Genomic DNA, 56,183 nt, shown 5'->3' on the forward strand with positions numbered 1-56,183 from the left:
TAACATCTCGTTCAAGGCGGACGGCTACGCCGCCGCTTAACTCCAGCGTTAGTCGGTAGCTCGTGGTGGTTCTTCGTCGCATGTGTTTCGCCCAGCTTCGCGCTGACTTGTCGTCCGTCGCCGCAGCAGCTTTTCGCGCGGCGGCGTCGCAAGCCCTCAGCTTTCAGAGCTGGTAGTTTTGGAGTAGTTGGTTGTTCAAGCGGTGCGCTCGTCGTGGCAGTCGTTGACACCCGAGCAAGCGGCGTCGCAACCGTCTAACTCCTCGTCCAAGCGGACGCGCGAAAAGCCGCGCGCCGCTTAACTCAGGCGTTAGCGGTAGCTCGTGGTGGTTCTTCGTTGCATGTGTTTCGCCCAGCTTCGCGCTGGCTTGTCGTCCGTCGCCGCAGCAGCTTTTCGCGCGGCGGCGTCGCAAGCCCTCAGTCTCCAGAGCTGGTAGTTTGGGGGTAGTCGATTGCTCAAGCGGTGCGCTCGTCGTGGCAGTCGTTGTCGCCCGAGCAAGCTTCGTCGCAACCGTCTAACTACTCGTTCAAGGCGGACGGCTTCGCCGCCGCTTAACTCAAGCGTTAGCGTGCAAATGAAGAATTTCGCAATCGGGTTGCTGCTTTCTGCAAGTCTGCTCTTTGCTGGCTGCGCAACCCGGTCACCGGCGCAAATCTACAGGGGCAGCTAGGGGAGCAGGTATTGAACAAGTCTGTTGCTAGCTCGTTACTCGCGATGCACGCCCTCGGGAATGTTGCTGCATTCATGTCCAATCCCGACTATTACCTGTGGGCAATTTTCTCTGTGCTTTCCTTGGCGGTCTGTTGCTTTCTAGTCAACAAGCAAGTTGCCAAGCTCGTTGTGCTCTCTTACCTTGCAATCGGCCTGTATAGCTTCATCGTGGGCATCGCCTTCTTCGACCAAGGGCAACTGAGCGGTGTTGGTGTCTTTGCACTCGTTCTCGTCTTTCCGCCAGTGTTCTACGTGGTCTATCGAGTTTACTCATCCAAGCCAAGCGCGGGTAACGTAGCTTCCGGGGTGGCCTAACCACTCGTTCAAGGCGGACGGCTACGCCGCCGCTCAACTCCAGCGTTAGCGCCTATGAACATCTTCGCCCTATTACTCGGAGCCACCATCGGATTGTTGAGCTGGTCGTTCCTCACACGTTTCTCCTACGCTGTTCATGACGCCACAAACAAGACCACTCTTGCCGCCAAGCTGGGCGATCCAAGTGGTGGCTCACTCGCCAAAATGTTGTGGTGGGTTACAGGGGCATCCGTCGTCTGGCTCGCGGTTTTCACAGGAGCATGCTTGCACTTTGCGCACTCGGATTCGTCCCAACAGTTCCTGGCGTGGTTCTTTGGTGGCATCGCAACCACACCTGCGTTTATCGCATTCACTACTACCAGATGGTTGCGTCGCTTCAAGCAGCACAATGCCAAGCGCGCGCAGCTCTAACATCTCCTTGGGAGACTTCCCGTCAACCCCGTGCGCATGATGCTTTTGCCCTGAGCTTTCGGGCGACTGCTGGTAGTCGTGTTGTCCTTGGTGTGGCGTGCTGCTTTGTCAGTTGGATGCGGCGTCGAACGTTGCCTGACTGCATTTCCCTGGATGGTCTTGTCGGGTCGATGTTGCCGGCCCGGACCAGGGTAGGGCACGCCATCGCGGCGTGGCCGCGGTCGCGGCCCGGCGCGATGGCCGCCACACAAGCGCGGCCTGACTTATGCATCGACTTAACCTGCCGACGTGCAGGCTGGAAAGTAGACCCGATGTCCGGCATGTTGGCGAAGCCCCGCCATGCCGCATCGCCTGCCGCCCGCACACGTCGGGCAGCAACACCCGCCAACCCCATGGAGAACACCCCCGCCATGCCGCCTCCCCGCTCGGATGCTCTGGTCTTTTTCGGCGCCACTGGCGACCTGGCCTACAAGAAGATCTTTCCGGCACTGCAGGCGATGATGCTGCGCGACGGGCTGGACCTGCCGATCATCGGCGTGGCGCACTCGGGCTGGAACGTGGAACAACTGCGCCGGCGCGCGCACGACAGCCTGGCGCAGGCGGCGCAGGCGCAGGGCGGCGCCATCGACGAGGCGGCGTTCGCGAAGCTGGCGGCGCGCCTGCAGTATGTCGACGGCGACTACAACGACGCGGCCACGTTCCGCCAGCTGAAGCAGGCGCTGGGCGCGGCGCAGCGGCCACTGCACTACCTGGCGATTCCGCCCGGGCTGTTCGGGGTGGTGGCGAAAAGCCTCAAGCAGGCCGGCTGCGCGGACGATGCGCGGATCGTGGTGGAGAAGCCGTTCGGCCGCGACCTGGCCTCGGCGCAGGCGCTCAACCGCACGCTGCACGAGGTGTTCCCGGAATCGGCGATCTTCCGCATCGACCACTACCTGGGCAAGGAGCCGGTGCAGAACCTGTTGTACTTCCGCTTCGCCAACACCGTACTGGAACCGGTGTGGAACAACCGCTACGTGGACCGCGTGCAGATCACCATGGCCGAGCAGTTCGGCGTGGACGGCCGCGGCGCGTTCTACGAGGGCGTCGGCGCGATTCGCGACGTGCTGCAGAACCACCTGCTGCAGGTGACCTCGCTGCTGGCGATGGACGCGCCGATCGGCAGTGAGCCGGAAGCGCTGCGCACCGAGAAGCTGCGGCTGTTCCGCGCGATGCGCCCGCTCGATCCGGCCGAGGTGGTGCGCGGCCAGTTCAAGGGCTACCGCGAGGTCGACGGCGTGGCCGCCGATTCCAACGTGGAGACCTTCGTGGCGCTGCGCCTGTACATCGACACCTGGCGCTGGGCCGGCGTGCCGTTCCACATCCGCGCCGGCAAGAAGCTGCCCGTCACCACCACCGAGGTGATGGTGGACATGAAGGTGCCGCCGCTGTCGGTGTTCGACGCAATCGGCGCGGCGCAGTCGAACTATTTCCGCTTCCGGCTCAGCCCGGAGGTGATCATCGCCGCGGGCATGCGGGTGAAGCAGCCCGGCGAGGAGATGCGCGGGGAGCCGGTGGAGCTGGTCATGCGGCACGACCTGGCGCCGGAGAAGTCGCCGTACGAGCGCCTGCTCGGCGACGCGATCCGCGGCGACAACGCGCTGTTCACCAGCGACGAATGCGTGGAGGCGGCGTGGGCGGTGGTGGACCGCGTGCTGGCCCACGAGGGCGCGGTGGATGTCTACGAGCCGGGCAGCTGGGGTCCGGCCGGAGCCGACCGCATCGCGGGCGACGAAGGCTGGCACGAGCCGCGGGCGGAGGAGGGCAAGCCATGCTGAGCGGCCCCGCCGCCGAAGCCGCCGCGGTGGTGTTCCTGCTCGACGTGGACAACACCCTGCTCGACAACGACCTCTTCGGCGCCGACCTCGGCGCCACCCTGGAGGCGACCTTCGGCGTTGGCGAACGCGCACGCTACTGGGCGATCTACGAGGAGCTGCGCGAGCAGTGCGGCTTCGCCGACTACCTCGGCACGCTGCAGCGCTTCCGCGCCGGCCTGGACAACGACCCATCGCTGCTGCAGATGTCCGGCTACCTGCTGGACTATCCGTTCGCCGACCGCCTGTACCCGCACGCGCTGGAGACCGTGGCGCACCTGCGCACGCTGGGACCCACCGCGATCCTGTCCGACGGCGACGTGGTGTTCCAGCCGCACAAGATCCGCCGCGCCGGGCTGTGGGCAGCGCTGGGCGGCGAGGTGCTGATCTATATCCACAAGCAGCAGATGCTGGTGGCGATGCAGCAGCGCTACCCGGCTGCGCACTACGTGATGGTGGACGACAAGCCGCAGGTGCTGGCCGCGATGAAGCAGTACCTGGGCCGCAAGCTGACCACGGTGTTCGTGCGCCAGGGCCATTACGCGGCCGCCAGCACCGGCGAAACCGTCGAGCCGGCGCCGGACCTCACCATCGCGTGCATCGGCGATCTGCGCCGGCGTAAGCTTGAAGACTTCCTGCCGGGCGCGCCCGCGATCAGCCTGCCGGCGGAATGACATTCGAATCGGAAACATGGAGACAAGCATGAAAGCGACCCGCCAACTGCACGACCTCGGCCAGAGCCTGTGGCTGGACAACATCACCCGCAGCCTGCTCGACGACGGCACGCTGGCGCGCTACGTCGCCGAGGACTCGATCACCGGACTGACCTCGAACCCGAGCATCTTCGACGCGGCGATCGGCAACGGCGACGCCTACGACGCCGGCATCCACGCCAAGGCGCTGGCCAGACTGAGCGGCGAGGCGCTGTTCACCGAGCTGGCGCTGGAAGACCTGCGCCGCGCGGCCGACCTGTTCCGCCCGGTGTTCGACGCCACCGGCCAGGTCGACGGCTGGGTCTCGATGGAGGTCTCGCCGCTGCTGGCAGCCGACACTGCCGGCTCGATCGCCGCGGCGCGCCACATCCACCATCAGGGCCAGCGCGACAACCTGTTCGTGAAGATTCCCGGCACCCCCGAAGGCGTGCCGGCGATCGAGGAGGCGATCTTCCTCGGCATCCCGATCAACGTGACCCTGCTGTTTTCCTGCGCGCAGTACCAGGCGGTGGCCGAGGCCTACCTGCGCGGCATCGAGCGGCGCCTGGCCGCCGGGCTGGACCCGCACGTGGGTTCGGTCGCCTCGCTGTTCATCAGCCGCTGGGACGTGGCCGCCAACAAGCAGTTGCCGGATGCGCTTCACAACAAGCTGGGCATCGCGGTGGGCCAGCAGACCTACCGCGCCTATCGCGAACTGCTGGCCTCGAAGCGCTGGCAGAAACTCGCCGCCGCCGGCGCACGGCCGCAGCGCCTGCTGTGGGCCAGCACCGGCACCAAGGACCCATCCGCGCCGGACACGCTGTACGTCAGCGCGCTGGCCGCGCCGGACACCATCAACACGATGCCGGAGAAGACCCTGCACGCGTTCGCCGACCACGGCCAGCTGCACGGCGTGCTGTCCGACGACGGCGACGATGCGGACGTGGTGCTGGCGCAGATCGCCAGGGCCGGCGTGGATATCGACGCGCTGGCGCAGAAGCTGCAGCGCGACGGCGCCGCGGCGTTCGTGGTCTCGTGGCAGCAGCTGCTGCAGCGGATCGCCGACAAGGCCAACGCGCTGGACAAGGAATCCGAGCTGCCATGAGCGCACCGCGACTGACCCGCCTGCCCCAGTGGCAGGCGTTGCAACGGCATGCCGACACGATCGACCACAAGCATCTGCGCGAATGGTTCGCCGCCGACCCGCAGCGCGGCGAGCGCCTCGTGCTGGAGGATGTCGGCCTGTACCTGGACTACTCCAAGCAGCGCGTGGACGCTGACGCGCTGCGCCTGCTGCGCGAACTGGCCGAGGCCTGCGGCCTGCCGCAGCGGATCGCGGCGATGTTCCGCGGCGAGCGCATCAACACCACCGAGCACCGCGCCGTGCTGCACGTGGCGCTGCGCGCGCCGGCGGACGAGCGGATCCTGATCGATGGCCATGACGTGGTGGCGGACGTGCACGCGGTGCTCGAGCGCATGGCCGCGTTTGCCGAGCGCGTGCGCAGCGGCGCCTGGCTGGGCCACGGCGGCCGGCGCATCCGCAACGTGGTCAGCATCGGCATCGGCGGCTCGGACCTCGGCCCGGTGATGGCGTACGAGGCGCTGCGCAACTACAGCCGCCGCGACATGACGTTCCGCTTCGTCTCCAACGTGGACGGCACTGACTTCGCCGAGGCGGTGCACGGCCTGGACGCGGCCGAGACGCTGTTCATCGTCTGCTCGAAAACCTTCACCACGCTGGAGACGCTGGCCAACGCGCACGCCGCGCGTGCATGGAGCGTGGCCGCGCTGGGCGACGAGGCCGCGGTGGCGAAGCATTTCGTGGCGGTCTCCACCAATGCCGCCGAGGTGGCGAAGTTCGGCATCGACACCGCCAACATGTTCGGCTTCTGGGACTGGGTGGGCGGGCGCTACTCGATGGACTCGGCGATCGGTCTGTCCACCATGCTGGCGATCGGCCCGGAGCATTTCCGCGCGATGCTGGCCGGCTTCCACGCGATGGACGAGCATTTCCGGCATGCGCCGTTCGAGCGCAACCTGCCGGTGCTGATGGGCCTGCTGGCGGTGTGGAACAACAACTTCCTCGACGCTGCCAGCGTCGCGGTGCTGCCCTACGAGCAATACCTGAAGCGCTTCCCGGCCTACCTGCAGCAGCTGACCATGGAGAGCAACGGCAAGCGCGTCACCCGCGACGGCGCCGCGGTGGACTACGCCACCGGGCCGATCTACTGGGGCGAGCCAGGCACCAACGGCCAGCACTCGTTCTACCAGCTGCTGCACCAGGGCACGCGCATCGTGCCGTGCGACTTCATCGGCTTCGGCCAGAGCCTGAACCCCTTGCCCGTACAAGGCGGCGGCGACCAGCACGACCTGCTGCTGGCCAACCTGATCGCGCAGGGCGAGGCGCTGGCGTTCGGCAAGACCGCCGACGAAGTGCGCGCCGCCGGCACCGATGCGGCGCTGGCCCCGCACCGCACCTTCCCTGGCAACCGCCCCAGCACCACGATCCTGGCGCAACGACTGACGCCGCGCGTGCTCGGCAGCCTGATCGCGCTGTACGAGCACAGCGTGTTCGTGCAGGGCGTGATCTGGGACATCGACTCGTTCGACCAGTGGGGTGTGGAATTGGGCAAGCAGCTGGCCAAGACCACCATCGCCGAACTGACCGCGCCCGGTGAGCCGCCGCTCGCCCACGACAGCTCCACCAACAACCTGATTCGCCGCTATCGCGCGTTGCGCGACAACATCTGACTCCCTCCCCTGCTTGCAGGGGAGGGTTGGGGAGGGGTGCTTTTGATCGGGTCTTCGCCAGCCCGAACCACCCCCTCCCGGCCTCCCCCTGCAAGCAGGGGGAGGAGAATGCCAAGGCAGTCACTTGAGAGACCCATGAGTCAACACATCAGCCCCCTCGCCGGCAAGCCGGCACCCCAGTCGATCCTGGTCGACATCCCGCAACTGCTGGCCGCGTACGCGGACCTGAAACCCGACCCGTCGGTGCCGGCGCAGCGGGTGGCGTTCGGTACCTCCGGCCATCGCGGCAATTCGTTCGAGCGCAGCTTCAACGAGGCGCACATCCTGGCGATCAGCCAGGCGATCTGCGAGTACCGCCAGGGCAAGGGCATTGACGGCCCGCTGTTCATCGGCGCCGATACCCATGCGCTGTCACAGCCCGCGTTCGAGAATGCGCTGGAGGTGCTGGCCGCGAACGGCGTGCAGGCGATGATCTCCAGCGGCGGCGAGTACACGCCCACGCCGGCGGTGTCGCACGCGATCCTCGTCCACAACCGCGGCCGCAGCTCGGGCCTCGCCGACGGCATCGTGATCACGCCGTCGCACAACCCGCCGGACAACGGCGGCTTCAAGTACAACCCCACCAACGGCGGTCCGGCCGACAGCGACATCACCAAGTGGGTGGAGAACCGCGCCAACGCGCTGCTCGAAGGCGGCCTGAAGGACGTGCGCCGGATGCCGTACGCGCAGGCGCGCAAGGCGGCCAGCACGCACGAGCACGACTATCTCAATACCTACATCGCCGACCTGGCGAACATCGTCGACTTCGACGTGATCCGCGGCGCCGGCGTGCACATGGGCGTCGATCCGCTGGGTGGCGCCGGCGTGCACTACTGGGCGCCGATCGCCGAGCGCTACCAGCTCGACCTCACCGTGGTCAGCGCGGTGGTCGACCCGCAGTTCGCCTTCATGAGCGTGGACTGGGACGGCAAGATCCGCATGGACCCGTCGTCGAAGTACGCGATGCAGCGGCTGATCGGGCTGAAGGACCGCTACGACGTGGCGTTCGCCTGCGACACCGACCACGACCGCCACGGCATCGTCACCCGCAGCAGCGGGCTGATGGAGCCGAACCACTACCTGTCGGTGCTGGTCGACTACCTGTTCCGCCATCGGCCGCAGTGGGGCGCGCACGCCGCGGTGGGCAAGACCGTGGTCAGCACCGCGCTGATCGATCGCGTGGCCAAACGATTGGGACGACAGCTGTACGAGACGCCGGTCGGCTTCAAGTGGTTCGCACCCGGCCTGTTCGACGGCTCGCTCGGCTTCGGCTGCGAGGAAAGCGCCGGCGCCTCGCTGCTGCGCCACGACGGCTCAGCGTGGGCCACCGACAAGGACGGCCTGGTGCCGGCGCTGCTGTCGGCCGAGATCACCGCGCGCGAGGGCAAGGACCCGGGCGAGCTGTATGCGCAGCTGACCCGCGAACTCGGCAAGCCGTTCGCCAGCCGCGTCGACGCCGCCGCCACGCCGGCGCAGAAGGCGAAGCTGGCGAAGCTGTCGCCCGACCAGTTGAAGAGCGACCGGCTGGCTGGCGAGAAAATCGAGCAGGTGCTGGACAAGGCGCCCGGCAACGACGCCGCGATCGGCGGGATCAAGGCGGTCGCCGCCAGCGGCTGGTTCGCCGCGCGGCCGTCCGGCACCGAGGCGATCTACAAGATCTACGCCGAAAGCTTCAAGGACGAGCAACACCTGCAGAGCCTGCTCGACGAGGCACAGAAAATCGTCGACGCCGCCATCGCGTAGGACAGGCACCGCCCGCCGACCCGATGGCGGGGAGTGCCCGCCCTACGGTCGCATCGCATCCATTCCATCGGAGAATCATCATGTCCCATGACCTCGACCAGCAATGCATCAATACGCTTCGCTTCCTGTCGGTGGACATGGTGCAGCACGCCAACAGCGGCCATCCCGGCTTGCCGCTGGGCGCCGCGCCGATGGCGTACGCGTTGTGGACGCATCAGCTGAAGCACAACCCCGCCAACCCGCGCTGGCCCGACCGTGACCGCTTCGTGCTGTCCGCCGGGCACGGCTCGGCGCTGCTATACAGCCTGCTGTTCACCACCGGCTACGACCTCACGCTGGACGACTTGAAACAGTTCCGCCAGTGGAGCAGCAAGACGCCGGGGCACCCCGAATACGGCCACACGCCGGGCGTGGAGATCACCACCGGCCCGCTCGGCCAGGGCCTGGCCAACGCGGTGGGCATGGCGATCGGCGAGGCACACCTGGCCGCGCGCTACAACCGCGACGGCCACACGGTGATCGACCATCGCACCTGGGCCATCGTCAGCGACGGCGACCTGATGGAAGGCGTGGCCAGCGAGGCAGCCTCGCTGGCCGGCCACCTGAAACTCGGCAAGCTGGTCTGCCTGTACGACGACAACTACGTCACCCTCGCCGCCGGCACCGACATCACCTTCTCCGAGGATCGCGCCAAGCGCTTCGAGGCGTATGGCTGGCAGGTCATCCACGTGGCCGACGGCAACGACGTGGCGGCGATCGATGCCGCACTGGACGCCGCCCGCGCCGATACGGCACGGCCCTCGCTGATCCTGGTGCGCACGCACATCGGTTTCGGCTCGCCCGAGCAGGACAGCTTCAAGGCACACGGCTCGCCGCTGGGCGTCGAGGACGTCAGGAAGACGAAGCAGAAGCTGGGCTGGCCGGTCGAACCGGACTTCCTGCTGCCGGCGCCGGCGCTCAAGCACCTGCGCGAGGCGCTGGACCGCGGCGTGGAGGCCGAACGCGCCTGGAACAGCCGTATGGATGTCTATACCAGGGCGTTCCCCGAACTGGCCGCCGAGTTGCAAGGCCGCCTGGACGGCGAACTGCCGCCAGGCTGGGACGCGGGCATCCCGCTGTTCCCCGCCGACGCCAAGGGTCTCGCCACCCGCGTCGCCAGCGGCCAGGTGATGAACGCGATCGCGCCCAAGCTACCCCCGCTGTTCGGCGGATCGGCGGATCTGGACTCCTCCACGCATACCAACCTGAAGGGACTTGGCGACTTCAACCCGGCTGCCACGCCGGGACAGGACACGCAGGGTTCGGACAGCGCCGGCTGGAGCCACGCCGGCCGCAACCTGCACTTCGGCGTGCGCGAGCATGCGATGGGCGCGATCACCAACGGGCTGGCTGTGCATGGCGGCTTCGTGCCGTACGGCTCCACCTTCCTGATCTTCTCCGACTACATGCGGCCGGCGATCCGCCTCGCCGCGCTGATGAGCGTGCACGTGGTGCACGTGTTCACCCACGACAGCGTGGCGCTGGGCGAGGACGGTCCCACCCATCAGCCGATCGAACAGCTGGCCAGCCTGCGCGCGACCCCCAACCTCACCGTGATCCGCCCCGCCGACGCGAACGAGACCGCGGTGGCATGGAAAGTGGCGCTGGAAACGAAGAAACAGCCCGTGCTGCTGGCGCTGACCCGGCAGAACGTGCCCACACTGGACCGCAGCCACTACGCCAGCGCCGACGGGCTGCGCCGGGGCGCGTATGTACTCAGCGACGCGCCGGGCGGCAAGCCGTCACTGATCCTGCTCGCCAGCGGTTCCGAGGTGGGCCTGATCGTTGCCGCCTCGGAAAAGCTGCAGGCCGACGGCATCGCCGTGCGCTGCGTGTCGATGCCGAGCTGGGAACTGTTCGACGCGCAGCCGCAGGCCTATCGCGACAGCGTGCTGCCGCCCGACGTGCCGGCGCGGCTGGCGGTGGAACTGGGCACTTCGCAGGGCTGGCACCGTTACGTCGGCCCGCACGGCGACGTGCTCGGCATCGACCACTTCGGCGCCTCCGCCCCGGCGGAGAAGCTGCTGCAGGAGTTCGGCTTCACCGTCGACAACGTGGTGCATCGGGCGAAGGCGCTGCTGAGCAAATAGGCCGGCGGATCGCGACGATTCGCCGGCCTCGTCATTTGCAGCCGATCAGTTGCGCGACTGCAGCTTCGACAGCAGCCGCAGCAGTTCCAGGTACAGCCAGACCAGGGTGACCACCAGCGCGAACGCGCCGTACCACTCCATATACTTCGGCGCGCCTTGCTGGGCACCGGTTTCGATCAGGTCGAAGTCGAGGATCAGGTTCAGCGCGGCGATCACCACCACCACCGCGCTGAACGCGATGCCGATGCCGCTGCTGCCGTTGATGAAACCGATCGAGTGGCCGAAGAAGCCCATCGCGAAGTTGGCCAGGTACAGCAGCATGATGCCGCCGGTGGCGGCGACGATGCCCAGCTTGAACTTCTCGGTGGCGCGGATCAGTCCGCTGCGATAGGCCAGCAGCAGCGCGGCCATGGTGCCGAAAGTCAGCCCCACCGCCTGCATCACGATGCCGGGGTAGCGCATCTCGAAGATCGCCGACAGCGCGCCGATGAACAACCCTTCCGCCACTGCGTAAAGCGGCGCGGTGAACGGCGCCCAGGTCTTCTTGAACACGGTGACCAGGCCCAGCACCAGACCGCCGATGCAGCCGCCCAGCACCAGCGGCATCACCGCCGGCAGGCTGTCCGGACCGGCGAACCGGCTCCAGCTGACCATCGCGCCGACCAGTACCAGGAGCAGCAGCAGGCCGGTCTTGTTGACCGTGCCGTTGATCGTCATCACCTCGTCGTCGCGCGTGACGACGGCGCCACTGGCCGCGTCGAGGAAGGTGTTCTTGTTGAGCGCCGGATTGCCGCTTTGCATGACCGTCTCCCGTGGTTTGCCGCCATCGTAGCGGCTTTGCCGCCGCCCTGCGCCAATCTGCCGTTGCGCCGCCGTGCGCAAACTACGCGACAATGGCGGCCTGTCGAACGCCGCGGAGCCCCGATGAGCCTTTCCACCCTGCGTATCGCCACCCGCAAGAGCGCGCTCGCGCTGTGGCAGGCCGAGCATGTCGCCGCGCTGCTGCGCGCGGTGCACCCGGGGCTGACGGTGGAACTGGTGCCGATGAGCACGCGCGGCGACGAGATCCTCGACCAGCCGCTGGCCACCATCGGCGGCAAGGGGTTGTTTCTGAAAGAGCTTGAGGTGGCGATGCTGGAAGGCCGCGCCGACCTCGCGGTGCATTCGCTGAAGGACGTGCCGGCGCAGCTGGAGCCGGGTTTCGCGCTGCCGGCGATCCTGCCGCGTGCCGATGCCGCCGACGCGTTCGTCAGCAACGATTACGCCGACCTCGCCGCGCTGCCCCATGGCGCGCGCGTGGGCACCTCATCGCTGCGGCGGCAGGCGCAGTTGCGCGCGCTGCGGCCGGATCTGGTGCTGCTGGACCTGCGCGGCAATGTCGGCACCCGGCTGGGCAAGCTCGACGCCGGCGACTACGACGCGATCGTGCTGGCCTGCGCCGGGCTGGAACGCCTCGACCTCGCCGCGCGCATCCGCTCGCGGCTGGCCGCGCCGGACTGGCTGCCGGCGCCGGGCCAGGCGGCGATCGCGATCGAGGCGCGCGAGGGCCAGGCCCGCGTACTGACGCTGCTGGCCGCGCTGGACGATGCCGACACCCGGCTCACCGTGAGCGCCGAGCGGGCGCTGAACCAGGCCCTGGGTGGCAGCTGCACGGTACCGATTGGCGCCTGGTGCATGCTGGGCGAACACGGCCTGCACCTGCGCGGCATGGTCGGCGACGCGGCCAGCGGCCGGCTGCTGCATGCCGAAGCCAGCGCCCCCAGCGACCAGGCGGTTGCGCTGGGCCGGCAGGTGGCGGCGGCGCTGCTGGCGCAGGGCGCCGGCAGCCTGCTCGGACTCTGAGGCGCCGCATCACGCAAACGGCCCTCCCGCTCGCGCGGAAGGGCCGTCATGGCCGCGACTCGGAAGTCCCGGTTTAGAAGCTGTAGACCAGGTTGGTGGTGGTCAGCGTGTCAGTCTTCCTGGTACCCGGCAGCACGTCGCTGTTGTGGCGTACCTGGAAGCCGACCTTCAACGCCAGCTTCTGGGTCATGCTGACCGCCACGCCCGCATCGTTCTGCAGGTAGGTGTTCTTGGAACCGGCTTCCATCAGGAAGGTATCCTCGAACGCGGTGTTCTCGGTGAGCTTGTACTTGTAGTTGGCCAGGCCGCGGGCAACCATTTCGCTCTGCGTCGTCTGGCGCTCCTTCGTCACCACGCCGCCGGTCACCACCTCGAGGTCGGCCGGGCGATAGCGCTTGTAACCGGGGCCGATTTCGAACGACAGCTCGTTGCGCTCGTCCTTCAGGGCGATGTAACCGTAGCCGAGCGAGACGATGCCCTGCCACAGGTTTGCGCCGAAGTCGTCGTGTTCATAGCGGGCGGCGCCGACGATATAGCTGCGCGGGTCGAGCTTGAGGCCGACCGAGGCACCACCGTCGTAGCGGTTCGCGGTGGTGTTGAACTGCTTGAGGGTGTTGCCGTTGCTGTCGACGATGGTCTGCTGGCTCTTGGAGCGCAGCGCGTCGACGAAGAAGTTGTTCTTCCACTGCTCGTTTTCCTGGCTCAGGCCGAGCTTGGCGTTGATGTTCTCCGAACGCGAGTTGCCGGTGGACGAGGCAAAGCCGAATTCGCCCGAACCGCTCCAGCCGCCATTGCTGGCCGGAGTGGTGTCGGCATCCTGGGCCTGGACGGCGAAGCTGGCGAGGGCAGCCAGCAGCAGGCCGGCGATCAAGGTCTTTTTCATCGGGGGGACAGTCCATTTGTTAAACAATAGTAAGCCCGCTACCTTAACGGGGCGGCTTGAATTTGCCATGAACGGCTCTGCCAAGCCATTCGCGCCGCTTCATCCGCGGGCCGGCAAGCCGCCTGCCAGCGCCGTCTCGTAGACGCGCTGCTCCAGCATCTTGCCGAGCAGGCAACTGGGTACCGCCACCGCCGCCGCCAGCAGGCCGCCGCCGTAGCGTTCGGTCAGCAGCAGTGCGGCGCACGGCAGTACATAGACCAGAATCGCCGCCACGAAGCGCACCGGCAAGACGTGCTGCGCATCCATTTCGCCCACGCCATGCGGCAGACCCAGCGACTGCCAGCGCATGCCTTCGAGCAGGCCCAGCAGCAGGGCCAGCGCCAGCAGCAACAGGACCCAGGGATACGCGCGGTGCGGCGGCTCCAGCCCACCCTGCACCATCGTGCACAGCCACAACCACAGCCCGCCACCGTACCAGGCGGTGACCAGCCGGCTCACCGGCAGCGACGACGATATCTGCTGCAGGCCGGGCGACAGGCGGCGGCGATAGCGATAGGCGGTGTAGAACAGGCTGACCAGGCTGCACAACAGCAGCGCCACGCCAGCCAGGCGCATCGCCGGGACATGGCCGTGGCCATCGCCCAGGATGATCAGCAGCAGCACCGGCAGGAAGGTCACCAGCGCCATCAGCATCGCACGCACGGGCCAGCGCTCGCGATCCGGCTGCCAGCCGTACCAGACCGACGTTGCCGGCAACCGCAGGCAGACCAGCAGCAGGCTGGCACCGACCAGTGCGGTGCCGAGGACCAGCGGCATCCGCATGTCGCAGCGGCCGATCCGCTCCATGCCCAACGCCAGCGCCATGCCCAGCCAGGTCCACAGGCCGTAGCCGCTGATCGCCAGTACCCGCAGCAGGATCTCCGCGTAGCCCGACGGGTGGGCGTCGTCGAGGCCGGCGGCGGGCAGGAGGTCCGGGGGCTGTTCGCGCAGGGGCGGCATGAGGCGTCCGGTGGGAGTCGAAGGCGGCGACTTGCGACCGCCACGGGCCGCCGCCATGCTACACAAGGCCTCTTCCCCACGATATGCCGACGACCCCATGGATCGCTACGAACGCATACTGACCCTGCACCGGCTGCTGAAGTCGGCGCACTATCCGATTCCGCTGTCGCGCCTGCTCGGCGAGCTGGAGTGCTCGCGCGCCACGCTGTACCGCGACGTGGCCTTCCTGCGCGATGCGCTGGGCGCGCCGATCGAAAGCGCCGGCACCGACCAGGCCGCGTTCCGCTACGAAGCGGGCGAGGGCGAGAAGTTCGAATTGCCCGGGCTGTGGCTGACTTCCGACGAACTGGCCGCGCTGCTGGCGCTGAACGAGTTGATCGGACGTTCCGGCCCCGGCGTGCTGGCCGGCGCGCTGGCGCCGTTCAAGTCGCGCATCGAAGGCCTGCTGTCGCACCAGGACAGCGGCAAGGCGTTGCCGATCGAGCGCATCCGGGTGATCCCGTGGGGCGAACGCACGCTCGACCAGCAGGTGTTCCGCATCGTTGCCGGCGCGGTGCTGGAACGCCGGCAGCTGCGCTTCCGCTACCGCGCGCGCACCACCAACGCCGACAGCCGCCGCACGGTGTCGCCGCAACGGCTGACCCACTACCGCGACAACTGGTACCTCGACGTGTGGGACCACGACCGCCAGGCGCTGCGCAGCTTCGCAGTCGACCGCATCGCCGACGCGCAGGCGCTGGACACGCCCGCCACCGACGTGGCCGACGCCGACCTCAACGAGCTGCTCGCCTCCAGCTACGGCATCTTCGCCGGCAAGCCGAAGGCGTGGGCGACGATCCGCTTCTCGCAACACGCCGCGCGCTGGGTCGCCGACGAGCACTGGCATTCGCAGCAGAAGGGCGAGTGGCTGCCGGACGGCCGCTACGAGCTGAAGCTGCCGTACTCCAACTCGAAGGAACTGCTGATGGACGTGCTCAAGTACGGCCCGGACGCGGAAGTCGTGGCGCCGCTGTCACTGCGCGAGGAGATGAAGATCCTGCTGCAGCTGGCGCTCGGCGGCTACCAGCAGAAGCAAGTCTGAGCGATGAGCACCACCGGCATCACCGCCGCCCCGACACCCGTGCCGCACAGGCCGACCGTGGCGCTGGCGCTCGGTGCCGGCGGCGCGAAGGGACTGGCGCACATCGGCGTGATCGAGGAGATCGAGGCGCAGGGTTTCCAGATCGTGGCGATCGCCGGTGCCTCGATGGGCGCGCTGATCGGCGGCATCCATGCCACGGGCAAGCTCGACGTGTACCGCGACTGGGTCTGCGCGCTGGCCAAGCTCGACGTGCTCAAGCTGGTCGACTGGACGTTCACCGGCGGCGGCCTGATCAAGGGCGAAAAGATCATCGAGACCATGCGCGGGCTGATCGGCGACGTGCGCATCGAGGAACTGCCGCTGACCTTCACCGCGGTCGCCACCGACCTGGAGCGCGGCCGCGAGGTTTGGCTGAGCCGCGGCGGCCTGTTCGACGCGATCCGCGCGTCGATCGCGATCCCCACGGTGTTCCGCCCGCACCTCATCGACGGTCGCCGGCTGGTCGACGGCGCGCTGCTCAATCCGGTGCCGGTGACCCCGCTGATCCGCGAAACCGCGGATTACCTGATTGCGGTCAGCGTGGATGGTCCGGCGGTGACGGTCACGCCGCCGGAACCGCCGATCCAGCCCTCGGTCGCCGAAAACGGCTATCGCCACCGCATCGGCGAGTTCATCGGCCGGATGATCCCGCGCGGTGAAATCCGCCCGCGCGAGCCGGGCACGTTTGAACTGCTGACCCAGTCGATGGATCTGATGCAGGCGAACCTGTCGCGCCTGCGCCTGGCCGCCTACGCGCCGGACCTGCTGATCCAGCTGCCGCACAACATGGCGCTCGCCTATGAGTTCTACCGCGCGCGCGAACTGATCGAGCTGGGCCGCGTGCAGGCGCGCGCGGCGCTGGCGAACTGGCCGCGCGCCGGTACGCCGCAGCGCGAAACCTGAGTCGGCCCCGGCCTCAGCGCGGGCCGTGCGTGTGCAACCAGTTTTCCAGGTACGCCTTCATCGCCACCGCGTTGTTGTGCTCTTCGTCGCGCGCGCCGTAGAGCAGGGTGACGTGGTGCCGCGCGGCCCGTTCGGCCAGCGGCTGCCAGTACTCGGCCAGCGCATCCAGCTCGCTGGCGTAGCGGTGGCGGAAACCGTCCCACAGCGCCGGGTCGTGCCCGAACCACTGGCGCAGGGCGGTCGACGGCGCCAGCTCCTTCGCCCACAGGTCCAGCGGCACCGCCTCCTTCTTCAATCCGCGCGGCCACAACCGGTCGATCAGCACGCGATAACCGTCAGCTTTCGCGGCCGGTTCGTAAACACGCTTGACGGTGATGCTCATGGGCGGTCTCCCGGAAGGAAGACTTCCAGCATACGACGACCGGATCAAGCCGACATGACCTGGATCAGAGTTCCTCGACCGCCGTCACCTTGCCGCGGCGCATCAGCCACGCCACGCCGCGCAGGTCGGCCAGGCCGACCCACAGCCGGTCCAGCATGCCGTACTTGGACACCCCGGCGGTGCGCGGACGGTGGCCGACCGGCACGCTCTGGCTGGCGAAGCCGGCACGCTTGACCAGCGCCGGCAGGTAGCGGTGCATGTGGTCGAAGTAGGGCAGGCGCAGGAATACCTCGCGCTCGAACAGCTTCAGGCCGCAGCCGGTGTCCGGGGTAGCGTCCTTCAGCATGCGCGAGCGCACCGCGTTGGCGACCTTCGAGGAGATGCGCTTGTTGAAGCTGTCGCGGCGGGTGGTGCGCCAGCCGGCGAACAGCCGCGTTTCGGCCGATGCCGCGGCGCGCGCGGCGAGCAGCTTCGGGATGTCGGCCGGATCGTTCTGGCCGTCGCCGTCCAGCGTGGCGATCCACGGCGAGGTCGCCGCGCGCACGCCGTTCCACACCGCCGTGCTCTGCCCGCTGCGGCTGACGTGGTGCAGCACGCGCAATTCCGGGTGGCTCGCCTTCTGCGCCGCCAGCACCGCGCGGCTGTCGTCGCTGGAGTCGTCGTCGACGTAGATCACTTCGTAATCGACCTTGCCACGCAGCGCGGCGGCGATCTCGGCCAGCAGCGGCGGGATGTTGTCGCGTTCGTTGAAGACGGGGACGACGACGGCAAGTTGCGGCATGGGACAGGCCTTTCAGCGGGAACGGGCGCCGCGGACGGCGGCGAATGCGCAGTTTAATGCCTGCCGGCACGGGCCGTCGAAACCGGGCACGAAACCTGTTGTAAGGAAATCCACGTCCACTGGGTCATCTACCGCAGCCGGAATCGTCCGGCATCCACGGGAGAGACCCATGCAAGCCCAGACCATCCTCAGCTCCGCCCTGCTCAGCCTGCTCGCCGCCGGCGCGCTGGGCGCCGCCGGCAGCGCCCACGCCGCCGACAAGATGGCCGCCAGCGCCATGCAGAAGTGCTACGGCGTCAACGCCGCGATGAAGAACGACTGCCAGTCCCCGGGTCATTCCTGCGCCGGCCAGGACAGCAAGGCGCGCGATCCGCAGGCCTTCGTGGCGGTGCCCGCCGGCCTGTGCGTCAAGCTCGACGGCGGTTCGCTGCAGGCCCAGGCCGCCATGTCGCACGACGCCATGATGAAGAAGAGCTGATAGCCGTGCCCTCGTCACGCCCCGTGCGTGCGCAGCCGATCCCGACTCAGGTCGGGATCGGGCTGCGGCCGGCGCACGTCGCCCACGTGCTGCAACGCCGGCCCGCCGTGCCGTTCTTCGAGCTGCACAGCGAGAATCTGTTCTGTGCCGGCGGCGCGCTGTGGGACGCGTTCGACGCGTTGCGCCGCGACTACCCGGTGAGCCTGCACGGCGTGGGCCTGTCGCTGGGTTCGTCAGATCCGCTCGATCCCGCCCACCTCGCCGCGCTGCGCGCGCTGGTGCAACGCGCCGAGCCCGCGCTGGTATCCGAGCACGTGTGCTGGGGCGCGATCGGCGGGCGCCACTACAACGACCTGCTGCCGCTGCCGTACACCGAGGAAGCGCTGGAGCTGATGGTGGCGCGCGTGGGCCAGTTGCAGGACACGCTGGGCCGCCGCGTGCTGGTGGAGAACGTCTCCAGCTACATCCATTTCAGCCACTCGACGCTGAGCGAGTGGGAGTTCCTCGCCGCGCTCGCCGCGCGCAGCGGCTGCGGCCTGCTGCTGGACGTCAACAACGTCTACGTCAACAGCGTCAACCACGGCTTCGACGCGCACGCCTTCATCGACGGCATCCCCGCCGACGCGGTGGGCGAACTGCACCTGGCCGGCTTCACCCGCAAGCAGGGACTGGGCGGCGAGCTGCTGATCGACTCGCACGACCAGCGCGTCGATGCCGCCGTGTGGGCACTGTACGGCTACACGCTGGCACGCATCGGAGCCAGGCCAACCCTGATCGAATGGGACCAGCACCTGCCCGATTTTGCCGTGCTGGAAGACGAGGCGCGGCTCGCCACGGAGCATCTCGATGTCGTCGCCGCCCTCGCTGCGTGAGCTGCAGCACGCCTTCGCCGGCGCGATCGTGGATGGCGCGGCGCCCGTGCTGGAACCGTGGATCGCCGCGCGCGGCATCGCGCCGGCCGCCCGCCTGCGCATCTACCGCCACGCCAACCTCGCGATCCATGTCGATGCGCTGGCCACCAGCTTTCCCGCGCTGCAACGCCTGCTGGGCGCGGACTGCTTCGACGGTCTCGCCACCCGCCACGCCGCCTTCCGCGGCAACCGCAGCGGCAACCTGCAGGACTACGGCGCCGACTTCGCCGCGTTCGTGGAAGCGCAGCCGGAAACCGCGCCGTGGCCCTGGCTGGGCGAAGTGGCGCGGCTGGAATGGCTGCGCCAGGAAGTCGCGCTGGCCGCCGATGCCGTGCCCGCCGATGCCGCGGCCCTGGTCGCCGCGCTGGCCGACGCGGACCACCCGCCCCACCTGCGACCCTGCGTGCTCGTGCTGTCCTCCGCCTGGGCGGTGCTCGATCTGTGGCGCCATGCGCAGGCGCCGGAACACGACGCCATCGACCCCGCCGCGCCGCAATCCGTGCTGCTGTGGCGCGAAGGCAGCCAGGTCGCGATGCGCGTCATCGCACCCGCGCAGGCCGCGTTCATGCACGCGCTGCGGCGCGGATCATCGCTCGACCAGGCGCTTGCGGCCGCGCAGCGCATCGATGTGCAGATGCCGCCCGAAGCCCTGCTGCGCCCGCTGCTCGAACATGCGCTGCTCGCCGCCTGATCCGTCACACCACCTTCCGAGGAATCGCCCGCATGAACACCACCGTCGCCATCGCCCGCTGGTCGCACCTCACCGCCCAACTCGCCGTGCTCACCCCGCTCGCCCTGCTGCTGTTCCGCGTGTTCGTGGCGCTCGCGTTCTGGCGCGCCGGCGCGGTGAAGTGGGACGACCCCAGCGACACCGCCTACCTGTTCAACAACGAATACCAGGTACCCCTGCTCGCCCCCGCACTGGCCGCCACGCTCGCCACCTGGACCGAACTGGTGCTGCCGTGGTTCCTCGCGCTCGGCCTCGGCACCCGCGTGGTCGCCGCCGTGCTGTTCGTCTACAACATCGTCGCCGTGGTCTCGTATCCGGCGCTATGGCCGAACGGCCTCTGGCATGGACTGATCGGCAGCGACTTCAACGACCACAAGGCCTGGGGGTTGATGTTGCTGGCCTTGTTGGCGCTGGGGGCGGGGCGCTTTTCGCTGGATGCGTTGGTGAAGCGCGTGTTTCGGCTCGGGGCCACGGCCTCCTCGTAAGCTGCCGGGCGGTCAGGTCGAGCGGATTGCGTGTGCCGTAAGGTTCCCCGTCAAGCAGACAGATCAAAGCAGGACTTTCGGCGACTTATCGGCGGTACTCGGCCAGGATCATCCACGGAGGGAGCGTTGGCCCGCTGCGCACCGTGCTCGCCGTGGTACCACGCCAGCACGATCGCCACGAAAAATCCGATGACGAGCGCCAGTGTGATGCCTCGCTGCAATCCGTCCGGCCAGCCGAACTGATGCGCAACGACATCCAGCCCCTGGATCAGCGCGGACGCGAACGCGACATACGCCAGCGCCCACTGCAGCAGCTTGCGTTGTTTGAGGCGGCGAAGAATCCGGTCATGGCGAAGTTCCATTTGCCGCCGCAATCGGGTGCGCGCCGGCATATTTCTTCAGAAGTAGTTGAAAGCGCGGATCACCGCGCAGCGGATCCCAGACCGGATCGAGCTTCAACCGGGCCACGCTCATCACTTCGCCGGCCGGCATCGCCAGCAGTTGCCCGACCAGTTCGAGCGCTTCGCCCTTGGCGCCGGCATGCGCCTCGACCTCGGCGAGCCCCGCAAGGGTGTATGCGCCGAAGTAGGCGTCCCTTGCAACCGACATGACTTCCGACGCGCGACGCGCCGCGGCAATCGCTTCCTCGTTGCGGCCCAGGCACACGTCCACCCAGGCGACCTGTTGCAGGTTGCCGATCACGCCGGGATTTTTCGCGAGTTCCGCTTCCAACGGCGGCTTCAGTTGCGCGCACTCGGATTGTCGAATTCCACGTTGGCCTGGCGTAGTCCATCGATGAGGTCAATTCCGGTTTTGAAGTGGGCCTCGATGTAGAGCTTCCAGCCCTTCTGGTAGGCGATGAAGGCATCCACGTTCTTCACGCCGGCCGCGCGCATGCGCGCACGCTGTTTGTCATCCAGCACCACGTTGAGTACGCCGGCGACCTGCTCGGCAATATCCAGTTGCACGGCCAGGCTGTCCTTGACGGTGCGGTCGTAGGTCTGCGACCACAACTGGGTGCCATCGGAGGCACGGATCAGCTGCGCGGTGACGCGTGCCCGCTCCCCTTCACGCCGCACGCTGCCTTCCAGCAGGTTGGCCACGCCCAGCCGCGCGCCGATGGTGTGCGAATCCACGTCCTTGCCCTTGAACTGGAACGACGAGGTACGCCCGATCACGCGCAGGCCGTCGATGCGCGCCAGCGAGTTGAGGATCTCCTCGGACAGACCATCGGAGAAGAACACGTTGTCCTTGTCGTCGGACAGGTTCTCGAGCGGCAGCACGGCAATGGATTTGGCCGGAATGGCCGTCACGGTGGACGCTGGCACCGAGTTACCAGCGGCGGTCGCAGTGGGTGCCAACTCGGGAGCTCCTTGCGCAGCGGGCGTTGCCGAAAGCGCCGTGACGTCACGGCTTGGCGGCGCGCCGGCAAACTTCCACAAGAACCCGCCGCCCACCGCCAGCACCAGCGCGACCAGCAGCAATTCCGTGCCGCTGGCGCGTTGCCGGCCTTGGTCACCGTGGTACCAGGCCAGCACCAGCACGACAAAAAAACCGACCGCGAGCGCAAGAATCAGCAGCTTCTCGACCTGGTCGGGCCAGCCGAACCTCTGCGCCACGACATCCAGCACCTGGATCAGCGCGAACGCGAACGCGACGTAAGCCAGCGCCCATTGCACCAGCTTGCGTTCTTTCAAGCGGGCGATGAATTCAGTCATGCGCGGCCTCGTTCGAAGCTGCCGAAGCTGGCGTTGCGGGGCCCGCTGCATTCGGCACGATGGCGTCCGCCGACGCAGGTTTGTATCCGGCGTACTGTTGCAGAAACACCTGAAAACGCGGATCGTGACGGATCGGATCCCACACGGGATCGAGCCCCAACGTCGCGGGCGAATAAGTGGTGCCGAGTCCGGGGGGGGTGGGGAACGCCTTGGCAAGCAGCGGCAGCGCGAGATCAGCGCGTCCGGCCTGCGCATATGTCCCGGCATTGAGCCCCGTCACCCCCATCCCGAAAAAACGATCGCCGGACCGGGTGGACAGCGTTTGCGATTTGGCCGCTGCGGCCAGTGCGTCATCCAGTCGGCCCAGGCCCAGCTCGGCCACGGCGACATGGTTCCAGACAAAGCTCAGCTTGTCGTCGTTGCCGGCGAGCGTGGCGACCCGGGAACGCGATTTCGAAAGCGCCTGCGCATACAGCGCACGGGCCTGCGCATCGTCGCCCATCAGCCGATGCAAATTGGCCTGCCATAGCAACTTGGGGCCGGACTGGTAATTGAACGCATCAGCAGAATCGGGAATCTCGGCGAGCACCGAGAGCGCATCGGGATACTTGCGTTGGTACATCAGCAGTTGCACACGTTCCAATTGCAACTGCGGTGCTTCGCCTTGCGCCATTTCCAAGGCACGCGCCGCGTCGCCACTGCTGACGAGAATGAGGCTGGAGTAATCTGACCTCGCCTGGTAATTGTCCGGATCGAGGGCCAGGGCGCGCCGATAGTATTGCGCGGCCTCGACATAGCGACCGACAACCGCGCAGGTCTCGGCCAGATTGTCGGCAATGGTCGAGTTGCGCGGATCGAGCACGAGGGCTTGCTGCATCGCCCTGATGGCGGCGTCGAAATGCCCCTGCCGGCGCAACACGTAACCCGTTGCGGCGAGCGCCTCGGCGTCGTTGGGGCGCAGTTTCAGTGCCGCCGCGAACGCCTTGAGCGCAGCTGGATAATCCTGCCTTCCCCAATAGGCGTTATAGCCGAACGCCAGATAAGCCGTGACCAGGTTCGACTGCAACGCGAGCGCTTTTTCGGCCTGTGCACGGGCATCCGCGACAAGTTGCCTGACGTCGTCCTCGCCGCTGCCGAACCAGATCGCGCAATGCCGGGTCGCGGATCAATCCAATTCCGCCCGTCGAGGTCAGTTCATCGTAGGTGGCCCGGCGGCGGATGTTGTAGCGATATTGGGTTGCGCGGTAGGCGGCGACCAGCAGCGCCTCGTCAGACAAGGGTGTTTTGCCGGAGAGGGCGTCCGCGGCATGCTTTGCACTGGCCAGTACCTCGTTGAAGTATCCGACCTCGTACTCATAACTCCAGGCTTCCTCGCGCAGGTCGCTGCGCAGCCGCTGAGTGAACACCGCGGCTTTCTGATCCGTCTCGCGCTGCTCGTTCCAGTTCGACGCCTGCACGCCAATGAACACGCCGACGACGACCACGACCAGCTCGATGAAAACCGCCATCCAGTCCTGGCGACGCAAATGCGAGATCACATGGCGCAACATGGTGATGCTCCTTCAACAATCGGGCGCGGCGATGTTCATCCTCGTCACGTTTCATCCAGTTCCAAAAAGCCGGCGTTCGCGCGCTCATTGGCAAACGAAACCATCAGACCCTTTTTCGGGGGCAGGTTTGCACAGATCCGGCCAGCCGTATTGTTTCCAGTAGGCAACCATTCCGATGCGCTGCGCGAAGCCCTGGAATGCGGGCGCCTGGCGCGCCTTGCGCGACCAGGGTTCCGGCTGCCACAGCCAATTGAGGTACGCATCGGACAGGCCGCTGTGGCCGTGCTCATACAAATCGAAAGAATGCTTCGGCTCGTCCAGTTGCAATAGCATCGTCGGGGTCCAGTCGTCATCCAGATGCGCATCGAGGATTTTCAGCGCAGTTTGGTGCCGTGCGACGTCGCCATAAGTGCCGCGATAGATCGCCTGCAGATCGGCGGCGGGAATCTTTGTGCCCATTTGGCTCGTCGAATCGGCAAACTGCCGGGCAGAGCCCGCCAGGTCGCCATGTGCGGCGGCATAGAACTCCAGCATCAACGCGCCGAATGCGGAATCCGCCACACCGCCGCGATGGATGTAGGCCAGCGCCCCGGCCTGATCGCCTTCGCGCCAACGCAACATGCTTTTGTAGAACAGCAGCAGCGGGTTGACCGGATCGTTGGCGAGGGCGACGTCGATCCGCACCTCGGCATCACGGGTTCGACCCATCGCCGCCAGCTCGTTGGACGCCCAGTAATTCACCGCGGAATTGTCGGGCGCCAATGTCAGCGCGCGTTGCATGGGCTCCACCATCGCCAGGTAATGTCGTTGCGAAAACTGGTTGTAACTGAGCGCGGCGTAGGCTTCTGCCGCGCTCGGATCAAGCGCGAGCGCATGATGTGCAGCGTCATCGGACGCTCGCCAGCTCGCTTTCCAATCGTTCCCCGTGTATTGCGACAGCACCGCGTAGGCGACCGCGAGCTTGGACCAGGCGCGCGCAAAATTCGGGTCGAGCGTGGTGGCTTTCTGCAGCAACCCAATAGCGCGCGGCAAGCTGTCACCAGTGCGTCGGTTGACCAGTTCCTGCGCAGTCACGAAATCCGCATAGGCTTCGGCGCTGGTGGTCGCTACCGGCACCAGTCTTGCCTGCTCGCTGCCAGTCAGGACGATCTTCAGGTGATCGGTGATCGCGCGCGCGATGCGCTCCTGCACGCCGAAGATATTGCGCATGTCACCGTCGTAGCTTTGCGACCATACCTCGAAACCATCATGGGTGCGGACCAGTTGCACGCTGATGCGCACCTCATCGCCCTGGCTGCGCACCGAACCTTCCAGCACATTGCTCACATCCAGCGCTTTGCCGATCGTGCGCAGGTCGGCGTTTCGGCTGCCGTAGTAGAAAGAGGACGCGCGACCGGCAACTTTCAGATCCTGCACGCGCGCCAGCGCATTCAGCAGTTCCTCGGCCATGCCGGCCGAGAAATAGCCATGGTCGTGCCCGGGACTGAGATCTTCGAACGGCAGCACCGCAATGGACTTGGCGGGAGCGCTTGCGAGCGCGGAATCGCTCGCCAATCCCGCACCCTTGCGCCAGACGAAAGTATTGGTGAGCAACAACACCACCGCCACCACCAGCACCGCGATGATCCACTTGTCCAGCCTGCGGCCGGTGGAGCGTGCGATCGAATCGTCCGATGCGATCTCGCTTTCGCGTTTCAGACCTTGCGGAGTGAATTCGTAGAACCACGCGAACGCGATCCAGAAGGGAAAGCCGGTCGCCGCGGCGATCAGGAACCATCGCGTCGCCCAATCCGGCAACCCGACCGCCGGGCTGAATTGCGACAGCCCCTGTCCGAACGCCCACACCGTGCCCGCGTAAAGCACGCCTGCGCGCAGCACGTTGCGGCGCTTCAGTTCCGCGAAGAAGGATGGACGCACGGCCACGGCAACACGAAGTCCCCGCCGGCGACAGACCGGCCCCCACGGGCGCGAGTGTAAACGAGCACGTGCGGGAATTCAGGTACGGCATAGCTACACCTGACGCGCTCTTTGTCCCCTGATCGTCCGCTTTCGCCCGGTCAACGGCCGCTCACCGGGGTGGCGGATGACCGCAACGGGTCGATAACGGCCACTTCCAATGCGGCGCATCGCTCCCACGACGGCCAACATGCATTCGACGAGGATGACCGGCGTGATCCGACCTCACGCATCTCGGGGTTCGGCGTATTTCACAGCGTTGATCGGCCCTCAAGGCGCCAACCGCCCCGGCTCCCCGTCCACCGCGCCGCTTCCCGCAATCTGCGCCCCACCCACCCCATCAATCGCCATCCGCCACCCTTGCGCCACCGCATCGAAATGCGGCGCGCCACCACGATCGGTGAGCATCACCAGGGTGCCGTGTTGCAGTGGCACGATGCGGCCGTGCCAACTGCCGCGATGGAAGTCGCTGGCCTTCGCCACCTGCTTGTGCGGCAGGTACAGCACGGCGACTGGCGTGCCGTCGACGCGGCTGACCAGGTGCACGGTCTTGTACGGGCCGACCGGGCAGTCGTGCACGTAGGTGACGTCGGCGGGGGCAGGGCCGTGCAGGCTGACGCCGCGATCGGCGAAGCCGGCGGCGATGGCCGGTGCGGCGATCGGCTGGACGAGGTCGAGCGAGTGGATCTCGCCCGGCATGTGCGCCACCGCCAGCGCGGGCAGCGAGTGCGCATCCAGCTGCCGCCAGCCGTAGCCACCGACGCCGAGCGCGAGCAGCAGTGAGGCGGCCAGCGCCAACGCGACGCGGTGCCGACGCACGGCGTGCTGGCGCTGGCCGGTGGCCTGGGCAAGCAATACGCGCTCGGCGAGGCCTTCGGGCACCGGCACGTCCAGCGCGCCCTGCAGCGCATGCTCGAAAGATTGCGCACGCTCCCACGCGGCCCTGCACGCGGCGCAGTCGTCGCGGTGCGCGAGACCTTCGGGATCGCGCACATGTGGCTCGGCGCCGAGGCGGCGGCGGAACTCAAGACAGTCCATGCTGCACCTCCGCATGCCCGCCCTGCAGGATGGATTTCAGCTTCTGCCGCGCGCGGAACAACTGGGTCATCACCGCGCCGGGCTGCTGGCCCAGCTCGGCGGCGATCTCGTCGCAGCTCATGCCGCCCAGTACCTGCAGCAGCAGTGGTTCGCGGTATTTGTGCGGCAGTTTCGACATGGCTTCACGCAGTTCGGCGGCGGCGCCGTGGCGTTCGGGGTTGGCCCACGCAGCGTCTTCGGCGAGATTGTCGTCCAGCTCGACGGTATCCATCGGCTTGCGCTCGTACAGACGTGCGTGTTCGCGGCGCAGGATGGTCAGCAGCCACGGCTTGGCGGACTCGGCCTCGCGCAGCGCGTCGAGGCTTTTCCACGCGCGCAGCAGGGTCTCCTGCACCAGATCCTGGGCCAGCGCGTCCTGCCCGCACAGCCAGTAGGCGAAACGGTACAGGTCGCCGGCGTGCGCGCGGGTCAGCGCCTCGAATTGACGTTGTCGGGAATTCACCACCCAGGAGACCGGCCCGAGGCGCTTCATCTTTCAACCCGTGGTCAACGCATCTTGCCGAGGATGCCTTCCAGCTCGTCGTTGCTGTGGTAGTGGATCACCAGCTTGCCGTGGCCGCCACGGCCCTGCGCCAGCTCGACGCGGGTGGCGAAGCGTTCGGCCAGTTCGCGCTCCAGCGCGCTGATGTTCGGATCGCGCGGCGCGCTCTTCGCCTTGCCTTTCGGCGCGGTCTGCGCGCGGCGCGCGGCTTCTTCCAGCTCGCGCACCGACCAGCCCAGGGTCGAGGCCTGGCGCGCCAGCGGCACGGCGATGGATTCTTCCAGGGTCAGCAGGCAACGGGCGTGGCCCATTTCCAGCTTGCCGTCGTCGAGCAGGCGCTTGATCGACTCCGGCATCTCGGTGAGCCGCAGCATGTTCGACACCGAGGCACGCGAACGGCCCACCGCGTCGGCGGCCTGCTGGTGGGTGAGGTCGAAGTCGTCGATCAGCCGCTTCAGCGCGTCGGCTTCTTCCAGCGGGGTGAGGTCCTGGCGCTGGATGTTCTCGATCAGCGCCATCGCCGGCACCGCGGCCTCCGGCACCGCCTTCACCAGCGCCGGCAGTTCGCCCAGCTGGGCGCGCTGCGCCGCCCGCCAGCGGCGTTCGCCGGCGATCAGCTCGTAGCTGTTCTTGCCGATCTCGCGCACCACCACCGGCTGGATCAGACCCTGCGCCTTGATCGAGGCGGCCAGTTCGTCCAGCGCCTCGTCGTTCCAGTGCCGCCGCGGCTGGTACTTGCCGGGCTGGATCTGCTGGATCGGCAGCACGCGCAGCTCGCCTTCCTGGGTCAGCACCGACGGCGCGGCATCGCCGTCGCCGCCGAGCAGGGCGTCGAGCCCGCGGCCCAATCCACGTTTTTTCGCAGCTGCCATGCCTTATTCCTGATGGTTGGCGGCCGGCGCCTTGAGCGTCGGGCCGCTGTCGCCGTGCACGGGCGGTTCGATGTCGTCGACCGGATCGGGCGCCGCGCTGCGCGGCAGCCCGCGCTCGCGCCGGATCACCTCGCCGGCCAGGCCGATATAGGCGATCGCGCCGCGCGAGCTGCGATCGTACAGATGGATCGGCTGGCCGTGGCTGGGCGCCTCGGCCAGGCGCACGTTGCGCGGGATGATCGAGCGCAGCACCTTGTCGCCGAAATGCTGGGTGAGCTGAGCGGAGACTTCGTTGCCGAGGTTGTTGCGCACGTCGTACATGGTGCGCAGCAGGCCCTCGATCTCCAGCGTCGGGTTGAGTCGGTGGCGCACCGCCTTGACGGTCTCCAGCAGGCTGGACAGGCCTTCCAGCGCGAAGTATTCGCACTGCACCGGAATCAGCACGCCATCGGCGGCGGTCAGCGCGTTCAGCGTGAGCAGGTTCAGCGACGGCGGGCAGTCGATCAGGATGGTGTGGTAACTGGCCGAAACCTTGGCCAGCACTTCCTTCAGCCGATGCTCGCGCGCCAGTGCGTCCATCAGCTTCAGCTCGGCCGCGGTGAGGTCGCCGTTGCCCGGCAGCAGGTCGTAGTGCGCGTCGGTGGGCACGATCGCCGCAGCGGTCTCCACCTCTTCCAGCAGCACCTCGCAGCCGCTCGCCTTGATGTCGCGCTTGTTGACGCCCGAGGCCATGGTGGCGTTGCCCTGCGGGTCCAGGTCGACCAGCAATACCTTGCGCTTCGCGGCGGCCAGCGCAGCGGCGAGATTGACGGCAGTGGTGGTCTTGCCGACGCCGCCCTTCTGGTTGGCGACAGCGATGATGCGGGCCATGGATGGATAGCTACGGTTCGCGAAGGACGGCTAGATTAGCATTGCCGCGCAACCTTGCCTGCCTGCCAGGCCGGGCTCAGGCGCCGATCCGGTTGCCGCTGGCGGCATCGAACAGGTGCAGCCGCTCGGCCGCCAGACCCAGTGCCAACGTCGCGCCCGGTGCGGGCAGGGCCCGCGGCGCCACCCGCGAAACCAGCGCCTGGTCGCCGTAGCGCAGGTTCAGGAAGATTTCGTTGCCGACCGACTCGATGACTTCCAGCTGTGCGCTGAGCGCGGCGGCGGCATCCTGCGGCTGCAGGTCCTCCGGGCGGATGCCCAGCACCACCTCGCGGTCGCGCCACAGCTGCCAGGCCGCCGCCTGCGCGGGCTCACCCAGCGCGATGTCGCCGTGCGCGGTGGCCAGCTGCCAGCCATCGGCCAGCCTGAGCGTGCCGTGCAGCTGGTTCATCGCCGGGCTACCGACGAAGCCGGCCACGAACAGGTTGGCCGGCTTGTCATATAGGTTCATCGGCGTGTCGATCTGCTGGATCACCCCTCCGTCCAGCACCACGATGCGCTGGCCCAGGGTCATCGCCTCGATCTGGTCGTGGGTGACGTAGACCATGGTGGCGCCGAGCTGGCGGTGCAGCCGCGCGATCTCCACCCGCATCGACAGGCGCAGCTTGGCGTCCAGGTTGGACAGCGGTTCGTCCAGCAGGAACACCTTGGGCTCGCGCACCAGCGCCCGGCCCAGCGCCACGCGCTGGCGCTGGCCGCCGGACAGTGCGGCCGGACGCGACGCCAGCCGCGCTTCCAGCTCCAGCGTCTTCGCCGCCGCCGCCACGCGGCGGTCGATCTCGGCCCGTTTGTGCCCGCGCAGCTTCAGGCCGAAGCCGAGGTTCTCGGCCACCGTCATGTGCGGGTACAGCGCGTAGTTCTGGAACACCATCGCGATGTCGCGGTCCTTCGGCGCAACATCATTGACCACACGGCCATCGATGCTCAGCGTGCCGCCGCTGATCGACTCCAGCCCGGCGATCATGCGCAGCAGGGTGGTCTTGCCGCAGCCGGACGGCCCCACCAGCACCAGCAGCTCGCCGTCGGCAATCTCGAAGCTGGCGTCAGCCACGCCGACGTGGCCGTTCGGGTAGACCTTGCGCAGCTGATCCAGACGTACGGCGGCCATCGGCATCTCCGGTGCGGTTGGCCACGACGGCCGTCCCGCGCAGCATGCGCTGGCCTGCACTTCCGCGGGGCATTGGGCTATTCTGCCGATGTAATCGTTTACATCAAGCTTTTCGATCGAAGGAACGTCCATGACGCCCCCCGGCTTCCGCTTCCCCGACGGCTTCCACTGGGGCGCCGCCACTTCCGCCTACCAGATCGAGGGTTCGCCGCTGGCCGACGGCGCCGGCCCCAGCATCTGGCAGCGCTTCGCGCACACGCCGGGGATGATGGCCAACGGCGACACCGGCGATGTCGCCTGCGACCACTACCGCCGCTACCAGGGTGACGTGCAGCTGATGAAGGCGCTGGGCCTCAAGGGCTACCGCTTCAGCATCAACTGGGCGCGCGTGCTGCCCGAAGGCACCGGCCGGGTCAATCCGAAGGGGCTGGATTTCTATTCGCGGCTGGTGGATCAATTGCTGGAAAACGGCATCGCGCCGAACGCCACGCTGTTCCACTGGGACCTGCCGGCGGCGCTGGACGACCGCGGCGGCTGGCTCAACCGCGACAGCGCGCACTGGTTTGCCGAGTACGCCGAGGTGATGTTCAAGGCGCTGGACGACCGCGTGCCACGCTGGTCCACGCTCAACGAACCCTGGGTGGTCACCGACGGCGGCTACCTGCACGGCGCGCTGGCGCCGGGCCATCGCAACAAGTACGAGGCGCCGATCGCCGCGCACAACCTGATGCGCGCCAGCGGCGCGGGCATCCAGGCGTATCGCGCACATGGAAAACACGAGATCGGCGTGGTGTTCAACATCGAGCCGAAGTACCCGCACTCGGACCGCGCCGAGGATCTCGCCGCCACGGCCCGCGCGCACGCCTACATGAACCAGCAGTTCGCCGACCCGGCGCTGCTGGGCAGCTACCCGCCGGAGCTGAAGGAGATCTTCGATGACGCGTGGCCGGATTTCCCGCAAGACGATTTCAAACTGACGAAGCAGCCCGTCGACTTCGTCGGCATCAACTACTACACCCGCGCCGTGGTGAGGCACGACCCGAACCAGTACCCGCTACAGGCCGCGCCGGTACGCCAGCCGAACAGGACCTACACCGAGACCGGCTGGGAAGTGTTCGAGCAGGGCCTGACCGACACGCTGAGCTGGTTCAAGCAGCGCTACGGCGACATCCCGCTGTACATCACCGAGAATGGTTCGGCGTTCTACGACCCGCCGGTGGCCGAGAACGGCGTACTCGACGATCCGCTGCGCATGAACTACCTGCGCAAGCACCTCAAGGCCATGCACAAGGCGATCGAGGCTGGCGTCAACCTGAAGGGCTATTACGCCTGGTCGCTGCTGGACAACCTGGAGTGGTCGCTGGGCTTCTCCCGGCGCTTCGGCCTGTACCACGTCGATTTCGCCACCCAGCAGCGCACAGCCAAGGCCAGCGCGAAGCTGTACGCGCAGGTGATCGCAAGCAACGGCGCCGTGCTGGACGACTGAATCCGCTCCCGCTTCCCCTGCCATGCAGGGGAAGCTGCCCGGAGGGCCGATGGGGTGCTCCTGCTTTTCGCTTCTTAAAGCGCGGCTACGCCGCATCTCCCTTCCGCCTTCGGCACCTTCCCCCCCCAAACGGGGGGAAGGAACACCGTTCACACGGCGCGGCCGAGCACCAGCAGGTGGCGTTCGGCCGGCAGCCCCGGCACCGTCAATTCATGCGTGCCGCGCAGCGCGAAACCGGCCGGAATCCCCGGCAGTTCCTCGTCCGGCCGCTTGCCCTTCATCGCCAGCCAGATCCCGTCCGGCGCCAGCAGGTGGCCGCCCCAGCCGAGCATGTCGGCGAGGCTGGCGAACGCGCGCGCGGTGACGCAGTCGTACCGGCCCTCGACGTCTTCCACCCGCGACTGCAGCGCGCGCACGCCCTCCAGCTTCAGCGCGCGGATCGCCTCGCGCAGGAAGCGCACCTTCTTGCCGTTGGAATCGACCAGCAGGATCTGCCGGCCCGGCGCGGCGATCGCCAGCACGATGCCGGGCAGGCCGGGGCCGGTGCCCAGGTCGGCCAGGGTGGCGCCCTGCACGTAGGGCAGGATCGCCAGCGAATCGAGCAGGTGGCGGGTGACCATCTCCGCCGGGTCGCGCACGGCGGTGAGGTTGTAGGCCGCGTTCCAGCGTTCGAGCAGGGCCTGGTAGTCGAGCAGTCGCGGCACCGCGTCGGCCGGCAGCGACAGGCCCAGCGCGGCGATGCCCTGTTCGAGTTGGGTCCGCAAGGCGTCGCGCGTGGTCATCGGGTCACTCGTGGGCGTGGGGGCGCAAAGTATCCGCGGCCCGCGGCGGCATTGCCAATCCCGCCCAAAGAAAGACCCGCCGAGGCGGGTCGAAGGCTTGCAAATCCCCTGCGGCGCGGGCGCTCTCGGGCGCCCTGGCGCAATGCCGTGGTCAGGCCACGTCGAGCTCGACCCGGGTCACCATCATGCCGCGCTCGCGCAGCGCGCTGTTCAGGGACTGCTTTACTTTCGCGCCGAGGTCGCGGTGATCGGCCACCGGCTCGCTGCGCAGCGCTTCCTGCGCGCCGCGGCGGATCAGCTGGTCGACCTGCTCGAACACCGCGTCGGCGCGTTCCGGCTCCAGCACCTGCCAGTACACCGTGCCGCGCACGTCGTGCGCATCGGCCAGCGGCTCCTCGAAACGCAGGGTCTGGCCGGCCAGGTTGATCTTGTGCCCGACCCGATCCAGCAGCGGCAGCACCAGGTGCGTGCCCGCCTGCAGCACGCGCAGCAGTCGGCCGTGGCGATACAGGCTGTAGACCTGGCCGGCCGGCACGCGCCTGACCGCACTGGCAAGCAGTGCGGCGGGGATCACGAGCAACAAGGTCAGCAAAGTCATCATGGCCTGAGAAATCAGTATCTTGCCTTCAGTTTCTTCAAAACGCTCGGAGCTTTAGGATACAGCCGACTGAAGCTACGAAGATTAACCTTCATTTAACGGCAAAATCGAATCTTTAACAACAGGCGCCTGCCCGCTTATTGGCGACGCCAGTCACAGAACCGGAAGATCCATGCGAATGGCAAGCTTGAATCATGCCAACGAGCCGGCTGCTGCGACGCCGTAGCAAGCTCTGTGCGGGCCGTTGCCGCCAGCATCGACGATCTATCCCCTGTGAGCGCCCAAAGGCTGCTGCGGCGCGGCATGAAATTTTGGTTTCACAAGCACTTTACAACGCGCCATGAAAACGTTTACGTTGGCGCAGCAGTGCGGTTTTGGCCCCACCAGGACACCCCGACATGTCGGCAACCATCAAAGACGTGGCGCGCGAGGCCAAGGTATCCGTGGCCTCGGTGTCGCGTGCGCTGAATGGTGGCCGCGGGGTGACCGCGGCGACCAGCCAGCGCATCCATGAGGCTGCGCGGCGCCTGCACTACGTGCCGCATGCCGCGGCGCGCATGCTGATCACCCGCCGCACCAACACGGTCGGTGCACTGCTGCCGGACTTGTACGGCGAGTTTTTCTCCGAGCTGATCCGTGGCATCGACCTGGCCGCGCGGGCACGCGGCCTCCATTTGCTGGTTTCCAGTTCGCACGACGACGCCGATGCCGCCGCCGCCGCCCTGCGCGCCATGCAGGGCCGGGTCGATGGGCTGTTGCTGATGTCACCGCACGCCGATGCCGACTTCCTGCGGCAGAACCTGCCGCAGGATCTGCCCACCGTGCTGATGAACACCCGGCTGGCCGGCACCGGCTACTGCGCGTTGTCGGTAGACAACGACGGCGGCGCCCGGCTGATGGTCGAACACCTGCTGTCGCTGGGCCACCGGTGCATCGCCTTCATCCAGGGGCCGCCCGGCAACCGCGACGCCGGCGAGCGCGAACGCGGCTACCACGAGGCGCTGGCCAGCCGTGCGCCGGGCAGCACGGCCATCACCCTGTGCGGCGATTTCAGCGAGGAATCCGGTTACCGCGCCGGCCAGCAGGTACTGGCGATGCGACCACGGCCGGACGCCGTGTTCGCCGCCAACGACATGATGGCGATCGGCTGCATGGCGGCGCTGCGCGACGCCGGGATCTGCGTGCCGGAGGAGATCGCCGTCAGCGGCTTCGACGACGTGCCGATGGCGCGCTATGTAACGCCGCCGCTGACCACGATCCAGGTGCACATCGCCGAACTCGGTGGCCAGGCGATGGAGCTGCTGGGCGAGCAGATCGACAACCCCGGCAGCGTGCCGGCCGGCACCCGCCGCCACGTCGGTGCCGAACTGGTCGTGCGCGCGTCCAGCGGAGCGCCGATCGCCTAGCGGCGCAGACAGCTTGCCGATGCGGGATCGCGTCGGACTGAACCGCCCCCGGGACAGCGGGCGGCTGACGCGGAAGGATCGAGGGGATCCCTCCACGGGCAACACCCAGCAACGTGACAGCAGAAAAGTCCGAACTACTTGCACCGACCTACGGGAGAGGATCAGCTCATGGCCAATCAACGCACGTTACCCAGGCATATCTCACTGGCCCTCGCCGGCCTGCTGGTCAGTACGCTCGCACTGCCGGGCGTGCAGGCCCAGACCAGCACGGCGATCCTGCGCGGGCACGTCAGCGCCGCGCAGGGGCAGGTACCCACCGAGGTCGTCGCCACCAATGTCGCCACCGGCTTCGTCAGCAAGGCGAAGGTCAACGCCGACGGCAACTACACCCTGGCCGGACTGGCGCCGGGCAGCTACACCATCCGCTCCGGCGGGGCCAGCCAGACCGTCACCGTGCAGGTCGGCCAGTCGCTGAACCTGAACCTCGACGCCAGCGCCGCGCCCAGCAACGTCAACGCCACCAACTTGCAGGGCGTCACGGTGAATGCCGCCACGCTGGTGGAGACGCGCACCTCGGAAGTGGCCACCAACGTCACCCAGAAGCAGATCCAGACGCTGCCGCAGAACGAGCGCAACTTCCTCGATTTCGCCAAGCTGGTGCCGGGCGTGGTCACCTCGCGCGACCCCACCCAGAAAACCTTTTCCTCCGGTGGTCAGTCGGCCGAGAATGTAAACGTTTTCATCGACGGAGCCAGCCTGAAGAACAACGTGCTCAAGGGCGGCATCGCCGGCCAGGACTCGACCCGCGGCAACCCGTTCTCGCAGGAGGCGGTGCAGGAATTCCGCGTGCTGACCAACAACTACAAGGCCGAGTACGAGCAGGCCGGCACCGCGATCATCACCGCGGTCACCAAGTCGGGCACCAACGAGTTCCACGGCTCGCTGTACGACTACTACCAGAACCAGGGGATGATCGCGCAGAACTCGTTCGACAAGAAAAACCACGTCAAGAAACCCGACTACAAGCGCGAGCAGCGCGGCTTCACCCTGGGCGGCCCGATCATCAAGGACGTGGCGCAGTTCTTCATCAACTACGAGGAACGCAAGGACACCGCCAACAACACGGTGCAGATCAACGACCCGCGCTTTGCCCAGTACAACGGCACCTTCTCCGCACCGTTCAACGAAAAGACCTTCTTCGGCAAGTTGAGCTGGCAGCCGAACCACAACAACAACGTCGACCTCAGCCTGACCACCCGCCGCGACAGCGAACAGCTCGGCTTCGGCGGCAACACCACCTACAGCGCGCGCAGCAACCGCAAGAACAACGTCGACGACCTGCTGGTGAAATGGCAGTCGCGCGGCGACAGCTGGACCAACGACCTGCTGCTCGATGCCGGCACCGCGAAGTGGCACCCGACCTCGGCCGAATCCGGCTCGGTGCGCAGCATCTACGACCCCGGCATCGCGGTGATCGGCAGCGGCAGCGACCTGCAGGACAAGGGCCAGGACCAGCGCACCCTGCGCGACGACTTCACCTGGTTCGGCCTGGACAAGCACACCATCAAGGCTGGCGTGAAGTACGCCGCCTACGGCATCACGCTGGAGCAGAACAGCGCCACCGTGCCCACCTACTACTTCCAGGAGGGCGCCGCCTTCCCCGGCGGCTTCAATTCGCCGTACAAGGCGGTGTACTCGCCCACCGGCGCCAGCGCCAACCTGCATACCAACCAGCTCGGCCTGTACGTGCAGGACGACTGGGACATCACCGAACGCCTGCAGCTGAACCTGGGCCTGCGCTGGGATTACGAGACCAATGCGCTGAACAAGGACTACGTGACGCCGGCGGTGCAGATCCCCACGCTGCAATACCTGGGCCTGCAGAACTACATCAGCACCGGCGACCGCAAGGCCTACAAGGGTGCGATCCAGCCGCGGCTGGGCTTCTCGCTGGACGTCAGCAAGAACGGCGACCAGAGCACCACGATCTTCGGCGGGGCCGGCCGCTACTACGACCGCACGCCGTTCGACTGGATCAGCCAGGAGGAACTGCACTCGCTGGTGCCCAACTACACCTTCCTGTTCAGTCCCGGCGGCGTCACCCCCGGCACCATCGCGTGGAACCCGAGCTACCTCACGCCAGCCGGCCTCAACACCTTGCTGGCGTCCGGCGCGGCCGGCTTCAGCTCCGAGATCGACGTGATCAACAACAACACCCGGCCGCCGCACACCGACCAGTTCAGCCTCGGCGTGCGCCAGGTGCTGGGTGACTGGACCGCCTCGCTGACGCTGGCCCGCGTGCTCGGCTACGACCAGTTCACCTGGGTGTGGAACCGCCTGCCGGAACCGGGCTTCGTGCTGAACCAGATGCCGGGCAGCCCATACGGCGTGGTGCTGCACAACACCGACAAGAAGACCCAGTCCAGCAGCGTGCTGATCAGCATCGACAAGCCGTACACCGAGGCCTCCGGCTGGGGCGTGGGGCTGGCCTACACCTACCAGCGCGCGCGCCAGCAAGGCAACGACAACTACTCGCTCGACTACGTCGATCCGGCCGGCTATCCCGCCGACCACGTCGGCGAGAAGCAGCACCTGGTGCTGAACGGCATCGTGCGCGGGCCGTGGGACACCCGCCTGACCGGCATCTTCACCTACGGCTCCGGCCTGCCCTACGACTACTTCGCCAACGTGCCGGGCTGCGATTACAACTGCATCTTCTTCCACAACGGCAAGTACGGGCAGAAGTACCTCAACCTCGACCTGTCGATCGCCAAGGATTTCCGCTGGGGCGAGAGCCAGGCGCTGGAGCTGCGCTTCGACGTGATGAACGTGTTCAACCGCGACGTCGACAACGGCTACATCAACAACCAGTACAACTGGGGCACGACCAGCCCGAACCCCGACTTCGGCCGCGCCACCAGCGCCGACCCGAACCAGACCCGCCGCTTCCAGATCGGCGCGCGCTACACGTTCTGACCCACCTGCGGCAGCTGGTACCGCCGCTTCACCCGTCCGCCCGCAGACTGCGGGCGGACGTCTGCATGGCCTCCGTGAATCCGTGCGCAGGCACGGATTCGCGCGGCCGCAAACGCAAAGTACGGCAGAACCCTCATGACGTTTCCCCACCGCCGCTCATGGCTCTCCTCGCTCCTGCTGGGCCTCGCCCTGGTCGTCGCGGCCCCGGCCAGCCCCGCCTGGCAGGCGCAGCCCGCCGCCGCACAGGCCCGCGCGCCAGCCGTGCCGGCGCTGGTCAACGACCTCGAACAACGCAGCTTCCGTTTCTTCTGGGACAGCGCGAACCCCGCCAACGGGCTGATCCCCGACCACTATCCCGGCGAATCGTTTTCCAGCATCGCCGCGGTCGGCTTCGGCCTGACTGCCTACGGCGTGGGCGTGGAGCGCGGCTACATCACGCGCAGGCAGGCGATCGAACGCACCCTGGCCACGCTGCGCTTCTTCGACAGCGCGCCACAAAATGACAGCGAGGACGACGCCAGCGGCTACCGCGGCTTCTTCTACCACTTCCTCGACATGCACAGCGGCAAGCGCACCGCGCGCTGGACCGAGCTGTCCAGCGTGGACACCACCCTGCTGCTCGGCGGCGTGCTGTTCGCGCAGTCGTACTACGACCGCGACACGCCGGCCGAGCACGAGATCCGCACACTGGCCGACCGCATCTACCGCCGCGTCGACTGGCCGTGGATGCAGCCGCGCGCACCGCTGGTCAGCATGGGCTGGACGCCGGGCGGCCACTTCATCCCGCACGACTGGGAGGGCTACAACGAGGCCATGCTGCTGTACGTGCTGGCGCTGGGCTCGCCCACCCATCCGGTCGGCGCCGATGCATGGAAGGCATGGACCCGCACGTACGACCGCCACTGGGGCCAGTTCGAAGGCCAGCAACTGCTGAACTTCGGCCCGCTGTTCGGCCACCAGTACAGCCACGTGTGGATCGACTTCCGCGGCATCCGCGACGCCTGGAATCGCCAGCACGACCTGGACTACTTCGAGAACAGCCGCCGCGCGGTGATCGCCCAGCGCAACTACGCCATTGCCAACCCCGGCGGCTGGACCGGCTACGGCCCGAACGTGTGGGGGCTGACCGCCAGCAACGGTCCGGGCGGGGTCGTCATGGAGGGCCAGCGCCGGCGCGAGTTCCACGGCTACACCGCCCGTGGCGCCGGGCTCGGCTGGGTGGTCGACGACGGCACCATCGCGCCGACCGCGGCCGGCGGCTCGATCGCGTTCGCGCCGGAACTGGTGATCCCCGCGCTGGAGGCGATGAAGCACCGCTACGGCAAGGACATCTACGGCGAGTACGGCTTCGTCGACGCCTTCAACCCCAGCTTCCACATGCGCACGGAACTGCGCACCGGCAAACTGCTGCCGATGGGCTGGGTCGACACTGTCTACCTCGGCATCGACCAGGGCCCGATCGTGCTGATGATCGAGAACTGGCGCAGTGATTTCGTGTGGAAGGTGATGAAGAAGAACCCGTACATCCGCAAGGGACTGGAGCGCGCCGGCTTCGAAGGCGGCTGGCTGGGTGCGGGGGCGCCGGAAAAATGACCTGCGGCACGCGCCCGCAACGATCGCGGCGTGGCCTGTGGCTGGCCGGGATCGCCTTGTGCGGCGCATTGCTGGGCGGTTGTACGCCGGCACCGACGGGGCAGCAGCTCACGTTCTGGACGATCGGCCGCGAGGGCGAGGCGATCATCCAGCTGCTGCCGGCGTTCGAGCGTGCGCATCCGGACATTCACGTACAGGTACAGCAGCTGCCGCTGACCGCGGCGCACCAGAAGCTGCTCACCGCATTCGCCGGCGGTTCGACCCCCGACCTCAGCCAGCTCGGCAACACCTGGCTGCCGGAACTGGCGGCGCTGCACGCGCTGGAGCCGCTGCAGGGTCGCGTGGACCATTCGACGGTGGTGCAGCCACACGACTACTTCGCCAGCATCTGGGCGACCAATGTGATCGACGGCACCCTGTATGGCGTGCCGTGGTACGTCGATACGCGGTTGCTGTTCTATCGCCGCGACCTGCTCAAGGCCGCCGGCTTCGATGCACCGCCGCGCACCTGGGCGGAATGGCGGCGCATGCTCGCCGCGCTCAGCGATCCCGCGCGGCACCGCTACGGCATCCTGCTGCCGACCAACGAGTACGAGCAGCTGATGTCGCTGGCCTTGCAGCAGGACGAGCCGCTGCTGCGCGACGGCGGCCGCTACGGCAACTTCGAAAGCGCCGGCTTCAAGCGCGCGCTGGTGTTCTACGTCGACACGTTCAAGCTGAAACAAGCACCGGCAATCACCAACGTCGAGGCCGGCAACCCGTGGACCGAATTCGGCCGCGGCGTGTACGTGTTCTACCTGTCCGGGCCGTGGAACATCGGCGAGTTCCGCTCGCGCCTGAGCGCCGCACAGCAGGACGACTGGGCCACCGCGCCGCTGCCTGGCCCCGATGGCGCCGGCATCGGCGTGGCCGGCGGCTCCAGCCTGGTGATCTTCCGCGCCTCGAAACACAAGGACGCCGCCTGGCAGCTGATCGAATACCTGTCGCAGCCGGCGGTGCAGCAGCGCTTCTATGAGCTGCTCGGCGACCTGCCGCCGCGGCGCAGCTCGTGGCAGGGCGCTGCGCTGCGCGACGACCCGAAGCTGCGCGCGTTCCGCGATCAGCTGGAACAGGTGAAGCCCACGCCAGCGGTACCGGAGTGGGAGCGTATCGCCAACGAGATGCAGCTGGTCGCAGCCAAAGCGATCGCCGGCCGGCTGACGATTGACCAGGCGGCGGCCGAGATGGATCGCCGCGCCGACGCGATCCTGGCCAAGCGCCGCTGGGTGCTGGATCACGCCAGCGCCGGTCAGGCACCGGAGTCCGCCCGGTGAATTCGCCGCGCAGCGCGTGGCTGTTCCTCGCGCCGGCGCTGGTGGTGCTGGGCGTGTTCTTCCTGCTGCCGGTGCTGGCTGCGCTCGCGCTCAGCCTCACCGATTACGACCTCTACGCGCTGGCCGATATCCGCAACCTGCGCTTCGTGGCGCTGGGCAATTACTGGGAACTGCTGCAGCGGCCGCTGTTCTGGTCGGCGCTGGGCCACACGGTGTATTTCGTCGCGGTGGGCGTGCCATTGTCGATGGGCGCCTCGCTCGGTGCGGCGCTGCTGCTGAACTCGCCGCTGGCGCGTTGCAAGCCGCTGCTGCGCACCGCGCTGTTCGCGCCGGTGGTGACCACGGTGGTGGCCACCGCGGTGATCTGGCGCTACTTGTTCAACACCAAATACGGCATGGCGAACTATCTGCTGGGACTGCTGGACGTCCATCCGGTGGACTGGCTGGGCGACCCGCACTGGGCGATGCCGACGATCATCGCGTTCGCGGTGTGGAAGAACTTCGGCTACAACATGATCATCTTCCTGGCCGGCCTGCAGGCGATTCCGCCGGAGCTGTACGAGGCCGCGCGCATCGACGGCGCATCCAGCTGGCGGCAGTTCCGCCACATCACCCTGCCGATGCTGAAACCGACCCTGCTGATGGTGGGCATCCTCACCGTGTCGGGCTACTTCCAGCTGTTCGCCGAGCCCTACGTGATGACTGAGGGCGGCCCGCTGCAGAGCACCGTCAGCGTGCTGTACCTGATGTACGACGAGGGCTTCAAGTGGTGGAACCTCGGCTCGGCCTCGGCGGTGGCGTTCCTGCTGTTCCTGATCATGTTCGCGGTGACCGTGCTGATGCTGAAGCTGTCGCGCCGCGGAGACGCCTCGTGAATCCGCGGCTGGCCAAGGCACTGGTCAATGGCCTGCTGATCGGCGGCGCGGTGGTCGCGCTGTTCCCGCTGCTGTGGATGCTGTCGGTGTCGTTCATGGCGCCGGGCGAGGCCAGCGCGCTGCCGCCGCCGCTACTGCCGGCACATGCCACGCTCGGCAACTACCGCGAGTTGTTCGTGCGTGCCGGCATGGGTCGCTACCTGCTCAACAGCCTGCTGGTCGCCGGCGCGATCACCGCGCTGTCGCTGGTCTTCAACCTGATGGCCGGCTACGCCTTCGCCAAGCTGCGCTTCGCCGGCCGCGAACGATTGTTCCAGGCGCTGCTGGGCGCGCTGGTGATCCCCGCCCAGGTGGCGATGCTGCCGCTGTTCCTGCTGCTGAAGTCCATCGGCCTGGTCAACAGCTACGCCGGCGTGGTCGCGCCGGCGCTGGCCAGCGTGTTCGGCATCTTCCTGGTGCGCCAGTACGCGCGCGGCATCCCCGACGAACTGCTGGAGGCCGCGCGCATCGACGGCGCCGGCGAGTGGCGCATCTTCGCGCAGATCGTGCTGCCGCTGCTGAAGCCGGTCATCGTGACGCTGGCGATCTTCAGCTTCCTCGCCGCATGGAACGACTTCATGTGGCCGCTGATCGTGCTGACCGGGCAGGAGCACTACACGCTGCCGATCGGACTGGCCTCGCTGGCGCGCGAGCACGCGCAGGACAGCGAGCTGATGATGGCCGGCTCGGTGGTCACCGTGCTGCCGGTGCTCGTCCTGTTCCTGGCGCTGCAACGGTATTACCTGGAGGGTTTGTTGCTGGGCAGCGTGAAGGGCTGAGGCTGCTTGCCATCGCCTCCGCTCCCCGGCAGGGAGAGGAGGCGAACGCAACTGCTCAGAACTTGCCGGCGCGGAAGTCGGCGATCGCTTCGTGGATCTGTTCGGGCGTGTTCATCACGAACGGCCCGTAGCGCGCCACGCTTTCGTTCAGCGGCTTGCCGGCGACCACCAGCAGGCGCGATGGCGTGTCGCCGCCGGCCAGCTGCAGTTGCGTGCCGTCGGACAGCACGCCCAGTTCGCTGCGTTGCAGTTGCTCGCCGCCGACCAGGGCCGCCTCGCCATCGAACACGTAGGCGAAGCCGTGATGCCCGGCCGGAAGATCCAGCGTGAACTGCGCGCCCGGCTGCAGGCCGATGTCCAGGTACACCGGCGCGGTGACGATGCCCTCGACCGGACCGGTGGCGCCGGCCAGTTCGCCGGCGATCACCTTCACTTCGACGCCTGCGGCCGGCTGCACCACCGGAATCCGCTCGGGGCCGATGTCCTGGTAGCGCGGCGCGGTCATCTTGTCGGCCGCCGGCAGGTTCACCCACAGCTGGAAGCCCCACATCAGGCCATTTTCCTGCTGCGGCATTTCCGAATGCAGGATGCCGCGGCCGGCGGTCATCCACTGCACGCTGCCCGGGGTGAGGTCGCCGCGGTTGCCGTGGTTGTCCTGGTGCTGCATGTGCCCGGCCAGCATGTAGGTGACCGTCTCGAAGCCGCGATGTGGATGCTCCGGGAAACCGGCGATGTAGTCGCCGGCGCTGTCGGAGCGGAATTCGTCCAGCAGCAGGAACGGGTCGAGCATGTCCAGCCCGGGCTGGCCGATCACGCGCTTCAGCTTCACGCCGGCGCCGTCGGACGTGTCCATGCCGCGGATGCGGCGGGTGATGTGGCGGTCGCTCATGGCGTACTCCGGTTCAAGGATGACTGCACGCCAAGATGGTCCTGTTCACGCACTTGTCCAAGCACCCGGGCACGAACGGATCGTTCCACCCGCGCAACGCCGGCAGTCCGCCTCAGTGCACCCAGTGCCCGCTGCGCTGGCGCGGCGGATTGCCGTCGTCGCCGGTGTCGGGCTGCTGCTGGCGCACCATCGCCTCGACTTCGGCCTCGGTGGCGGGCTGGGCCTGCCAATACTGGTTCACCGCCCCGAGCACGGCCGGCACCTGCGACAGGCATTCGTCGTATTCGTCGTCGCTGAGCTTCTCGAATTCGGCGTCCGCGCTGAGAATGCCCTCGTCCACCGCCAGCGCCATCACCGGGCCGAGCAGTTCCATCAGCTGCGGGTCCTCGGCCAGCCGGCCCTCCCACAGCCCGGCACGCAGGTCGATGCCGCGGCTGAAGCCTTCGCACCAGCCGGCGGCGGACAGCATCGGGCCGCCTTCCAGCTCGACCTCGCCGAGGATCGGCTCGTAGGCGTCGACCTCCAGTTCGGCGATGATCGAATCGTTGAGCTTGGCCAGCAGCGCCAGCACCCGGTTGCCTTCGTCCTCGTCGGTGAACGGCTCGTGCAGCACCTCGGGCAGCCATTCGTCCGGCAGCACCAGCAGCGGGCCGACCGCCAGCGCCGAAAGCAGGCCGTGCACGCCATCCAGCAACAGGTCACCCTCGCCGGTGTGCGCGCGCAGGTAGCGGTCCAGCTCGTCCAGTTCGTTGTCGTCCAGCGAGCTGGGCCATTCGGTCTTCGAGGTCATTTCAGTCAGATATCCAGTTCCAGCGTCACCGGCGTGTGGTCGGAGGGGCGTTCCCAGCGGCGCGGCTCGCGGTCGATCGCTGCCGCGGTGGCGGCGGATTTCAGGGCTTCGCCGATCAGGATCAGGTCGATGCGCAGGCCCATGTTGCGGCGGAACGCGGCCTGCCGGTAGTCCCACCAGCTGTAGTGCCCGGCCTCGGCTTCGAACAGCCGGAAACTGTCGTGCAGGCCCAGGTCGGTGATCGCCTTCAGGGCGGCGCGCTCCGGCGGCGAGCACAGGATGTCCTCGCCCCAGGCGACCGGATCGTAGACGTCGCGCTCGTCCGGGCAGATGTTGAAATCACCCAGCACCACCAGCTTCGGGTGGCGCTCCAGCTCGCGTGCCAGGAATTCGCGCACCCTGGCCAGCCAGTCCAGCTTGTACGCGTACTTCTCGTCGCCGACCGCCTTGCCATTGACCACGTACAGGTCGACCACGCGCAGACCGCCGATGGTGGCGGCCAGGATGCGCCGCTGCGGGTCGTCCAGGCCGGGGATGTCGGTGACCACGTCGACGGGTTCGTCGCGGGCCAGGATCGCCACGCCGTTGTAGGTCTTCTGCCCCGAATACACCGCGCGATAGCCGGCCGCGGCCAGCTCGTCGAGCGGGAATTTCGCGTCCTCCAGCTTGGTTTCCTGCAACGCCACCACGTCCGGCTGCGCCTCGGCCAGCCACTGGGTCAGGTGCGGCAGGCGCACCTTCAGCGAATTGACGTTCCACGAGGCGATCTTCATGGCCACATTGTACGGGAAGCGCCGGCGGCCCCTGCGGCGCGGGCCGGGGTGGCCGGGCGACGGCACGAAGATGAACGGAAGCTGCGAAAAACCCCCGAAAGCGCGAATTCCAGTGTATGCTGCGCGAGCAAGAGTCCGAGGAAACTCCTATTTTTGCTCCTATTGCGGCCGTGCCTCAGCGTATCGGACCGCAGACACATCCATGCTTCAAAGGTAAAGTTACATGTCGGATCGTCAGAGCGGTACAGTCAAGTGGTTCAACGACGCCAAGGGTTTTGGCTTCATCACCCCGGAAAGCGGTGACGACCTGTTCGTGCATTTCCGCGCGATCCAGGGCACGGGCTTCAAGTCCCTGCAGGAAGGCCAGCGCGTCACGTTCATCGTCACCAAGGGCCAGAAGGGCCTGCAGGCTGAGGAAGTCCAGGCGGTCTGAAGTCCCACGGACTCCAACCCCTGAAGAAAAGCCCGCCTCGGCGGGCTTTTTTTTGCCCCTAGGCCAGCCCGTGGCTGCGCAGCAGCGCTTCCGGTTCCGGCTTGCGGCCGCGGAAGGCGATGAAGCTTTCCAGCGCCGGGCGACTGGCGCCGACCGCGAGGAACTCGCGGCGGAAGCGCTCACCGGTGCTGCGATCAATCACGCTGCCGTTTCTCTCGGCATGCTCCTCGAATGCACCGAATGCATCGGCGCTGAGCAATTCGGCCCACAGGTAGCTGTAGTAACCGGCCGCGTAGCCGCCGGCGAAGATGTGGCTGAACGCATGCGGGAAGCGTTGCCAGGCCGGTGGGTGCATCACGGCGACCTGCTTGCGCACCTCCTCCAGCACCGCCAGCGCCCGCGCGCCCTGCGCCGGGTCGTACTCCAGGTGCAGCAGGAAATCGAACAGCGCGAACTCCAGCTGGCGCACCAGGAACAGGCCGGCGTGGAAATGCCGCGCGGCCAGCATGCGTTCGAACAGCTCGTCGGGCAACCGCTCGCCGGTCTGCCAGTGGCGCGCGAACAGGTCCAGCGCCTCGCGGTTCCAGCCGAAGTTCTCCATGAACTGGCTGGGCAGCTCCACCGCGTCCCACTCCACGCCGTCGATGCCGCCAATCGAGGGCAACGCGATCGAAGTGAGCAGGTGGTGCAGGCCGTGGCCGAATTCGTGGAACAGGGTCAGCACGTCGTCGTGGGTGAGCAGGGCCGGCTTGCCCCCGGTGGGCGGCGCGAAGTTGCAGGTGAGGAAGGCCACCGGCAGCTGCAGGTTTTCGCCGTCGTCGAAGCGCGCGCGGCAGACGTCCATCCACGCGCCGCCGCGCTTGCCGTTGCGTGCGTACAGGTCGACGTAGGCGCCGGCGAACACGCGGCCGTCGGCATCACGCACGTCGTAGTAGCGCACCTCCGGATGCCACACGTCGACGCCGTCGCGCGGGGCGAGGGTGATGCCGTAGAGTTTTTCGGTGAGGCCGAACAGGCCGCCGATCACCGCCGGCAGCGGGAAGTATGGCTTCAGCTGTTCCTCGTCCAGCGCGTAGTCGCGCTGGCGCAGTTTCTCCGCGGCGTAGCCGACGTCCCACGATTCGAGGTTGTCGAGTTTCAGCTCGGCGCTGGCGAACTCGCGCAGCCGGGCCAGTTCGCGCTGTGCCACCGGCTTCGCCCGCACCGCCAGGTCGTGCAGGAACTCCAGCACTTCGGTCGGCGAGGCGGCCATCTTGGTCGCCAGCGATTCCTCCGCCGCGTTGGCGAAGCCAAGCAGCTGCGCCGCCTCGTGGCGCAGCGCCATGATCCGCTCGATGCGCGCGCCGTTGTCGAACTTGCCCGCATTCGGGCCCTGGTCGGACGCGCGCGTCTGGTAAGCCCAGTACACCCGCTCGCGCAGGCCGCGGTTGTCGGCGTAGGTCAGCACGGCCTGCACGCTGGGTTGCTTCAGGGTGACCAGATAGCCGTCCAGTTGCTGGTCTTCGGCGTACTGGCGCAGTACGGCGCGGCCGGACTCGGGCACCCCGGCGAGATCGCGTTCGTCGGTGACGTGCTCGTGCCATGCCTCGCTGGCGTCCAGCACGGCGTTGGAGAATTCGGTGGAGAGTTTGGACAGCTCCACCCCGATCTCGCGGAAGCGCGAGCGTGCCGGCTCCTCCAGCGCCACCCCGGACAATTTGAAGTCGCGCAGCGCGTGTTCGACCAGCGTGCGCTCCGGTCGCGGCAGCGCGGCGAAATCCGCCGCCTCGGCCAGCGCCCGCACCGCGGCGTACAGGTCGCGGTTCTGGCCCAGCTCGATCGCGTGCTCGGTGAGCTTCTCCTCGGCCGGCCCGTACACCTTGCGCAAGGCCTCGCTGTCGGCCACCGAGTGCAGGTGCGACACCGGCGCCCAGGCCCGCGCCAGGCGCTGCTCCAGCCGTTCCTGGGTCAGCATCACGTGGTCGAAGTCGCGCGCTGCGCCGGGGGCGACCAGTGCGTCGATGCCGGCACGGTAGTCGGCCAGGATCGTGTCGATCGCCGGTTCGACGTGTTCGGGGCGGATCTGCGTGAACGCCGGCAGCGCGTCGTCGGCCAGCAGCGGGTTGTGGTCACTCATGGACGCTCCTTTGCGAAGCTGCCAGCGTGGCGACCGCGCCGGGCGAAATCAAGCGTGGCGATGTGACGGCGCCGCGCCACTAGAATGCCCGGATGAATTCCCTGCGCAGCTTCAAGGGCATCGCGCCCAGCCTCGGCCAGCGTGTCTACGTCGACCCCGCCGCCAGCGTGATCGGCGACGTGGTGCTGGGCGACGACGTCTCGATCTGGCCCGGCGCGGTGCTGCGCGGCGACGTCAACCACATTCGTGTCGGCGCGAAGACCAGCATCCAGGACGGTGCCATCGTGCACGTCGCCCACGCCGGCCCGTACGGACCCGGTTACCCGTGCCTGATCGGCGAGGGCGTCACCGTCGGTCACGCCGCGGTGGTACATGCCTGCACCATCGGCGACTACTGCCTGATCGGCATGCACGCCAGCGTGCTGGATGGCGCGGTGGTGATGAAGCATGGCTTCGTCGGCGCCGGCGCGCTGGTGCCGCCGGGCAAGGTGGTCGGCGAGGGCGAGCTGTGGCTGGGCAACCCGGCGAGATGCGTGCGCCGGCTCGGCGAGCGCGAGATTGAGCAGCTGCACTACTCGGCCGACCACTACGTGCGGCTGAAAGACGTTTACCTCGCCAGCTGAACCCGCCTACTGCGGCGTGGTGACGCTCGCCTGCCGCGCGTTGATTGCCGCTGCCTCCGCCGCGTGGCGCCGGCCGAGCAGGATGCGCTGCGCATCGAGGTAGCCGGCGAGCAGCGCCAGCTGGTAGTTGCTGGCGTTGGTCTCGTAGTGCGACGGGTCGTACTGGTAGTTGCCGGCGTCGTACGCGCGCAGCAGCTGCAGCTCGCGCTGCGCATCGTCGAGATTGCCCGCGGCCACGGTCTGCTCGACCAGCGTGCAGGCCGGCTTGAATGCCTCGCGCAGGCCGTCCAGCGCCGCCTGGTTTTGCGGGTCGAGCTGCAGCACGCTGAAGTAGAACTCGAACGCGTTGTTGCCTTCCGGCGAGACCAGGCGGCCGTCGCGCACCGCGTCGCGGGCCAGCCCGAGCATGATCGTGCTGCCGCTCTGCGCCTCGTCGTCCGCCACGGCGGCCTTTTTCGCCGGCGCCGCGTCCGCGCTGGCCCGGCTGTGCCAGGCAAGACCGCCGGCCACCAGCAACAGGCACAGGCAGACCGCGGCGATCACATAGCGATGCGCGATGAGGAAGGCTGGACGAGGCATGACGGGGTGCGCCGGGGAACGCCGCGCGCGGGAGCCTGCGTCGTCGACGCGCTCCCGGCGGCAGGCAGCACCTTAGTGTCGCCATGTTGCAGTCTCGTGGCGAAGTGGCTTCAGCGTGTGACAGTGGCCGCTTCCAGCCGCGCCAGCCAGGCCAGCGCATGGGCGCGGTCGGCGCCGCACATCACCGGCTCGGGGCGCAGGCTGGCGCACACGGCGGGCCGCTCGGGACGGCCGAAGATCGCGCAGCGGTGGTCGTCGGTGAGCTGCACGCAGCGCACGCCGGCGGGTTTGCCCCCGGGCATGCCGGGGATCGGCGAGAACTTTGGCGGATTACCCAAAGTTGTCAAAACAGCAGGAAGCGTTGATTAAACGCTAAGCCATCAAAAAGATCTCATATATTTCACATAGATAGGAGCAAAAAGCAAAACGCTGGGGGCTCAATCTGTGAGTTTGAAGCGATGCCACTTGTCGCGAATTCGCGTTGGCTTGGCGAACATCCGCACGTCGCAATCAGTGCCGATCTGCTCGATCAGGTCTCGGCGCTCATTCCCTCGCTCTCGCCTGATATGCAGTGTCGCGTCTTCCCGACTCTGAAAAATGTCGAAGCGTACCTTCAACTCACGCGACAGACTCTCACAGCCGAGCTACTTCGAAACAAAGAACAAACGAGGTCGCTCTGCGAGGGTTTCATTGGAGCGGCGTATTCACCAATTTTTCAGGGGCAATCCCTCGCTGCAGCATGCCGACAAGGGAAGACTCTTCTAACGCTCGTCAATAGGCTCGGCCTATCTGATCCCGAGGCGCTTCGGGTGAAACGATTCTCGGCGTATGTCCTCACCCCTGACGTTACAGAGTGGATGTCTCGATTCGAGATCGTCGAGCTAGATGAAGATGCGAAGTGGCTTTGGCGCGGATGGACGACGCCCAACAAGGCCGGTCGAGTGTGTGGCTTCGATCTATATGGGGTCTTTGCGCGTCTAGGTCGTGAGTTTACTCAGCGCCTTTTCGAAGCCCTGCGGAAGGCTCTTCTTGGATCCAGGTCGGCGTCCATTCACGGCGTAGCGGAATTCTGCCAATTTATCGCGAGTTTGCCGCCAGAAATCCAGGCGAGCCATTTCGATGATCCCTATTTTGTTGACGATTTCTTTGTGCAGTTCATTCGATATTTTTTCTCCACAGTACTCGGGCGCGGCCTCAAGATTGAATCTCAACTAAGTCATTGGAACTACGGCTTTTTGCACTTCGCCAATAAGTACCTGTTCGATCAGGTTATGACACATCCCGCTAGGCCACTGCCGCATGCTCCGAGGATGTACAGAGGGTGCATGCCGCGAATTTCGACAGATGACCACGGCACCTCTATTTCCACCACGCTACTGACGCACATACCCCTGGAGATCAGCGATTCCAGCGCGAGAGAAATGCTCTTTAATCAGATACAGACTGATTTCGACAGAATCGTCGCGTGGGCGCGGGTTGAAACGGAGCATCTTTGGGCTGCTCATCAGCGCCGACTCGAACTGGCACCACGAGGGACGATCCGACACGTATATACGTTGGGCGGTGAACGCAAACGTCGTCTAGGGCTGACTTGCCCTACAAATCCAGACTGGCTCGCCAATGCTGCGGCGACCTATGAAGCCAACGGCCACTTCGGTGCTCGCGCCCATGCAGAGAAGATATTTCCTGCGCCGATGATCGATACATCGCGCAAGCTTGGCGTTCCGGTCGACGGAGCACTCCTTCCACATGCCGCGCTGCTCGTTGCGATGGATCCCAAGATCACATGTGCGTTCCTTGAGGAACTTGAGCTTTACGACCGTCACGGAAAGCAAACTGGCTTCGTGGAACTTGACGGTGTGTGTTACTTGGTGGGCCGCAAAAGAAGAAGAGGCCCGCGGCTCGCCCAACAGGAGATTGCTCTCAATGATTCGACCAAGGAGATCGTCGAGCAAGTTATTCAGCTGACGAGTCCCCTACGGAATTACCTAAGGAAGTGCAAGAGCTCGCACTGGCGCAAGCTCTTTCTGACGGTTAGTTCTGTGGCAGGAATGCCGCACATGCAGAATTTCTCTGCTCAGACATCGACAAAACTCGATGATCTTGCATCGCGATTTATAACGGCTCTCGGGCTCAACGAACATGATGCTCTAGATATCGCGAAGCGATTTAGCTTACGTGCCCTACGAGCTTCCGCGGGAGTAATCGTTTACCTACGCACTAAAAGTGTTACGGACATGGCTCGCGCTCTTGGCCATAACGTGTGCTCTCCCAACTTGCTTGATCACTATCTACCACGTCCAATCCAAGTGTTCTTCCAAGACAGATGGATTCGTATCTTCCAATCAGCGTTGATATGCGAAGCGATGAAGGACAGCGATTACTTGCTTGAGTCTAGCCCATTTCAAACCATGGATGAACTCGATACCTTTCTTGGCAAACATGCTCTAAAGCAAATTCCAAAACACATCATTGACCCAGAAGATCCTGTTGACATCGAAGGCAGTGCGCCGGAGTCCACCAAGGTGGTCTTCGGAATAAGCAATGGAGTTATGACCGCCCTACTCAGTCTGGAGCTGGCCGTACGGGCAGCGATAAGGCGGCCATCGGGGCGCGCCGTGTACTGGTCCGGGGTCGCACATCGCCTGTGTGAGTATCTCGCCACCTTGGATGACCGACCGGATCTCACCAAGTGTCTTAAATGGGCCAGAGAGCACGCATCGGCAAACGCATTTGGAGAGCTCATCTATGGATAAGGCAGTTCTCTGGCCTACGGCAAAAGGAGGACAGCTCCCAGCAGCCGATTTCCTAGCTGACATCAAGATGCTCTCCGAATGTTCTGCGGATCGCTACCGCACCGCACGCTGGCTAGCCACGGATTTCGAAAATCCGGTTTGGTCCCTTCAATTTGATCGTGCCAAAGGTAAATTTTTCGAGATAGATTGGCGCGTTCGCCTTGGTCTCGGCCCGACGCTGCTAACGGACGATCGACATCGGCCGCTGCTAACTACGCTGCGAACTTGGCTGACGTTTCAAACGCACACCGATGCCACCAACTACGCGCTGCGTTGTCTAAGGACCGAGTACGAGATAGTTATCAGGGCCACCCTGTGGATCGACTACCTCCTGATACATGCAGAACAGCTCCAGCTACCCGCCCATGGCCTTGGCGCGATCACTCATGATCAGCTGATTGAGGCCATTTACGTGGTTGCAAGTAACTCACGGCGAAGTATTTCAGTTTATCAGTGGCCGTCTCGCCTCACCTCGTATCTGCGCGATCACACCTCATCCGTAAATTCGGATGAGGCTCGCGCTATGACGCGTGAGTATCCGTTTTTAGCCCGGGATGTTCCACCCTCCCAGGAGTGCCTCACTGAGCTTTCGCGAGAAGAGATTGTATTGGCGCGCTGCTGGCTCTGGCGAGAAGGTTACTATGTAACTCTTAGGAACGACCCCACCTCTTATCAATGGTCTCCATTTCTAAGGCCGCTAGTCGAAGCTATCTACATGAATACGCTGCGAGGCTATGTTGCCAAACCATCCGCTCCGGAACTGTGTTTGACACCAGGTCATCGAGCGGCCAGTCGGGAATATCCTGCCGTTCCTATAAAGCATTCCGGTGGGCGCATGAACGAGCGCGTGCTGCGCGGCTATATTACCTCGCTTCGATCGCTCGCCCATCTACACGTGATGGGGCAAGAAGTACCTTTCACAGCACTCCAATCAATAGACGTTAAAGGGACCATTCAAGCGCTCGACCCGCCTGTAGGCCAGCGATTTGGGTCCGTGCCCGCCTCGGTGGTGTTTAAAGCAATACGCCACGCCATTGAGTACGCTCTGGAGTTTGGCGAGGATCTCGTTGAGGCTTATCTCCTCTTGGCAGAAAGCGCTCGCTCTGCTGGAGGGAGTATTAGCGTTTTTTGTCACAACCGGGCACTCAAAGGTTATCTCTCAACTCGACTACGACGGCTCGGCGTGCGGGCATGGACCTGTGAGCCGTCCAACGCTGGCGTCATCGGCGGCCCAGCCCTTAGCGGTCACTCCGGCTACTACCGCCTACTACGCTCGAAACCGGGCTTGTGGGAACTCTTGCGCGTTCTTTACGGGGCTATCGAAATAGTTGCCGGATCGACCATGGCGCGCCGATCAGGTGAGCTAGTGGATCTTGTCGCCGGATCTTGCCTTAACGCTTCCGAAGATCAGTTACTTTTTCGCAATCGAAAGTCCGGTGTCCTAGGATACCGAGAGCTCGAAGAGCGGCCAATACCACCGATTGTCGTGCGGCTTATAAAAATGCTTGACTCTCTCCAGAACGGATTGATTCGCATTGGTGCGCTACAGTCGAAAACAGCTTTATTTGCACCGCCCACTGCTTGTGGTAATGCGCCACTTTGTGAAATTGTTTCGGAGGCGTTCGATGACTCGGTAGATATCTTTTGTGACTACTTTGAACTTCCTCTCAACATGAAAGGTGAGCGCTACTATTTGAGGCAACACCAATTTCGCCGCTTTTTCGCAATGATGTTCTTTTGGTCCAATCAATTTGGCGGGCTCGACACGTTGCGGTGGTTTCTTGGGCACTCTGACATTGCCCATATCTACCACTACATCACTGAGGTCACCCCAGGCGCGGTACTTAGAGGCGTAGCGGCGGAGTGGGCGTTGAACGCCGTAAAGGACCACGATAATGTCGCTGAGCGACTAAGTGACCTCATTGAAGAGCGCTTTCACACACGAAAATTCCAGATTCTTAAGGACGAAGAACTCCAGGAATACATCGAAGAGCTCATGCTGTCAGGTGTCGTGGTGATCGAGCCCGAATTTCTGGATGACTCGCGGTCCTACCGCATTCTCATAAGAATTATTCCGCGGAGTGCTCAATGAGCGTCTCCCGCAGCGAAGCGAACGCCGCATCGGTGATTGCGCTCGTAGATTTGTTGACGAAAGTCATTGCCAAACCAGGTGATCACCTGAACAGTGCGAGTCTCAACCATGCCATAACGTCCCAAGGTGCCCTCGCAGCGTATGAGAGTCTTGAGCTCGGGATACGCCGAGCGAGTCTCAACACACAAAAGAAGGCCTGTGATTTTTGTTTGGGTGGTTTTGCGGTGCTTGACTCTTTGCGGCGTAGAGCACGCGAGTCCATCGCGAGCGCGAAGACTCAGGCTCGCCATAGTGGGAAACGTACAAAGGAAGGGCTACTTTTGCGTGTTACTGAGCAAGAGCAGGAGATCCAGCTGCTTTTGGAAGACTTGCAACTTCTACAGCGCGCTTTTGAGCGCCGGTCTATGCAGGCGCGAAGTTACGCTGAGAGTTCAAAAATGCCATCCATCATTGCGCTTTGTCGAGCTGAACAACGCGAGATCGACACCGGACTTGATCTAAGGCGAAAGGTATTTGAAGCATCCAATGTAAGACCCATCGTGCGCCCGTGAGCATGCAGAAGCATAAGTTGTACCGCCTTACCTCGGACTCGTGGAAGTTGCCACTCTACGTCGACGACCACGGCGCACTGACTACCGTCGCCGCGATCGATATACCTTTGATCCTGTGGCCCGACGGACGCTGGTGCCATATCGGTAACGCTTATATGTTGCGGCTCTTCGAACGCGGTTTGTCTCGACGCAATCGCGGAGGGACGCTCTTTACCTATGCGACGAACATTAGTCACCTTCTACGGCTTCTGTACCAGCGCCGCATTGCACCGGAAGATCTTTCGGACAATCAGTTCACTGCGTTTGTGCATTCTCTTCTAGAAGAGCGCACGGTTGCGGAGCCAAACATGCCATTGCGGGATGCCAACACCGTATTGGCAATTGGTCGTGCTTCGTTGGACTTTCTAGCGTTCGTGGCGACACGGATCGACGATACCAGCCTCTTGGGGCCAAACGGACGGATACATGCTGAGCTGAAAGAAGCCAAGCTGTGGAGCACTTCTGATGGGACCGGGCGCAGCAGAACCGTCCGATTTTGGCACCATGCAAGCTTTCCCACTCCCGACCCAAGGACGGTCGTTTTACCTATCAGTGCCGTGTCCATCTCCAAGTTGCGTGATTCCGTTGACACCATCAGCACAAGCCATTTTTTGCGAAAGCGTCGTTATGTATTGATCAAACTTCTCGAAATCACGGGTGGTCGGCGATCGGAAGTGGCTGCGTTGACGGTCGATTCGATTCGGAGAGCCTCCCGCATGCATGACCCAATGCTCAGGATCATCACTGTAAAGAAAGGGGGAGGTCGCGCGGCCGAACGCCTTCTGCCTATCTCCCACCATGATGTCGCCTCCGTATTGGAGTTCATTGAAGTCAATCGCAGCCGAATCATACGAAAAACATGTGGGACGACGGGTGATACAGGCGTTTTGCTCATCAGCGAAAGGACCGGTAGGCCGCTTGAGGCGCCCACGATCACGAAGGAAATTCACACTCTAGCCAAGGCAGCAGGGATAGCGGTGAAGGTCTGCCCTCACATGTTTCGGCACCGCTTCATCACCAAACTCTTCGTGTGGCTCATCAATCAGCACAACATCGAGAACGAAGACTCGTTCCGTCGGCTGCTCCTTGACGGTAACGCCATGCGTGAAAAGGTACGCCAATGGACGGGTCACGCGAATCTCGCATCACTCGATACTTACATTCACATGGCTTTTGATGAAGCCGCGAACTTCGGCAAGGTCGAGACCGCAGTTAACCTTCGGAGAGTTGTAGAGTCCTTCCGTGGAACCGTCGAGCAAACGGCCAACGAAATGCACAATGCGATGAAAAATAGGGAGTCGACATTGCACATTGCAGAGTCATTTACGCATCTTCTTCGCGAGTTCGTGATTGATCTAGAGAAAGCCGTCGACGTCAGCCAACCATCGGGAAGCACTCAAGGGTGACCATGCTGGACGGTGCGATATTCGCGTAAACAATCATTCGCGCATGTGCTTCCTCTGAGAAGACGATGACACTACGACGTCGGAATCACTGATGTCCCGAAGTGTTCGGCGATTCCCGGGAATGTCAGTCAGTGACTTCCTTTTGCAGACAACGTGAGCAATCGCTTACGAGCCGTGGATGTCAGCCTATGAAAATTAGCGATGAGCATGGCCAGGTCATCGTCTTCAGCAAAGAAATAAGCAACAGGCATGCCTAGAGCTTGACCTAGCTTGCTGAGGGTGTTCGTGTCGGGTGCGTGCTTGCCGCGCTCATATTGATTGATTCGCGGTGATGCTACTGCAGGATCCATACCAGCTTGGATGCCGAGTTCTCGCTGAGATATACCCACGGCCAAGCGCGCTTCTTTCAAGCGAGCAGCCAGAACGACTTCCTTTTTACCTCCGCGAGCCATCCGATGAATCTGCCCTGTTGTGATCTAGGGACAGCTTCGGAGTCGCAGGCTCAACTGGATACTAAGAGTTCCTTAGTAATGCTCGTCACAGTTTCATGGGTGCGAGATCATGGTGGCGCTCCACGCGTGGAGACCACCTCCCTGTCCTTTTTTGTGAAGGGTCGAACGCGATCACTGCGTTTGGCCAATTCGGACACGGCGAACACAATGGCCGCGGTGATGAGATATTTGGAATGATCCGTATATTTTTCATACTCAACGCCCAGGGCTGTAACCCATGACGACTCGCACGGCCACGCCCGAACCCGCCGATAGCCATCATTACTCGTGGGTGGCTTTCCTTCGCGATACCCTCGATTTCTTCGTTTGCGCCTTGAAGTACTACGAGGAGTTGTTGTCCTTGGAGGCCGCCGAAGTCGAGGCCGATCCGCACTTGAAGGCTTTTTTCACTGAAGAGATCCGGCAGGAGATTCGTTTCGATCGAGGTCGACGCGAAGTCACGCGCACCCGCCAGTGGCTCGAAGAAAGCTTGGCCAAGTCCACCGACAAATTCGATTGCGACCTCAGTCTCGAACATGGAACGGTGCGCTACCTGAAGTCGGTCGGGCTGCTCTATCTAGGCTTCCTCAAGCAACGACGAAACGCGCTTTCGAGCAAACCCAATGTGACCACCCATCTCCTATCGGCATTGGATCGACAGATCACCTTGCGCGAAGAGCAGTTAGCCACTCAGGGGATCTTTGCCAGGGCCTCGGTGATGCGGCTCCTGGTTGAGCAGGAACAGTTGACCGCCGTCGAACAAGAAGGGGATAGGCCCCAGGATCAGTCCGTAACACACGCCCGACGGCCGAAGCCGGTCATGATCGATTCCATCGAGATCCTCGATACCGAACTCAAACGGCGCTGCCTGGATCTGTTCAATCAATTCGAAGA

The 56,183-nt window shown here is 65.6% G+C and carries 54 protein-coding genes (1 of these 54 cut by a window edge); 29 read left to right on the forward strand and 25 right to left on the reverse strand.

Going from position 1 to position 56,183, the window contains the following annotated elements:
• Positions 1-681 precede the first annotated feature (681 nt).
• The 8 genes from QQA13_RS15610 to tkt all read left to right on the forward strand — a co-directional run bounded on the left by QQA13_RS15610 (position 682) and on the right by tkt (position 10,641).
• Entirely contained in the window at positions 682-1,026 is a 345-nt protein-coding gene (locus tag QQA13_RS15610; RefSeq protein WP_159082137.1) for a hypothetical protein, read from the forward strand.
• A gap of 54 nt (positions 1,027-1,080) precedes the next feature.
• The gene (locus QQA13_RS15615) at positions 1,081-1,437 is read left to right on the forward strand and encodes a hypothetical protein (protein WP_159082136.1); all 357 of its coding nucleotides are present in this window, start codon (positions 1,081-1,083) and stop codon (positions 1,435-1,437) included.
• Between the two features lie 410 nt (positions 1,438-1,847).
• On the forward strand, positions 1,848-3,251 hold the full coding sequence (zwf, locus tag QQA13_RS15620) for a glucose-6-phosphate dehydrogenase (protein WP_108470267.1): 1,404 nt from the start codon (positions 1,848-1,850) through the stop codon (positions 3,249-3,251).
• Complete coding sequence (locus QQA13_RS15625; RefSeq protein WP_108470266.1) at positions 3,245-3,961, forward strand: HAD family hydrolase; 717 nt, start codon at positions 3,245-3,247, stop codon at positions 3,959-3,961. Before zwf ends, QQA13_RS15625 begins: the two co-directional genes overlap by 7 nt.
• A gap of 28 nt (positions 3,962-3,989) precedes the next feature.
• Positions 3,990-5,084 (forward strand): transaldolase, encoded by a 1,095-nt coding sequence (gene tal, locus QQA13_RS15630; protein ID WP_108470265.1) that lies wholly within the window; start codon positions 3,990-3,992, stop codon positions 5,082-5,084.
• Positions 5,081-6,730, forward strand: coding sequence for a glucose-6-phosphate isomerase (gene pgi, locus QQA13_RS15635; protein ID WP_108470264.1), 1,650 nt, complete (start codon positions 5,081-5,083; stop codon positions 6,728-6,730). Before tal ends, pgi begins: the two co-directional genes overlap by 4 nt.
• 135 nt (positions 6,731-6,865) lie before the next feature.
• Complete coding sequence (pgm, locus tag QQA13_RS15640) at positions 6,866-8,512, forward strand: phosphoglucomutase (alpha-D-glucose-1,6-bisphosphate-dependent) (protein WP_108470263.1); 1,647 nt, start codon at positions 6,866-6,868, stop codon at positions 8,510-8,512.
• 80 nt (positions 8,513-8,592) lie between these two features.
• Complete coding sequence (tkt, locus tag QQA13_RS15645; protein ID WP_108470262.1) at positions 8,593-10,641, forward strand: transketolase; 2,049 nt, start codon at positions 8,593-8,595, stop codon at positions 10,639-10,641.
• A gap of 45 nt (positions 10,642-10,686) precedes the next feature.
• Here tkt and QQA13_RS15650 read toward each other — a convergent pair whose 3' ends face one another.
• A complete protein-coding gene (locus QQA13_RS15650; RefSeq protein ID WP_108470261.1) occupies positions 10,687-11,442 on the reverse strand; it encodes a Bax inhibitor-1/YccA family protein in 756 nt (251 codons plus the stop codon).
• Between the two features lie 123 nt (positions 11,443-11,565).
• Between QQA13_RS15650 and hemC the strand changes: the two genes are divergently transcribed.
• Positions 11,566-12,483: a hydroxymethylbilane synthase gene (hemC, locus tag QQA13_RS15655; RefSeq protein WP_108470260.1), complete on the forward strand. Its 918-nt coding sequence runs from the start codon at positions 11,566-11,568 to the stop codon at positions 12,481-12,483.
• A gap of 73 nt (positions 12,484-12,556) precedes the next feature.
• Here the strand turns inward: hemC and QQA13_RS15660 are convergent, their stop codons facing one another.
• Both QQA13_RS15660 and QQA13_RS15665 read right to left on the reverse strand, forming a co-directional pair.
• Positions 12,557-13,366, reverse strand: coding sequence for a DUF481 domain-containing protein (locus QQA13_RS15660; protein ID WP_108470259.1), 810 nt, complete (start codon positions 13,364-13,366; stop codon positions 12,557-12,559).
• Positions 13,367-13,465: 99 nt separating this feature from the next.
• On the reverse strand, positions 13,466-14,365 hold the full coding sequence (locus QQA13_RS15665) for a hypothetical protein (RefSeq protein WP_234411239.1): 900 nt from the start codon (positions 14,363-14,365) through the stop codon (positions 13,466-13,468).
• A gap of 97 nt (positions 14,366-14,462) precedes the next feature.
• Here QQA13_RS15665 and QQA13_RS15670 point away from each other — a divergent pair, with 97 nt between their 5' ends.
• Positions 14,463-15,446, forward strand: a complete 984-nt coding sequence (locus tag QQA13_RS15670) for a helix-turn-helix transcriptional regulator (protein WP_108470258.1) — start codon at positions 14,463-14,465, stop codon at positions 15,444-15,446.
• Between the two features lie 3 nt (positions 15,447-15,449).
• On the forward strand, positions 15,450-16,388 hold the full coding sequence (locus QQA13_RS15675; RefSeq protein WP_108470257.1) for a patatin-like phospholipase family protein: 939 nt from the start codon (positions 15,450-15,452) through the stop codon (positions 16,386-16,388).
• Between the two features lie 13 nt (positions 16,389-16,401).
• Here the strand turns inward: QQA13_RS15675 and QQA13_RS15680 are convergent, their stop codons facing one another.
• Together QQA13_RS15680 and QQA13_RS15685 are read right to left on the reverse strand one after the other, a co-directional pair.
• Positions 16,402-16,770 carry a DUF488 domain-containing protein gene (locus QQA13_RS15680; protein ID WP_108470256.1) on the reverse strand — a complete coding sequence of 123 codons (369 nt, stop codon included), beginning with the start codon at positions 16,768-16,770 and terminating at the stop codon, positions 16,402-16,404.
• Positions 16,771-16,834: 64 nt separating this feature from the next.
• Positions 16,835-17,551, reverse strand: coding sequence for a glycosyltransferase family 2 protein (locus tag QQA13_RS15685; RefSeq protein ID WP_108470255.1), 717 nt, complete (start codon positions 17,549-17,551; stop codon positions 16,835-16,837).
• Positions 17,552-17,720: 169 nt separating this feature from the next.
• Between QQA13_RS15685 and bufA1 the strand changes: the two genes are divergently transcribed.
• The 4 genes from bufA1 to QQA13_RS15705 are packed head-to-tail and all read left to right on the forward strand — an operon-like array spanning position 17,721 to position 20,155.
• Entirely contained in the window at positions 17,721-18,029 is a 309-nt protein-coding gene (gene bufA1 / locus QQA13_RS15690; RefSeq protein WP_108470254.1) for a BufA1 family periplasmic bufferin-type metallophore, read from the forward strand.
• Between the two features lie 5 nt (positions 18,030-18,034).
• Entirely contained in the window at positions 18,035-18,901 is an 867-nt protein-coding gene (bufB, locus tag QQA13_RS15695) for an MNIO family bufferin maturase (protein WP_234411238.1), read from the forward strand.
• Positions 18,876-19,631, forward strand: a complete 756-nt coding sequence (locus QQA13_RS15700) for a DNA-binding domain-containing protein (protein ID WP_108470252.1) — start codon at positions 18,876-18,878, stop codon at positions 19,629-19,631. The genes bufB and QQA13_RS15700 overlap by 26 nt, the downstream gene beginning before the upstream one ends.
• 32 nt (positions 19,632-19,663) lie before the next feature.
• Entirely contained in the window at positions 19,664-20,155 is a 492-nt protein-coding gene (locus QQA13_RS15705; protein WP_108470251.1) for a DoxX family protein, read from the forward strand.
• A gap of 50 nt (positions 20,156-20,205) precedes the next feature.
• Here QQA13_RS15705 and QQA13_RS15710 read toward each other — a convergent pair whose 3' ends face one another.
• From QQA13_RS15710 to QQA13_RS15760, 11 genes are all read right to left on the reverse strand, one after another.
• The gene (locus QQA13_RS15710) at positions 20,206-20,517 is read right to left on the reverse strand and encodes a hypothetical protein (RefSeq protein WP_108470250.1); all 312 of its coding nucleotides are present in this window, start codon (positions 20,515-20,517) and stop codon (positions 20,206-20,208) included.
• A complete protein-coding gene (locus QQA13_RS15715; RefSeq protein WP_108470249.1) occupies positions 20,501-20,887 on the reverse strand; it encodes a hypothetical protein in 387 nt (128 codons plus the stop codon). The genes QQA13_RS15710 and QQA13_RS15715 overlap by 17 nt, the downstream gene beginning before the upstream one ends.
• Before the next feature lie 8 nt (positions 20,888-20,895).
• Positions 20,896-21,873: a hypothetical protein gene (locus QQA13_RS15720; RefSeq protein ID WP_108470248.1), complete on the reverse strand. Its 978-nt coding sequence runs from the start codon at positions 21,871-21,873 to the stop codon at positions 20,896-20,898.
• Entirely contained in the window at positions 21,866-22,939 is a 1,074-nt protein-coding gene (locus tag QQA13_RS15725; RefSeq protein WP_159082135.1) for a tetratricopeptide repeat protein, read from the reverse strand. Before QQA13_RS15725 ends, QQA13_RS15720 begins: the two co-directional genes overlap by 8 nt.
• Entirely contained in the window at positions 22,896-23,423 is a 528-nt protein-coding gene (locus QQA13_RS15730) for a DUF6090 family protein (protein WP_159082134.1), read from the reverse strand. Before QQA13_RS15730 ends, QQA13_RS15725 begins: the two co-directional genes overlap by 44 nt.
• 84 nt (positions 23,424-23,507) lie before the next feature.
• On the reverse strand, positions 23,508-25,346 hold the full coding sequence (locus QQA13_RS15735; RefSeq protein WP_108470246.1) for a tetratricopeptide repeat protein: 1,839 nt from the start codon (positions 25,344-25,346) through the stop codon (positions 23,508-23,510).
• Positions 25,347-25,649: 303 nt separating this feature from the next.
• The gene (locus tag QQA13_RS15740) at positions 25,650-26,417 is read right to left on the reverse strand and encodes a DUF3379 family protein (protein WP_159082133.1); all 768 of its coding nucleotides are present in this window, start codon (positions 26,415-26,417) and stop codon (positions 25,650-25,652) included.
• Entirely contained in the window at positions 26,404-26,949 is a 546-nt protein-coding gene (locus QQA13_RS15745) for a sigma-70 family RNA polymerase sigma factor (protein ID WP_108470244.1), read from the reverse strand. Before QQA13_RS15745 ends, QQA13_RS15740 begins: the two co-directional genes overlap by 14 nt.
• 14 nt (positions 26,950-26,963) lie before the next feature.
• Positions 26,964-27,830, reverse strand: coding sequence for a ParB/RepB/Spo0J family partition protein (locus QQA13_RS15750; RefSeq protein WP_199909784.1), 867 nt, complete (start codon positions 27,828-27,830; stop codon positions 26,964-26,966).
• Between the two features lie 3 nt (positions 27,831-27,833).
• Complete coding sequence (locus tag QQA13_RS15755; protein WP_108470242.1) at positions 27,834-28,700, reverse strand: ParA family protein; 867 nt, start codon at positions 28,698-28,700, stop codon at positions 27,834-27,836.
• 76 nt (positions 28,701-28,776) lie between these two features.
• The gene (locus QQA13_RS15760; RefSeq protein ID WP_108470241.1) at positions 28,777-29,865 is read right to left on the reverse strand and encodes an ABC transporter ATP-binding protein; all 1,089 of its coding nucleotides are present in this window, start codon (positions 29,863-29,865) and stop codon (positions 28,777-28,779) included.
• Positions 29,866-29,995: 130 nt separating this feature from the next.
• Between QQA13_RS15760 and QQA13_RS15765 the strand changes: the two genes are divergently transcribed.
• Positions 29,996-31,351 (forward strand): GH1 family beta-glucosidase, encoded by a 1,356-nt coding sequence (locus QQA13_RS15765; RefSeq protein WP_108470240.1) that lies wholly within the window; start codon positions 29,996-29,998, stop codon positions 31,349-31,351.
• A gap of 149 nt (positions 31,352-31,500) precedes the next feature.
• On the opposite strand, the gene rsmG is transcribed toward QQA13_RS15765, so the two are convergent.
• Positions 31,501-32,133 (reverse strand): 16S rRNA (guanine(527)-N(7))-methyltransferase RsmG, encoded by a 633-nt coding sequence (gene rsmG, locus QQA13_RS15770; RefSeq protein WP_108470239.1) that lies wholly within the window; start codon positions 32,131-32,133, stop codon positions 31,501-31,503.
• A 151-nt stretch (positions 32,134-32,284) separates the two neighbouring features.
• Complete coding sequence (locus QQA13_RS15775) at positions 32,285-32,734, reverse strand: SPFH domain-containing protein (RefSeq protein ID WP_108470238.1); 450 nt, start codon at positions 32,732-32,734, stop codon at positions 32,285-32,287.
• A gap of 395 nt (positions 32,735-33,129) precedes the next feature.
• Here QQA13_RS15775 and QQA13_RS15780 point away from each other — a divergent pair, with 395 nt between their 5' ends.
• The 6 genes from QQA13_RS15780 to QQA13_RS15805 all read left to right on the forward strand — a co-directional run bounded on the left by QQA13_RS15780 (position 33,130) and on the right by QQA13_RS15805 (position 41,712).
• Positions 33,130-34,137 (forward strand): LacI family DNA-binding transcriptional regulator, encoded by a 1,008-nt coding sequence (locus QQA13_RS15780; protein ID WP_108470237.1) that lies wholly within the window; start codon positions 33,130-33,132, stop codon positions 34,135-34,137.
• 168 nt (positions 34,138-34,305) lie between these two features.
• Positions 34,306-37,113 (forward strand): TonB-dependent receptor, encoded by a 2,808-nt coding sequence (locus QQA13_RS15785; protein ID WP_108470236.1) that lies wholly within the window; start codon positions 34,306-34,308, stop codon positions 37,111-37,113.
• A gap of 135 nt (positions 37,114-37,248) precedes the next feature.
• Positions 37,249-38,706 carry a glucoamylase family protein gene (locus QQA13_RS15790; RefSeq protein WP_108470235.1) on the forward strand — a complete coding sequence of 486 codons (1,458 nt, stop codon included), beginning with the start codon at positions 37,249-37,251 and terminating at the stop codon, positions 38,704-38,706.
• On the forward strand, positions 38,703-40,019 hold the full coding sequence (locus QQA13_RS15795; RefSeq protein ID WP_108470234.1) for a sugar ABC transporter substrate-binding protein: 1,317 nt from the start codon (positions 38,703-38,705) through the stop codon (positions 40,017-40,019). Before QQA13_RS15790 ends, QQA13_RS15795 begins: the two co-directional genes overlap by 4 nt.
• Positions 40,016-40,894 (forward strand): carbohydrate ABC transporter permease, encoded by an 879-nt coding sequence (locus QQA13_RS15800; RefSeq protein WP_108470233.1) that lies wholly within the window; start codon positions 40,016-40,018, stop codon positions 40,892-40,894. The genes QQA13_RS15795 and QQA13_RS15800 overlap by 4 nt, the downstream gene beginning before the upstream one ends.
• Positions 40,891-41,712, forward strand: coding sequence for a carbohydrate ABC transporter permease (locus QQA13_RS15805; protein WP_108470232.1), 822 nt, complete (start codon positions 40,891-40,893; stop codon positions 41,710-41,712). Before QQA13_RS15800 ends, QQA13_RS15805 begins: the two co-directional genes overlap by 4 nt.
• Before the next feature lie 55 nt (positions 41,713-41,767).
• Here the strand turns inward: QQA13_RS15805 and QQA13_RS15810 are convergent, their stop codons facing one another.
• The 3 genes from QQA13_RS15810 to xth form a co-directional block, all read right to left on the reverse strand.
• Positions 41,768-42,601 (reverse strand): pirin family protein, encoded by an 834-nt coding sequence (locus QQA13_RS15810; RefSeq protein WP_108470231.1) that lies wholly within the window; start codon positions 42,599-42,601, stop codon positions 41,768-41,770.
• 112 nt (positions 42,602-42,713) lie between these two features.
• Complete coding sequence (locus tag QQA13_RS15815; RefSeq protein WP_108470230.1) at positions 42,714-43,391, reverse strand: YecA family protein; 678 nt, start codon at positions 43,389-43,391, stop codon at positions 42,714-42,716.
• Positions 43,392-43,396: 5 nt separating this feature from the next.
• A complete protein-coding gene (xth, locus tag QQA13_RS15820) occupies positions 43,397-44,164 on the reverse strand; it encodes an exodeoxyribonuclease III (protein ID WP_108470229.1) in 768 nt (255 codons plus the stop codon).
• A 223-nt stretch (positions 44,165-44,387) separates the two neighbouring features.
• On the opposite strand from xth, the gene QQA13_RS15825 reads away from it, so the two are divergent.
• Positions 44,388-44,597 (forward strand): cold-shock protein, encoded by a 210-nt coding sequence (locus tag QQA13_RS15825; protein ID WP_007512189.1) that lies wholly within the window; start codon positions 44,388-44,390, stop codon positions 44,595-44,597.
• 58 nt (positions 44,598-44,655) lie between these two features.
• On the opposite strand, the gene QQA13_RS15830 is transcribed toward QQA13_RS15825, so the two are convergent.
• Positions 44,656-46,713, reverse strand: coding sequence for a M3 family metallopeptidase (locus QQA13_RS15830; RefSeq protein ID WP_108470228.1), 2,058 nt, complete (start codon positions 46,711-46,713; stop codon positions 44,656-44,658).
• Between the two features lie 92 nt (positions 46,714-46,805).
• On the opposite strand from QQA13_RS15830, the gene QQA13_RS15835 reads away from it, so the two are divergent.
• Complete coding sequence (locus tag QQA13_RS15835) at positions 46,806-47,336, forward strand: gamma carbonic anhydrase family protein (protein WP_108470227.1); 531 nt, start codon at positions 46,806-46,808, stop codon at positions 47,334-47,336.
• Positions 47,337-47,342: 6 nt separating this feature from the next.
• Here the strand turns inward: QQA13_RS15835 and QQA13_RS15840 are convergent, their stop codons facing one another.
• Both QQA13_RS15840 and QQA13_RS15845 read right to left on the reverse strand, forming a co-directional pair.
• Entirely contained in the window at positions 47,343-47,915 is a 573-nt protein-coding gene (locus QQA13_RS15840; protein WP_108470226.1) for an energy transducer TonB, read from the reverse strand.
• Positions 47,916-48,025: 110 nt separating this feature from the next.
• Positions 48,026-48,262 carry a proteinase inhibitor gene (locus tag QQA13_RS15845; RefSeq protein ID WP_108470225.1) on the reverse strand — a complete coding sequence of 79 codons (237 nt, stop codon included), beginning with the start codon at positions 48,260-48,262 and terminating at the stop codon, positions 48,026-48,028.
• Positions 48,263-48,373: 111 nt separating this feature from the next.
• Here QQA13_RS15845 and QQA13_RS15850 point away from each other — a divergent pair, with 111 nt between their 5' ends.
• Genes QQA13_RS15850 through QQA13_RS15865 form a run of 4 tightly spaced genes read left to right on the forward strand, consistent with a single transcriptional unit; the run spans position 48,374 to position 54,798 of the window.
• Entirely contained in the window at positions 48,374-50,671 is a 2,298-nt protein-coding gene (locus QQA13_RS15850; protein WP_159082132.1) for a hypothetical protein, read from the forward strand.
• Positions 50,664-52,802 (forward strand): hypothetical protein, encoded by a 2,139-nt coding sequence (locus QQA13_RS15855; protein ID WP_159082131.1) that lies wholly within the window; start codon positions 50,664-50,666, stop codon positions 52,800-52,802. Before QQA13_RS15850 ends, QQA13_RS15855 begins: the two co-directional genes overlap by 8 nt.
• Entirely contained in the window at positions 52,799-53,353 is a 555-nt protein-coding gene (locus tag QQA13_RS15860; RefSeq protein ID WP_159082130.1) for a hypothetical protein, read from the forward strand. Before QQA13_RS15855 ends, QQA13_RS15860 begins: the two co-directional genes overlap by 4 nt.
• A 47-nt stretch (positions 53,354-53,400) precedes the next feature.
• Positions 53,401-54,798, forward strand: coding sequence for a tyrosine-type recombinase/integrase (locus QQA13_RS15865; protein WP_199909783.1), 1,398 nt, complete (start codon positions 53,401-53,403; stop codon positions 54,796-54,798).
• Positions 54,799-54,926: 128 nt separating this feature from the next.
• On the opposite strand, the gene QQA13_RS15870 is transcribed toward QQA13_RS15865, so the two are convergent.
• Positions 54,927-55,208 (reverse strand): helix-turn-helix domain-containing protein, encoded by a 282-nt coding sequence (locus QQA13_RS15870; RefSeq protein ID WP_325051445.1) that lies wholly within the window; start codon positions 55,206-55,208, stop codon positions 54,927-54,929.
• A gap of 319 nt (positions 55,209-55,527) precedes the next feature.
• On the opposite strand from QQA13_RS15870, the gene QQA13_RS15875 reads away from it, so the two are divergent.
• Positions 55,528-56,183, forward strand: the 5' portion of a protein-coding gene (locus QQA13_RS15875; protein WP_108470220.1) for a TIGR02391 family protein. It continues 349 nt past the right edge of the window; only the first 656 of its 1,005 coding nucleotides appear in the window; its start codon is at positions 55,528-55,530; its stop codon lies beyond the right edge, outside the window.

It is taken from the genome of Rhodanobacter thiooxydans (assembly GCF_030291135.1).
Taxonomy (GTDB): Bacteria; Pseudomonadota; Gammaproteobacteria; order Xanthomonadales; family Rhodanobacteraceae; genus Rhodanobacter; species Rhodanobacter thiooxydans_A.

Excerpts from the sequence above, each read along its gene's own strand:
- QQA13_RS15615 (WP_159082136.1), top strand. The coding sequence starts at position 1,081 with ATGAACATCTTCGCCCTATTACTCGGAGCCACCATCGGATTGTTGAGC.
- zwf (WP_108470267.1), top strand. The coding sequence starts at position 1,848 with ATGCCGCCTCCCCGCTCGGATGCTCTGGTCTTTTTCGGCGCCACTGGC.
- QQA13_RS15625 (WP_108470266.1), top strand. The coding sequence starts at position 3,245 with ATGCTGAGCGGCCCCGCCGCCGAAGCCGCCGCGGTGGTGTTCCTGCTC.
- tal (WP_108470265.1), top strand. The coding sequence starts at position 3,990 with ATGAAAGCGACCCGCCAACTGCACGACCTCGGCCAGAGCCTGTGGCTG.
- pgi (WP_108470264.1), top strand. The coding sequence starts at position 5,081 with ATGAGCGCACCGCGACTGACCCGCCTGCCCCAGTGGCAGGCGTTGCAA.
- pgm (WP_108470263.1), top strand. The coding sequence starts at position 6,866 with ATGAGTCAACACATCAGCCCCCTCGCCGGCAAGCCGGCACCCCAGTCG.
- tkt (WP_108470262.1), top strand. The coding sequence starts at position 8,593 with ATGTCCCATGACCTCGACCAGCAATGCATCAATACGCTTCGCTTCCTG.
- QQA13_RS15650 (WP_108470261.1), bottom strand. The coding sequence starts at position 11,442 with ATGCAAAGCGGCAATCCGGCGCTCAACAAGAACACCTTCCTCGACGCG.
- hemC (WP_108470260.1), top strand. The coding sequence starts at position 11,566 with ATGAGCCTTTCCACCCTGCGTATCGCCACCCGCAAGAGCGCGCTCGCG.
- QQA13_RS15660 (WP_108470259.1), bottom strand. The coding sequence starts at position 13,366 with ATGAAAAAGACCTTGATCGCCGGCCTGCTGCTGGCTGCCCTCGCCAGC.
- QQA13_RS15665 (WP_234411239.1), bottom strand. The coding sequence starts at position 14,365 with ATGCCGCCCCTGCGCGAACAGCCCCCGGACCTCCTGCCCGCCGCCGGC.
- QQA13_RS15670 (WP_108470258.1), top strand. The coding sequence starts at position 14,463 with ATGGATCGCTACGAACGCATACTGACCCTGCACCGGCTGCTGAAGTCG.
- QQA13_RS15675 (WP_108470257.1), top strand. The coding sequence starts at position 15,450 with ATGAGCACCACCGGCATCACCGCCGCCCCGACACCCGTGCCGCACAGG.
- QQA13_RS15680 (WP_108470256.1), bottom strand. The coding sequence starts at position 16,770 with ATGAGCATCACCGTCAAGCGTGTTTACGAACCGGCCGCGAAAGCTGAC.
- QQA13_RS15685 (WP_108470255.1), bottom strand. The coding sequence starts at position 17,551 with ATGCCGCAACTTGCCGTCGTCGTCCCCGTCTTCAACGAACGCGACAAC.
- bufA1 (WP_108470254.1), top strand. The coding sequence starts at position 17,721 with ATGCAAGCCCAGACCATCCTCAGCTCCGCCCTGCTCAGCCTGCTCGCC.
- QQA13_RS15700 (WP_108470252.1), top strand. The coding sequence starts at position 18,876 with ATGTCGTCGCCGCCCTCGCTGCGTGAGCTGCAGCACGCCTTCGCCGGC.
- QQA13_RS15705 (WP_108470251.1), top strand. The coding sequence starts at position 19,664 with ATGAACACCACCGTCGCCATCGCCCGCTGGTCGCACCTCACCGCCCAA.
- QQA13_RS15710 (WP_108470250.1), bottom strand. The coding sequence starts at position 20,517 with ATGGAACTTCGCCATGACCGGATTCTTCGCCGCCTCAAACAACGCAAG.
- QQA13_RS15720 (WP_108470248.1), bottom strand. The coding sequence starts at position 21,873 with ATGACTGAATTCATCGCCCGCTTGAAAGAACGCAAGCTGGTGCAATGG.
- QQA13_RS15730 (WP_159082134.1), bottom strand. The coding sequence starts at position 23,423 with ATGTTGCGCCATGTGATCTCGCATTTGCGTCGCCAGGACTGGATGGCG.
- QQA13_RS15740 (WP_159082133.1), bottom strand. The coding sequence starts at position 26,417 with ATGGACTGTCTTGAGTTCCGCCGCCGCCTCGGCGCCGAGCCACATGTG.
- QQA13_RS15745 (WP_108470244.1), bottom strand. The coding sequence starts at position 26,949 with ATGAAGCGCCTCGGGCCGGTCTCCTGGGTGGTGAATTCCCGACAACGT.
- QQA13_RS15750 (WP_199909784.1), bottom strand. The coding sequence starts at position 27,830 with ATGGCAGCTGCGAAAAAACGTGGATTGGGCCGCGGGCTCGACGCCCTG.
- QQA13_RS15755 (WP_108470242.1), bottom strand. The coding sequence starts at position 28,700 with ATGGCCCGCATCATCGCTGTCGCCAACCAGAAGGGCGGCGTCGGCAAG.
- QQA13_RS15760 (WP_108470241.1), bottom strand. The coding sequence starts at position 29,865 with ATGGCCGCCGTACGTCTGGATCAGCTGCGCAAGGTCTACCCGAACGGC.
- QQA13_RS15765 (WP_108470240.1), top strand. The coding sequence starts at position 29,996 with ATGACGCCCCCCGGCTTCCGCTTCCCCGACGGCTTCCACTGGGGCGCC.
- rsmG (WP_108470239.1), bottom strand. The coding sequence starts at position 32,133 with ATGACCACGCGCGACGCCTTGCGGACCCAACTCGAACAGGGCATCGCC.
- QQA13_RS15775 (WP_108470238.1), bottom strand. The coding sequence starts at position 32,734 with ATGATGACTTTGCTGACCTTGTTGCTCGTGATCCCCGCCGCACTGCTT.
- QQA13_RS15780 (WP_108470237.1), top strand. The coding sequence starts at position 33,130 with ATGTCGGCAACCATCAAAGACGTGGCGCGCGAGGCCAAGGTATCCGTG.
- QQA13_RS15785 (WP_108470236.1), top strand. The coding sequence starts at position 34,306 with ATGGCCAATCAACGCACGTTACCCAGGCATATCTCACTGGCCCTCGCC.
- QQA13_RS15790 (WP_108470235.1), top strand. The coding sequence starts at position 37,249 with ATGACGTTTCCCCACCGCCGCTCATGGCTCTCCTCGCTCCTGCTGGGC.
- QQA13_RS15795 (WP_108470234.1), top strand. The coding sequence starts at position 38,703 with ATGACCTGCGGCACGCGCCCGCAACGATCGCGGCGTGGCCTGTGGCTG.
- QQA13_RS15810 (WP_108470231.1), bottom strand. The coding sequence starts at position 42,601 with ATGAGCGACCGCCACATCACCCGCCGCATCCGCGGCATGGACACGTCC.
- QQA13_RS15815 (WP_108470230.1), bottom strand. The coding sequence starts at position 43,391 with ATGACCTCGAAGACCGAATGGCCCAGCTCGCTGGACGACAACGAACTG.
- xth (WP_108470229.1), bottom strand. The coding sequence starts at position 44,164 with ATGAAGATCGCCTCGTGGAACGTCAATTCGCTGAAGGTGCGCCTGCCG.
- QQA13_RS15825 (WP_007512189.1), top strand. The coding sequence starts at position 44,388 with ATGTCGGATCGTCAGAGCGGTACAGTCAAGTGGTTCAACGACGCCAAG.
- QQA13_RS15830 (WP_108470228.1), bottom strand. The coding sequence starts at position 46,713 with ATGAGTGACCACAACCCGCTGCTGGCCGACGACGCGCTGCCGGCGTTC.
- QQA13_RS15835 (WP_108470227.1), top strand. The coding sequence starts at position 46,806 with ATGAATTCCCTGCGCAGCTTCAAGGGCATCGCGCCCAGCCTCGGCCAG.
- QQA13_RS15840 (WP_108470226.1), bottom strand. The coding sequence starts at position 47,915 with ATGCCTCGTCCAGCCTTCCTCATCGCGCATCGCTATGTGATCGCCGCG.
- QQA13_RS15850 (WP_159082132.1), top strand. The coding sequence starts at position 48,374 with ATGCCACTTGTCGCGAATTCGCGTTGGCTTGGCGAACATCCGCACGTC.
- QQA13_RS15855 (WP_159082131.1), top strand. The coding sequence starts at position 50,664 with ATGGATAAGGCAGTTCTCTGGCCTACGGCAAAAGGAGGACAGCTCCCA.
- QQA13_RS15860 (WP_159082130.1), top strand. The coding sequence starts at position 52,799 with ATGAGCGTCTCCCGCAGCGAAGCGAACGCCGCATCGGTGATTGCGCTC.